This window comes from Pseudomonas sp. SK3(2021) (assembly GCF_016772375.1).
In the GTDB taxonomy this organism is placed as follows: domain Bacteria; phylum Pseudomonadota; class Gammaproteobacteria; order Pseudomonadales; family Pseudomonadaceae; genus Aquipseudomonas; species Aquipseudomonas chlororaphis_I.
Genome location: NZ_CP061943.1, coordinates 225,703 through 281,481, shown reverse-complemented (window position 1 = coordinate 281,481; position 55,779 = coordinate 225,703). Strand labels below are relative to the sequence as shown.

General features: G+C 61.5%; 53 protein-coding genes and 2 pseudogenes (2 of these 55 cut by a window edge). 22 read left to right on the top strand and 33 right to left on the bottom strand.

The window, feature by feature from the left end; all coding sequences use genetic code 11:
* Positions 1 to 10: the 5' end (the start) of a DUF1161 domain-containing protein gene (locus IF690_RS01320; RefSeq protein WP_009041501.1), read on the bottom strand. The gene continues 230 nt to the left of window position 1, outside the view; only the first 10 of its 240 coding nucleotides appear in the window; it begins with the start codon at positions 8 to 10; its stop codon lies off the left edge, out of view.
* Positions 11 to 251: 241 nt separating this feature from the next.
* Positions 252 to 683, bottom strand: a complete 432-nt coding sequence (locus tag IF690_RS01315) for an OsmC family protein (protein WP_023967654.1) — start codon at positions 681 to 683, stop codon at positions 252 to 254.
* 242 nt (positions 684 to 925) lie between these two features.
* On the opposite strand from IF690_RS01315, the gene IF690_RS01310 reads away from it, so the two are divergent.
* Positions 926 to 1,927: an LLM class flavin-dependent oxidoreductase gene (locus IF690_RS01310; protein ID WP_202698535.1), complete on the top strand. Its 1,002-nt coding sequence runs from the start codon at positions 926 to 928 to the stop codon at positions 1,925 to 1,927.
* Positions 1,928 to 2,088: 161 nt separating this feature from the next.
* Here IF690_RS01310 and IF690_RS01305 read toward each other — a convergent pair whose 3' ends face one another.
* Both IF690_RS01305 and IF690_RS01300 read right to left on the bottom strand, forming a co-directional pair.
* Positions 2,089 to 2,313 carry a DUF1161 domain-containing protein gene (locus tag IF690_RS01305; protein ID WP_202698534.1) on the bottom strand — a complete coding sequence of 75 codons (225 nt, stop codon included), beginning with the start codon at positions 2,311 to 2,313 and terminating at the stop codon, positions 2,089 to 2,091.
* Between the two features lie 130 nt (positions 2,314 to 2,443).
* Entirely contained in the window at positions 2,444 to 2,659 is a 216-nt protein-coding gene (locus tag IF690_RS01300; protein WP_009046244.1) for a dodecin, read from the bottom strand.
* Positions 2,660 to 2,817: 158 nt separating this feature from the next.
* On the opposite strand from IF690_RS01300, the gene IF690_RS01295 reads away from it, so the two are divergent.
* Positions 2,818 to 3,144, top strand: a complete 327-nt coding sequence (locus tag IF690_RS01295; protein ID WP_202698533.1) for an ElaB/YgaM/YqjD family protein — start codon at positions 2,818 to 2,820, stop codon at positions 3,142 to 3,144.
* Here the strand turns inward: IF690_RS01295 and IF690_RS01290 are convergent.
* Positions 3,141 to 4,034, bottom strand: coding sequence for a LysR family transcriptional regulator (locus tag IF690_RS01290; protein ID WP_202698532.1), 894 nt, complete (start codon positions 4,032 to 4,034; stop codon positions 3,141 to 3,143). The genes IF690_RS01295 and IF690_RS01290 overlap by 4 nt on opposite strands.
* A gap of 130 nt (positions 4,035 to 4,164) precedes the next feature.
* On the opposite strand from IF690_RS01290, the gene trpB reads away from it, so the two are divergent.
* The 3 genes from trpB (at position 4,165) to IF690_RS01275 (ending at position 6,801) form a co-directional block, all read left to right on the top strand.
* Positions 4,165 to 5,400 (top strand): tryptophan synthase subunit beta, encoded by a 1,236-nt coding sequence (gene trpB / locus IF690_RS01285; protein ID WP_202698531.1) that lies wholly within the window; start codon positions 4,165 to 4,167, stop codon positions 5,398 to 5,400.
* Complete coding sequence (trpA, locus tag IF690_RS01280; protein WP_096375885.1) at positions 5,400 to 6,212, top strand: tryptophan synthase subunit alpha; 813 nt, start codon at positions 5,400 to 5,402, stop codon at positions 6,210 to 6,212. The genes trpB and trpA overlap by 1 nt, the downstream gene beginning before the upstream one ends.
* A gap of 121 nt (positions 6,213 to 6,333) precedes the next feature.
* A complete protein-coding gene (locus IF690_RS01275) occupies positions 6,334 to 6,801 on the top strand; it encodes an anti-virulence regulator CigR family protein (RefSeq protein WP_202698530.1) in 468 nt (155 codons plus the stop codon).
* A gap of 98 nt (positions 6,802 to 6,899) precedes the next feature.
* Here IF690_RS01275 and IF690_RS01270 read toward each other — a convergent pair whose 3' ends face one another.
* Entirely contained in the window at positions 6,900 to 7,226 is a 327-nt protein-coding gene (locus IF690_RS01270) for a DOPA 4,5-dioxygenase family protein (protein ID WP_023967662.1), read from the bottom strand.
* Positions 7,227 to 7,306: 80 nt separating this feature from the next.
* Here IF690_RS01270 and IF690_RS01265 point away from each other — a divergent pair, with 80 nt between their 5' ends.
* Positions 7,307 to 7,972 carry an NAD(P)-dependent oxidoreductase gene (locus tag IF690_RS01265; RefSeq protein WP_202698529.1) on the top strand — a complete coding sequence of 222 codons (666 nt, stop codon included), beginning with the start codon at positions 7,307 to 7,309 and terminating at the stop codon, positions 7,970 to 7,972.
* Positions 7,973 to 7,975: 3 nt separating this feature from the next.
* Here IF690_RS01265 and IF690_RS01260 read toward each other — a convergent pair whose 3' ends face one another.
* A complete protein-coding gene (locus tag IF690_RS01260; RefSeq protein ID WP_202698528.1) occupies positions 7,976 to 8,974 on the bottom strand; it encodes a LysR family transcriptional regulator in 999 nt (332 codons plus the stop codon).
* A 231-nt stretch (positions 8,975 to 9,205) separates the two neighbouring features.
* Here IF690_RS01260 and ubiA point away from each other — a divergent pair, with 231 nt between their 5' ends.
* Positions 9,206 to 10,147: a 4-hydroxybenzoate octaprenyltransferase gene (ubiA, locus tag IF690_RS01255; protein WP_202698527.1), complete on the top strand. Its 942-nt coding sequence runs from the start codon at positions 9,206 to 9,208 to the stop codon at positions 10,145 to 10,147.
* A 48-nt stretch (positions 10,148 to 10,195) separates the two neighbouring features.
* The gene (locus tag IF690_RS01250; protein ID WP_202698526.1) at positions 10,196 to 10,657 is read left to right on the top strand and encodes a DoxX family protein; all 462 of its coding nucleotides are present in this window, start codon (positions 10,196 to 10,198) and stop codon (positions 10,655 to 10,657) included.
* Here IF690_RS01250 and IF690_RS01245 read toward each other — a convergent pair.
* The 11 genes and pseudogenes from IF690_RS01245 to IF690_RS01195 all read right to left on the bottom strand — a co-directional run.
* Positions 10,623 to 10,973, bottom strand: a pseudogene (locus IF690_RS01245) (LysR substrate-binding domain-containing protein); the annotation flags it as partial. The gene IF690_RS01250 and the pseudogene IF690_RS01245 sit on opposite strands and share 35 nt — an antisense overlap.
* Before the next feature lie 88 nt (positions 10,974 to 11,061).
* On the bottom strand, positions 11,062 to 12,432 hold the full coding sequence (locus IF690_RS01240; protein ID WP_202698525.1) for a formyl transferase: 1,371 nt from the start codon (positions 12,430 to 12,432) through the stop codon (positions 11,062 to 11,064).
* A 4-nt stretch (positions 12,433 to 12,436) separates the two neighbouring features.
* A complete protein-coding gene (yidC, locus tag IF690_RS01235) occupies positions 12,437 to 14,023 on the bottom strand; it encodes a membrane protein insertase YidC (RefSeq protein WP_202698524.1) in 1,587 nt (528 codons plus the stop codon).
* 112 nt (positions 14,024 to 14,135) lie between these two features.
* Positions 14,136 to 14,363 carry a hypothetical protein gene (locus tag IF690_RS01230; RefSeq protein WP_202698523.1) on the bottom strand — a complete coding sequence of 76 codons (228 nt, stop codon included), beginning with the start codon at positions 14,361 to 14,363 and terminating at the stop codon, positions 14,136 to 14,138.
* Positions 14,364 to 14,377: 14 nt separating this feature from the next.
* Positions 14,378 to 15,523 carry a CDP-glycerol glycerophosphotransferase family protein gene (locus IF690_RS01225; RefSeq protein WP_202698522.1) on the bottom strand — a complete coding sequence of 382 codons (1,146 nt, stop codon included), beginning with the start codon at positions 15,521 to 15,523 and terminating at the stop codon, positions 14,378 to 14,380.
* Positions 15,524 to 15,525: 2 nt separating this feature from the next.
* Positions 15,526 to 16,305, bottom strand: a complete 780-nt coding sequence (locus IF690_RS01220) for a phosphocholine cytidylyltransferase family protein (RefSeq protein WP_202698521.1) — start codon at positions 16,303 to 16,305, stop codon at positions 15,526 to 15,528.
* The gene (locus IF690_RS01215; RefSeq protein WP_202698520.1) at positions 16,287 to 16,937 is read right to left on the bottom strand and encodes a gamma-glutamyl-gamma-aminobutyrate hydrolase family protein; all 651 of its coding nucleotides are present in this window, start codon (positions 16,935 to 16,937) and stop codon (positions 16,287 to 16,289) included. Before IF690_RS01215 ends, IF690_RS01220 begins: the two co-directional genes overlap by 19 nt.
* Entirely contained in the window at positions 16,937 to 19,993 is a 3,057-nt protein-coding gene (locus IF690_RS01210; RefSeq protein WP_202698519.1) for a PEP/pyruvate-binding domain-containing protein, read from the bottom strand. The genes IF690_RS01215 and IF690_RS01210 overlap by 1 nt, the downstream gene beginning before the upstream one ends.
* A 67-nt stretch (positions 19,994 to 20,060) precedes the next feature.
* Positions 20,061 to 22,160 carry a sulfatase-like hydrolase/transferase gene (locus IF690_RS01205; protein WP_202698518.1) on the bottom strand — a complete coding sequence of 700 codons (2,100 nt, stop codon included), beginning with the start codon at positions 22,158 to 22,160 and terminating at the stop codon, positions 20,061 to 20,063.
* Positions 22,161 to 22,357: 197 nt separating this feature from the next.
* Positions 22,358 to 22,572 (bottom strand): annotated as a pseudogene (locus IF690_RS01200) (DOPA 4,5-dioxygenase family protein).
* Positions 22,573 to 22,653: 81 nt separating this feature from the next.
* Entirely contained in the window at positions 22,654 to 23,604 is a 951-nt protein-coding gene (locus tag IF690_RS01195) for a choline sulfate utilization transcriptional regulator (RefSeq protein WP_202698517.1), read from the bottom strand.
* 114 nt (positions 23,605 to 23,718) lie between these two features.
* Between IF690_RS01195 and betC the strand changes: the two genes are divergently transcribed.
* From betC to IF690_RS01180, 3 genes are all read left to right on the top strand, one after another.
* Positions 23,719 to 25,233, top strand: a complete 1,515-nt coding sequence (gene betC / locus IF690_RS01190; RefSeq protein WP_202698516.1) for a choline-sulfatase — start codon at positions 23,719 to 23,721, stop codon at positions 25,231 to 25,233.
* A 15-nt stretch (positions 25,234 to 25,248) separates the two neighbouring features.
* Positions 25,249 to 26,193 carry a choline ABC transporter substrate-binding protein gene (choX, locus tag IF690_RS01185; protein WP_202698515.1) on the top strand — a complete coding sequence of 315 codons (945 nt, stop codon included), beginning with the start codon at positions 25,249 to 25,251 and terminating at the stop codon, positions 26,191 to 26,193.
* Between the two features lie 155 nt (positions 26,194 to 26,348).
* On the top strand, positions 26,349 to 27,917 hold the full coding sequence (locus IF690_RS01180) for a SulP family inorganic anion transporter (RefSeq protein ID WP_202698514.1): 1,569 nt from the start codon (positions 26,349 to 26,351) through the stop codon (positions 27,915 to 27,917).
* 161 nt (positions 27,918 to 28,078) lie between these two features.
* Here IF690_RS01180 and aroE read toward each other — a convergent pair whose 3' ends face one another.
* On the bottom strand, positions 28,079 to 28,900 hold the full coding sequence (gene aroE / locus IF690_RS01175) for a shikimate dehydrogenase (protein WP_023967671.1): 822 nt from the start codon (positions 28,898 to 28,900) through the stop codon (positions 28,079 to 28,081).
* 105 nt (positions 28,901 to 29,005) lie between these two features.
* A complete protein-coding gene (hemF, locus tag IF690_RS01170) occupies positions 29,006 to 29,923 on the bottom strand; it encodes an oxygen-dependent coproporphyrinogen oxidase (protein ID WP_202698513.1) in 918 nt (305 codons plus the stop codon).
* 167 nt (positions 29,924 to 30,090) lie between these two features.
* Between hemF and IF690_RS01165 the strand changes: the two genes are divergently transcribed.
* Positions 30,091 to 31,068, top strand: coding sequence for an NADPH:quinone reductase (locus tag IF690_RS01165; protein ID WP_202698512.1), 978 nt, complete (start codon positions 30,091 to 30,093; stop codon positions 31,066 to 31,068).
* Positions 31,069 to 31,124: 56 nt separating this feature from the next.
* On the opposite strand, the gene tsaC is transcribed toward IF690_RS01165, so the two are convergent.
* The 3 genes from tsaC to IF690_RS01150 all read right to left on the bottom strand — a co-directional run bounded on the left by tsaC (position 31,125) and on the right by IF690_RS01150 (position 33,953).
* On the bottom strand, positions 31,125 to 31,682 hold the full coding sequence (gene tsaC / locus IF690_RS01160) for an L-threonylcarbamoyladenylate synthase type 1 TsaC (protein WP_202698511.1): 558 nt from the start codon (positions 31,680 to 31,682) through the stop codon (positions 31,125 to 31,127).
* A gap of 54 nt (positions 31,683 to 31,736) precedes the next feature.
* Complete coding sequence (gene dprA / locus IF690_RS01155; protein ID WP_202698510.1) at positions 31,737 to 32,846, bottom strand: DNA-processing protein DprA; 1,110 nt, start codon at positions 32,844 to 32,846, stop codon at positions 31,737 to 31,739.
* A gap of 81 nt (positions 32,847 to 32,927) precedes the next feature.
* A complete protein-coding gene (locus tag IF690_RS01150; RefSeq protein ID WP_202698509.1) occupies positions 32,928 to 33,953 on the bottom strand; it encodes a LysM peptidoglycan-binding domain-containing protein in 1,026 nt (341 codons plus the stop codon).
* 152 nt (positions 33,954 to 34,105) lie between these two features.
* Between IF690_RS01150 and def the strand changes: the two genes are divergently transcribed.
* From def to IF690_RS01125, 5 genes are all read left to right on the top strand, one after another.
* Positions 34,106 to 34,612, top strand: coding sequence for a peptide deformylase (gene def / locus IF690_RS01145; RefSeq protein WP_202698508.1), 507 nt, complete (start codon positions 34,106 to 34,108; stop codon positions 34,610 to 34,612).
* Positions 34,613 to 34,696: 84 nt separating this feature from the next.
* Complete coding sequence (gene fmt, locus IF690_RS01140; protein ID WP_202698507.1) at positions 34,697 to 35,656, top strand: methionyl-tRNA formyltransferase; 960 nt, start codon at positions 34,697 to 34,699, stop codon at positions 35,654 to 35,656.
* On the top strand, positions 35,653 to 36,978 hold the full coding sequence (gene rsmB, locus IF690_RS01135) for a 16S rRNA (cytosine(967)-C(5))-methyltransferase RsmB (protein ID WP_202698506.1): 1,326 nt from the start codon (positions 35,653 to 35,655) through the stop codon (positions 36,976 to 36,978). Before fmt ends, rsmB begins: the two co-directional genes overlap by 4 nt.
* 25 nt (positions 36,979 to 37,003) lie before the next feature.
* Positions 37,004 to 38,377: a Trk system potassium transporter TrkA gene (trkA, locus tag IF690_RS01130; RefSeq protein WP_202698505.1), complete on the top strand. Its 1,374-nt coding sequence runs from the start codon at positions 37,004 to 37,006 to the stop codon at positions 38,375 to 38,377.
* Positions 38,378 to 38,515: 138 nt separating this feature from the next.
* Positions 38,516 to 38,833, top strand: coding sequence for a tetratricopeptide repeat protein (locus tag IF690_RS01125; protein ID WP_202698504.1), 318 nt, complete (start codon positions 38,516 to 38,518; stop codon positions 38,831 to 38,833).
* A 165-nt stretch (positions 38,834 to 38,998) separates the two neighbouring features.
* Here the strand turns inward: IF690_RS01125 and IF690_RS01120 are convergent, their stop codons facing one another.
* The 3 genes from IF690_RS01120 to tag form a co-directional block, all read right to left on the bottom strand.
* Positions 38,999 to 39,238 (bottom strand): pilus protein PilZ, encoded by a 240-nt coding sequence (locus tag IF690_RS01120; protein WP_009041477.1) that lies wholly within the window; start codon positions 39,236 to 39,238, stop codon positions 38,999 to 39,001.
* 70 nt (positions 39,239 to 39,308) lie between these two features.
* Positions 39,309 to 40,196: a lysophospholipid acyltransferase gene (locus tag IF690_RS01115; protein WP_009046222.1), complete on the bottom strand. Its 888-nt coding sequence runs from the start codon at positions 40,194 to 40,196 to the stop codon at positions 39,309 to 39,311.
* A gap of 299 nt (positions 40,197 to 40,495) precedes the next feature.
* A complete protein-coding gene (tag, locus tag IF690_RS01110) occupies positions 40,496 to 41,056 on the bottom strand; it encodes a DNA-3-methyladenine glycosylase I (protein WP_202698503.1) in 561 nt (186 codons plus the stop codon).
* 81 nt (positions 41,057 to 41,137) lie between these two features.
* Here tag and glyQ point away from each other — a divergent pair, with 81 nt between their 5' ends.
* From glyQ to IF690_RS01090, 4 genes are all read left to right on the top strand, one after another.
* On the top strand, positions 41,138 to 42,091 hold the full coding sequence (gene glyQ, locus IF690_RS01105) for a glycine--tRNA ligase subunit alpha (RefSeq protein ID WP_003177094.1): 954 nt from the start codon (positions 41,138 to 41,140) through the stop codon (positions 42,089 to 42,091).
* Positions 42,088 to 44,142, top strand: a complete 2,055-nt coding sequence (glyS, locus tag IF690_RS01100; RefSeq protein WP_202698502.1) for a glycine--tRNA ligase subunit beta — start codon at positions 42,088 to 42,090, stop codon at positions 44,140 to 44,142. Before glyQ ends, glyS begins: the two co-directional genes overlap by 4 nt.
* A 7-nt stretch (positions 44,143 to 44,149) precedes the next feature.
* The gene (gene gmhB / locus IF690_RS01095) at positions 44,150 to 44,683 is read left to right on the top strand and encodes a D-glycero-beta-D-manno-heptose 1,7-bisphosphate 7-phosphatase (protein ID WP_202698501.1); all 534 of its coding nucleotides are present in this window, start codon (positions 44,150 to 44,152) and stop codon (positions 44,681 to 44,683) included.
* Positions 44,684 to 44,768: 85 nt separating this feature from the next.
* Entirely contained in the window at positions 44,769 to 45,539 is a 771-nt protein-coding gene (locus tag IF690_RS01090; RefSeq protein ID WP_114761181.1) for a lysophospholipid acyltransferase family protein, read from the top strand.
* 170 nt (positions 45,540 to 45,709) lie between these two features.
* Here IF690_RS01090 and IF690_RS01085 read toward each other — a convergent pair whose 3' ends face one another.
* The 4 genes from IF690_RS01085 to IF690_RS01070 all read right to left on the bottom strand — a co-directional run bounded on the left by IF690_RS01085 (position 45,710) and on the right by IF690_RS01070 (position 50,510).
* Positions 45,710 to 48,028 carry a CHASE2 domain-containing protein gene (locus IF690_RS01085; RefSeq protein WP_202698500.1) on the bottom strand — a complete coding sequence of 773 codons (2,319 nt, stop codon included), beginning with the start codon at positions 48,026 to 48,028 and terminating at the stop codon, positions 45,710 to 45,712.
* 12 nt (positions 48,029 to 48,040) lie between these two features.
* The gene (locus IF690_RS01080) at positions 48,041 to 49,027 is read right to left on the bottom strand and encodes a FecR family protein (RefSeq protein WP_202698499.1); all 987 of its coding nucleotides are present in this window, start codon (positions 49,025 to 49,027) and stop codon (positions 48,041 to 48,043) included.
* A gap of 199 nt (positions 49,028 to 49,226) precedes the next feature.
* Positions 49,227 to 49,916 (bottom strand): aquaporin Z, encoded by a 690-nt coding sequence (gene aqpZ, locus IF690_RS01075; protein ID WP_007921032.1) that lies wholly within the window; start codon positions 49,914 to 49,916, stop codon positions 49,227 to 49,229.
* Positions 49,917 to 50,219: 303 nt separating this feature from the next.
* On the bottom strand, positions 50,220 to 50,510 hold the full coding sequence (locus IF690_RS01070) for a hypothetical protein (RefSeq protein WP_202698498.1): 291 nt from the start codon (positions 50,508 to 50,510) through the stop codon (positions 50,220 to 50,222).
* Between the two features lie 231 nt (positions 50,511 to 50,741).
* On the opposite strand from IF690_RS01070, the gene IF690_RS01065 reads away from it, so the two are divergent.
* The gene (locus IF690_RS01065; protein WP_023967686.1) at positions 50,742 to 51,458 is read left to right on the top strand and encodes a response regulator transcription factor; all 717 of its coding nucleotides are present in this window, start codon (positions 50,742 to 50,744) and stop codon (positions 51,456 to 51,458) included.
* Between the two features lie 77 nt (positions 51,459 to 51,535).
* Here IF690_RS01065 and gyrB read toward each other — a convergent pair whose 3' ends face one another.
* The 3 genes in view from gyrB to dnaN are tightly spaced (at most 20 nt apart) and all read right to left on the bottom strand, a layout consistent with a single transcriptional unit that may run on beyond the window.
* Entirely contained in the window at positions 51,536 to 53,953 is a 2,418-nt protein-coding gene (gyrB, locus tag IF690_RS01060) for a DNA topoisomerase (ATP-hydrolyzing) subunit B (RefSeq protein WP_023967687.1), read from the bottom strand.
* 4 nt (positions 53,954 to 53,957) lie between these two features.
* Positions 53,958 to 55,061, bottom strand: coding sequence for a DNA replication/repair protein RecF (gene recF, locus IF690_RS01055; RefSeq protein WP_007924472.1), 1,104 nt, complete (start codon positions 55,059 to 55,061; stop codon positions 53,958 to 53,960).
* A gap of 20 nt (positions 55,062 to 55,081) precedes the next feature.
* On the bottom strand, positions 55,082 to 55,779 hold the 3' portion of the coding sequence (dnaN, locus tag IF690_RS01050) for a DNA polymerase III subunit beta (RefSeq protein ID WP_009046209.1). It continues 406 nt past the right edge of the window; only the last 698 of its 1,104 coding nucleotides appear in the window; the start codon falls outside the window, past its right edge; it ends in the stop codon at positions 55,082 to 55,084.

Sequence of the window (55,779 nt, the reverse complement as noted above, 5' to 3'; positions counted from 1 at the left end):
AACGTTTCATGAGTGGAGCTCCCTTGATGCAGCGCCCAAGGTCATGGGCTGAGCCTGCAGTCGTGCATTCGACCACATTTTCACCAAGCGAGTTCTGACACCGCGCCTATCCGGTGCGGGGATTTCGGCAAGAATGAACTCGCGAGCCAGATCGCGCCTACAGGTTCAAAGGTGTATCGCTCAACGGTGAACGGCGCAGGTACTGTAGGAGCGAGCTTGCTCGCGAAACGATGTAACAGGTTAACCCCCCCTCAGCTGACTAGCGTCGCATCCAGGCTGATCCTGGCGTTCAGCACCTTGGACACCGGGCAACCTTCCTTGGCCTTCTTGCTCAGTTCATCGAACTGCTGCTGGCTGGCGCCGGGAATCTTCGCCTTGAGGATCAGGTGCACCGCGGTGATCGCAAAACCGCCATCGACCTGGTCCAGCGTCACTTCGGCGTTGGTGTCGATGCTGTCGGCCTTGAGCCCGGCCTCGCCGAGAATCATTGAGAAGGCCATGGAAAAACACCCCGCGTGCGCGGCGCCGATCAGTTCTTCCGGATTGGTGCCCTTGCCGCCTTCGAAACGCGCCTTGAAGCCGTAAGGTGCATCGCGCAGTACCCCGGTTTCAGTGGAAATCGAGCCAATCCCGGTTTTCAGGTCGCCTTCCCAGTGAGCCGATGCTTTCTTGGTGATGCTCATGTCTGTCTCCTCGAGAACGGGCGCGAAAGACCGCGCCCTTGTGGTTTTCTGCTACTCAGGGTTCTAGAGGATAGAAGGCCCGGCGAAGTTCATCCTGCCTGAATCCACCGTTTATCCGGACAGCAAATCCACCTTGGCTATTGAATCTCGGGTATATGCCCACATTGCATGAAACAGGCTTTCAGCATTCGGCAGGTTTTGGCTCATGACAAAGGCCTGCACACCATTGGAGAAGCAGGCTTATGAAACCACTGTCCGACGTCAAGTTTTCCACCCTCGACCTGGTCCCCGTGCGCGAGGACGGCAGCCCGGCGCAGTCGCTGCGCAATTCGCTGGACCTGGCCCGCCATGCAGAGAAGTTCGGCTACACCCGCTTCTGGGTCGCCGAGCACCACAACATGGACGGTATCGCCAGTTCCGCGACCTCGGTGCTGCTGGGTTACCTGGCCAGTGGCACCTCGAGCATTCGTGTCGGTTCCGGTGGCGTGATGCTGCCCAACCATGCACCGCTGGTGATCGCCGAGCAGTTCGGTACCCTGGAAAGCCTGTATCCGGGGCGCATCGACCTGGGCCTGGGCCGCGCGCCGGGGTCGGACCAGATGACCGCCCGCGCCCTGCGCCGCGAACGTTCCGGCAGCGCCGACGACTTCCCTGAAGATGTGGCCGAGTTGATGGCCTACCTCGGCCCACGCACCCCGGAGCAACGGGTGATCGCGGTACCAGGGACCGGTACCCAGGTGCCGGTGTGGCTGCTGGGTTCCAGCCTGTTCAGTGCGCAACTGGCCGGTGAGCGCGGCTTGCCTTACGCCTTCGCCTCGCATTTCGCGCCGCGCTACATGCACGAGGCGATTCGCGTATACCGCAATCACTTCAAGCCCTCGGCCGTGCTCGACCAGCCTTACGTGATGCTCGGCGTGCCCCTGGTGGCGGCCGATACCGACGAACAGGCCGATTATCTTGCAACCTCGGTGTACCAGCGGATCCTCGCGCTGATGCGCGGCCAGAGCCTGGTGCAGCGCAAACCGGTGAGGAGCATGGACGGCCTGTGGCTGCCCCATGAAAAAGAAGCCGTGGGCAGCTTCCTCGGCCTGGCCATGATCGGCAGCCCGGCGAAGATCCGCGCCAAGCTCGAAGTGCTGATCGAACAGACCGGCGCCGATGAATTGATCTTCACCTGCGACCTGTACGAGCACGCCGACCGCCTGCATTCCTATGAATTGCTGGCGCAGGTCATGAAGGGTTGAGTGCAATCGGGCCAAAGGACTCTGTGATCCTGAGGCCTTGCGCGCCCTTCGGTCGCGATCGCAGCCTGCGGCAGCGGCTACAGGGGCCCGCCTGGCCTGGGTAATCGCCGGGCATAAAAAAGCCGACGCATCGCGTCGGCTTTGTTCATTTCTACAAGGGCTCAGCCACGCTTGTAGACGATTACCTTGGTACCGCCTTCGCAGGTACCGACCACTTTGCCGTCAGTCGCGCTGCCTTTGTCGACAATTTCCAGCGAATAACCCGACACGCCTTTGGCGTCGATCTTCGCGGCGATTTCGCTTTTCAGCTCTTCGCATGATTTGCCGGCAGCAAGGGCTGTTCCCGCGACACTCAACAACGCTAAAGCCATTACCCGTTTTTTCATCGGTCACATTCCCTGGTCGAATCAAAAATAAGCGTCAAGCCCCGGCCTGCTCGGCATCGAGGCAGATATAGCGCTTTGCCATTCCCTATGGCAATCGGCCAGCGCCCAAGTTCAACAGCCTAGCCCAGGTTCAGCTGTTGGCAATGCGGAAACCGACCTTGAGCGTGACCTGGAAATGCGCGGCCTTGCCATCAAGGATGTGCCCGCGGGTTTCCGTGACCTCGAACCACTCCAGGTGCTTGATGCTTTTGCTGGCTTCGGCCAGTGCATTGTTGATGGCATCTTCGATACTGCTAGGGGACGAACCGACCAGTTCGACTTTCTTGTAGGTGTGATGATCAGACATGGCGCTCTCTCCTTATGAGGTAGATCAAAGCCTAGCAGCGATTACCAGCAACACTGGAATAAGCCACGGCCCATCGACATGCAGATTTAATGCACTTTCGCCAGGCCGCGCAGTCGGACCCTACAGACCCATTCAATCAACAATGCAGGAGAGCCATCATGGCCAACACGTCGTTACGCAAAGCCTCATTGGAAAGCATGGAAGCCGAGATCGAAAGCCTGCTCAAGTCCCTGGAAAGCCTCAAGGACGACGCTTCGGACGAGTCGCGCAAAACCCTCAAGACGCTGAAAAGCAATGCCGAGAACGCGCTGAGACATTCGCGCAGCCTGCTCAGCGATGCCTATGAAGAAGTCAAAGTGAAAACCCGTGAAACCGGGATCGCCACCCGCGACTACGCCCAGCAGCACCCCTGGACCACTGCCGGCGTCGCCGTAGGCGCGCTGGGCCTGCTGGCTGCTTACCTGCTGTGCAAACGCGGCAATTAAGGAGCCTGGCGCAGCTCGTTGCTGAGCCACTGCGCCAGTTGCCGGGCGCGTCCGTCCGCGGCGCGCTTGGGTAGCCACAACGCCAGTTGCCCCGGGGTTTCACAGAAACCCCATGGGGCAACCAGGCGCCCGGCACGCAGGTCCTCGGCCACCAGCGGCTGCGGCGCGATCGCCACGCCCAACCCGGCCACGGCGGCCTCCAGCAAATAATACAAATGCTCGAAACCCTGCCCGAACTTCAACGCCCCGGCGTCGATGCCGTTCTGCCGCGCCCAACTGGGCCAGGCCTGCGGGCGCGAGGTAGTCTGCAGCAACACTTCGCCCAGCAGCGCGCTGGCCGGCGCCTCGCGCAGTTGCTCGTAATGGCCGTAACGCGGGCTGAGCACCGGGCCGATGCGCTCGCTGGCCAGCTCAAAGACCTGCATGTCCGCCGGCCACGGCGGCTCGGCGAATACCAGCAAGGCATCCAGCCCTGGCCGGCGCGGGTCGAGATCGCCTTCGCCGGCCGACAGGTGCAGGCGCAAGTCCGGCAGGTCGGCATTCAGCCGTCCCAGACGCGGAATGAACCAGCGCGCCAACAGGCTGCCGGAACAGCCGAGCACGAAGGGCGCATCGGCGGTGCTCTGGCTCAGCTCGGCGCAGACCGTGCGCAGGCGCTCGAAGGCATCGCTGCTGGCATCGCGCAGGCGCACGCCGGCATCTGTGAGTTTCAGGCCGCGTCCTTCCTTGACGAACAGGCTCACCCCAAGATGCTCTTCAAGCACCTTCAACTGGCGGCTGACCGCGCCATGGGTGACGTGCAACTGTTCGGCCGCCTGACTGACACTGTTCAGGCGGGCGGTGGCTTCGAAGGCCCGGAGGGCGTTCAGCGGGGGCAGGTCGTGGCTCATGGAATATGTGAGTTTTCCTGACAGGTTGTGGCGATCTTATCGGTTTTCAGCCTGGGATGTCAGGGGTAGAGTGAACGCCATTGTCTTTCCATGCATTCACCCTTTTGACGAATCACCGGGAGCGCCCCCCATGACCCAGACCAACCTGCGCAACGGTCCTGATGCCAACGGCCTGTTCGGCGCGTTCGGCGGCCGTTACGTCGCCGAAACCCTGATGCCGCTGATCCTCGACCTGGCCCGCGAATACGAAGCGGCCAAGCAAGATCCGGAGTTCCTCAAGGAACTGGCCTATTTCCAGCGCGACTACGTCGGCCGTCCAAGCCCGCTGTATTTCGCCGAGCGCCTGACCGAGCACTGCGGCGGCGCCAAGATCTACCTCAAGCGCGAAGAGCTGAACCACACCGGCGCGCACAAGATCAACAACTGCATCGGCCAGATCCTCCTGGCGCGGCGCATGGGCAAGAAACGCATCATCGCCGAGACCGGCGCCGGCATGCACGGCGTGGCCACCGCTACAGTGGCCGCGCGTTTCGGCCTGCAGTGCGTGATCTACATGGGCACCACCGATATCGAGCGCCAGCAGGCCAACGTGTTCCGCATGAAGCTGCTGGGCGCCGAGGTGATCCCGGTAGTCGCCGGCACCGGCACCCTGAAGGACGCGATGAACGAAGCCCTGCGTGACTGGGTGACCAACGTCGACAGTACCTTCTACCTGATCGGCACCGTGGCCGGTCCGCACCCTTATCCAGCGATGGTCCGCGACTTCCAGGCGGTGATCGGCAAGGAAACCCGCGAACAGCTGCAAGCCCAGGAAGGCCGCCTGCCGGACAGCCTGGTGGCATGCATCGGCGGCGGTTCCAACGCCATGGGCCTGTTCCATCCGTTCCTCGACGACAAGAGCGTGCAGATCATCGGCGTCGAAGCCGCCGGCTACGGCATCGAGACCGGCAAGCATGCGGCCAGCCTGAACGGCGGCCTGCCGGGCGTGTTGCACGGCAACCGCACCTTCCTGCTACAGGACGAGGATGGCCAGATCATCGACGCCCACTCGATTTCCGCCGGCCTCGACTACCCGGGCATCGGCCCTGAACACGCCTGGTTGCACGATATCGGCCGCGTCGAATACACCTCGGTGACCGACGACGAAGCCCTGGCCGCCTTCCACCAGTGCTGCCGCCTGGAAGGCATTATCCCGGCCCTGGAAAGCGCCCACGCCCTGGCCGAAGTGTTCAAGCGCGCGCCGAACCTGCCCAAGGATCACCTGATGGTGGTCAACCTCTCGGGCCGCGGCGACAAAGACATGCAAACCGTGATGCACCACATGGAACACTCTCAACAAGAGCACTCCCAGCAGGAGAAACACTGATGAGCCGCCTGCAAACGCGCTTTGCCGAGCTTAAGCAACAGAACCGCGCCGCCCTGGTGACCTTCGTCACCGCCGGCGACCCGGGCTACGACGCCTCCCTGGCGATCCTCAAGGGCTTGCCGGCAGCCGGCGCCGACGTGATCGAGCTGGGCATGCCCTTCACCGACCCGATGGCCGACGGCCCGGCGATCCAGCTGGCCAACATCCGCGCCCTGGGAGCCAAGCAGAACCTGGCGAAAACCCTGCAAATGGTTCGCGAATTCCGCGCCGGCAACAACGACACGCCGCTGGTGCTGATGGGGTACTTCAACCCGATCCACCATTACGGCGTGCCGCGCTTTATCGCTGAAGCCAAGGAAGCCGGCGTCGACGGCCTGATCGTGGTCGACATGCCGCCCGAGCATAACGCCGAGCTGTGCGACCCGTCCCAGGCCGCCGGTATCGACTTCATCCGCCTGACCACGCCGACCACCGACGACGTGCGCCTGCCGAAGGTGCTGAACGGCAGCTCGGGCTTCGTCTACTACGTCTCCGTGGCCGGTGTGACCGGTGCCGGTTCCGCCACCCTGGAGCATGTGGAAGAGGCGGTGACCCGCTTGCGTCGCCACACCGACCTGCCGATCAGCATCGGCTTCGGCATCCGCACCCCGGAGCAGGCCGCGGCCATCGCCCGCCTGGCCGACGGTGTGGTGGTGGGTTCGGCGCTGATCGACCAGATCGCCAATGCCGCCAGCTCCGAGCAGGCCGTTGACGGTGTATTGAGCCTGTGTGCCTCCCTCGCCGAAGGGGTGCGTCAAGCCCGTGTCAGCTGAGGGTAAAGTTCCTGATACAGAGGAATTAGCCTCGGGATCCACAGACTAAACCAGCAAGACCAAGGGGTTCGGGACCAGGTGCTGAACCCCTTTTTGTTGTTCGTGTTCTGAGGAAGACCCGATGAAAATGCCCAAACGCCTGATTGCCGGTCTCGGCGTGCTGATGCTCAGCGCCAGCCCGCTGCTGCACGCGGTCGCGGACCCACGTGACGACCATGATCGCGGAGGCCCGCAACAGGGTCGCTACGACAATCGAGGAGACAATCGCGCGGACAATCGGGGCGATGAACATCGTGGCCCGCAGGCCGATCGTCGCGGCGGTCCGCCCCGGGATTTCGGCCCGGTGCGCGAGACCATTCGCGACAATCACGCCTACTTCGTACGCGGCGCGCCGCCGCCCCACGGTATCCATCTGGTGCGCGGCCAGCCGCTGCCCCGCGGCTACTACGGCGAACGCCTGGACAACCGCGCCCTGGCGCACCTGCCGTACTACCCGGGTTACGAATGGCGGCGCATGGGCGCCGATATCGTGCTGATCGCGGTAGGCAGCGGGATCGTCTACGAGATTCTCGATGGCGTGTTGTATTGATCGGAGGGTGATGGCGTTTTAGAGGATGCCATCGCGAGCAAGCTCGCGCCTACCAAAAGCGCCTGACCTTGTAGAAGCGAGCGTGCTCGCGAAAAATCTCAGAAAATCGACAGATCCAGCGGCCTGATCGCCCCCATCCACACCGCGTGATCGGTGTGATCCTTCAGATCGTCGCCGGTGTCCGGGTGCAGGAACACCACCAGCCCGTTGCGATTGAGCGCCAGCCACGGCAGCACCTCCCCCAGGTACTGCGGTTCGAACGCCAGCTGGCAGCTCCAGTCCGGATGCGGGCCGACCGGCCGCTCATGCACCCGCCCCATCTTCAACGGAAACAATTGCGCCGCCTGTTCACACAGGGCCCGCGCCTGGTCGATGGTGCTGGCGTCGAAATAGACGTGGGCGTGATAGCCCTTGATGCGTTGCATGGAAACCTCGTGACTGAAGTCGAACCCTGGCGACTGCCTACGGGTCAAAATATCACCCGCGTAAAGAAATGAGCCGCGCCATGAAAAATGCCGAAACCCCGGTGGTCAAGCTGGTGCTCTATGGTGCCATGAGCGGCCTGGGCAGCGCGCTGATGGCGGAATTCCTGCGGCGCCAGCATGAAGTCATCGCTATCCTCGACGACCTGACGGCCCTCGCCCCCCTTCCCGGCTTGCGCACCAAATGCGGTGACCTGTTCGATGCCGCGCGGGTCAGGCAAAGCGTCGCCGGAGGCGACGTGGTGGCCTGCCTGCTGGATGCCCCGGGGCTGCCCATGGGCCTCGAACAGCAGGAAAACCTGCCGCTCGAACCTCGGGAGCAACTCCGCGCGGTCGAAGCGCTGATCGCCGGCATGCAGGCTGCGGGCGTCCGGCGCCTGTTTCTGCTGGGAAATTTCGAGGTGCTGGACAACCCGGAAATGGAAGACCGCCCACAGCGCCAGGCCGCCGAAGCCATCCTCGATGCGCTACAAGGCAGCAGCTTGCGCTGGACCCTGGTGAATACTCCACGCAGTGTGCCCGGGCTGACCCTGGACCATTTCCGCCAACCCGCCGGCAGCCTCCCGCCGAAGCAGGATGAGTCGGTGCAGCGACTGGCGCGGGTAGCTGCCGGCATCGCCGATGAGCTGCAACTGAACCTGCATCTGCGCGAGCATGTGAACTTCGTCGATAGGCCTGCCCGGGGCTGAGGCTCAAGGCTGCTCGGCCAAGGTCGCAGCCACTTCCAGCAATTGCTGGCGTAACCAGAGGTGGGCCGGATCGGCGCTGTTGCGCCCATGCCAGATCGCCAGCAACGGTGACGGCTCGACGGCCAGGGGCAGCGCCCGCTGCGACAAGGCAAAACGTTGCTCGAAGGCCCGAGCCAACGGCGCCGGCACAATCGCCACCCACTGCGACTGCTCCAGCAGCTGCGGCAAGACCAGGGAATGGGGCAGGGTGACCTTGTAATCAGGCCGCCGGCCAATCGCCGCCAGCGCCTGCTCCAGGCGCTGGCGATCAAACATCTCCGACTGCCGGGCAATGCCACGTTCGAGGATGTAGCCATTGACCGCGCCTTCCTCCTGGCCGCCCACCGACAGGGTAACCAGCGGGTAATCCGCCAATGCCTCCAGGGTTACCGCGGGCAGCTCGAGCATGGGGTGTCCCGGGCACATCAGCATTACATCCTGCTGCTGCCAGAGGCAGGTGCTGTGTATGCGCTGCGGCAGCTCGGCAAACAGCCCGAGGGCCAGGTCGATACGTCCGACATCGATCTGCTCGGCCAGGTCCAGCCGGGTCGAGGGCCGCAACACCAGTTCCACGCCCGGCGCCTGTTGCGCCAAACGTCGGAGCAGGGGCACCAGCAGCACTGCACTCAGGTAGTCATTGGCCGCCAGGGTGAAAGTGCGCGTCGCCGTGGAGGGGTCGAAGGCTTCCACGCCCACCGTCCGCTGGATGGTCAATAGCGCCTCGCGCAAAGGGCCGGCAATCGCCTCGGCCCGGGCCGAAGGCTGCATGCCCCTGGCGGTCCGGATGAACAGTTCGTCCTGCAAGGACTCGCGCAACCGGGTCAGGGCATGGCTGACCGCCGACTGGCTCAGGTGCAGACGCTTGCTGGCCAGGAGGATGCTGCGGTCTTCATAGACGGCATCGAATACCCGCAGCAGGTTCAGGTCGATACGCGGGACGCTGGGCACTTCATCACGGAGCATATTGCATATCCTGCAGGAGGCTATTGCGGATTGTTCCCTTGCCCCGGGGGGCGGGCGCGGGCAACTTTAGCGCATCCGGCAAGCAACCCGATGGCCCTGGAACCAGACACGGCGATCACGGCAGCGGCTTGCCCGAAATTCACCGAACGCCAGGTTCATGAGTGTCGTCACCCTGCTGGGGATAACCTCGCGGCTAGCGTTCGAAACGATGATCAAGGCCAGGGACCGCACATGCCTGCAAGCCCCAACAATCCGTCGCAGCCACCGCGCGCGACTGCCGACCTGAATGACATCCGCGCCCACGACTGGGTCTCGGCCCGGCTGCCCGGCCCCTGGCAAGCCTACGCCCGCCTGATGCGCCTGGACCGGCCCATCGGCACCTGGCTGACTCTACTGCCGGCCCTGGCTTCGCTGCTGCTGTCCGCCGGCCGCGTGCCGCAAGCCACAGAGGTGCTGGTGTTCTCGCTGGGCGCGCTGCTCATGCGCAGCGCCGGCTGCAGCATCAACGACATCTTCGACCGGCGCTTCGACGCCCAGGTCAACCGCACCCGCGAGCGTCCCTTGGCCAACGGTTCACTGGGCCTGGGGCAAGCGCTGACCTGCCTGGTCGTACAGTTGCTGCTGGCGGCGGTATTGCTGCTGTTCCTGCAACCGCTGACAGTGCTGCTGGCGCTGTGCTGCGTGCCCCTGACTCTGCTCTATCCGCTGCTCAAGCGCTTCACCCACTGGCCCCAGGCGTTTCTCGGCGCGGTGTTCAATTGGGGAGTGCTCATGGCCAGTGTGGAAACCACCGGCCGCCTGCAACCCAGCGCGCTGGCGCTGTGGCTCGGCTGCCTGTTCTGGCAGCTGGGCTATGACACCCTCTATGCCTACAGCGACCGTGCAGACGACCTGAAGATGGGCCTGCGTTCCACCGCGACGCTGTTCGCCGACCGGGGCAAGGCCTGGATCGGCGGGTTCTACGCCATGACCCTGCTGTGCTGGTGCACGGCCGGGGTGCTGGCCGGCGTCAATCCCGGGTACTTCATCCTGCTGCTGCCGGTCGCCCTGTCCCTGGCTTACCAGCTCGACCAGTTCCATCCGGATAACCCGGAGCCCTGCAACAACCTGTTTCGCAGCAACTGCCATGTCGGTGTCCTGCTGCTGGTCGGCACCTCGGTGTCGATCGTCTGACTGCCCACCCCGGCAACACCCTCGACCCACAACACAAGGACTCGTCATATGCCTGCCCGCTCGCTCGGTTCACCGCACTCATCTGCGGAACAATGGGCCGCCCTGTTGCTGCGCCTGGCCCTGGGCGCCATGTACATCGCCCATGCGCTGTTCAAGATCCTGGTCCTGGGCTGGCCGGGCACCCTCAGGCTGTTCGGCGCCACCGGCATGCCCGAATGGATGACCTACCCGGCGGTGGGCGCGGAACTGGCGGGCGGCTTGCTGTTGGTCCTGGGCATCGCTGTGCGCTGGGTCGCCCTGGCCCTGCTGCCGATGCTGCTGGGCGCCATTGCCTTCGTCCACGGTGCCCATGGCTGGATCTACACCAGCCCGGGCGGTGGCTGGGAATACCTGGCCTTCCTGGCAGTGGTCTCGGTGTCGCTGATGTGCCTCGGCAATGGCGCCCTGTCCCTGCAGTACCTGTTCAAGGCCTCGCCTACAAGGCAATCGAGGGCAGCGACAATCCCTTGAGCGATTGCGCGCTGTCGGCCTGCTCGGCCATCAGCCAGTCGAAAAACCGCTGGATCAGCGGCCCGCGGCGTTTGCGCTGGGGCAGGACCACGTAATAGCCGTAGCGGGAGATCAGCGTTTCGCTGATCGGCCGGCACAACAGACCTTGCGCCAACAAGTTATCCACAAGGTGGCGCCAGCCAATGCCCACGCCCTGGCCACCGATCGCTGCCTGGATCAGCAGGGTGTAGTTGTCGAAACGCAGTTGCCCGGGTGTCGGCGGGGTGGCGATTCCCAACTCGCGGAACACGCCGCTCCAGTCGAACCAGTGGCTGCTCGCCGCCATACGCCCTCGCTCGCAAATATCAGCGGGCGCAAACGCTGCGATCTATCGGAGGAAGCAGGCAGCCAACACAGTTGCCAGATCATTGGTGATTGCTGGCAAACAATCTTGAGAAAGCAACTTGCTGAATTTTTTCATGCATGAAGTGGTACGTGACACTGGCCGACTCCTCCTGCGGGAGAGCCTCGACACAGGTAAAACCCTGGGTTAGCGCCACAGCCCTGCGAAGCACGCTGGCACGGATCCATGGATCGAGAAAGGCATAGGTCGCTCTGTAAAGTGACTTCACTGGCGCCCCGGAGCCCTCGGTCCCGATACTCAGAGAGGGCAGGTAAGCCGCAAAAATAACGTCTCCGTCATCAATACCAGGCGCCATGTAAAAACAGGTCGCTGAAGCCCTCCCCTTCATGAGGTGCGACCACAAGGCACAGTCTGCACCACGGACATCCGGTAGGTAGCCTGGGTGGATGTGGATGAATTTGAGCGACTGAATCTCGAGCAATCTCTTGGGAACAATGCCGCCGCCGGTGAACAGAATTTGTGTTGGCGGCAGCCCACTCAGTCGCCGATGTAGCGCTTCATCCGCCAGGTCGTCAATCATCAAAGTCTCAACGTCAGACGAATAGGTACTCAAATCAGCCAGCGCCAATGCGTCATCGATTGCTGATGGAGAAAAACCTAGATCACGTTCAACGCTGCCTTTTATGCCTTGAAACAAGGACGCCTCGGTTTTCTGCAGTACACCGGACCAGTGGTGGATGCTGTTTTTCTGATGCGACTGTGCGTACACCAGCCTCATGAAGCCCGGTAAAAAGCGACCGACCGGCTTCTTTGTCACCAGGTTATTTTTTGACACCAGGTGGATGATTTTCTCTGCACGCAGGCCCATGCTTTTCAGGGTCGCCAAGTATGCTCGTGCGATAGGGCCTTCCCAGAACAACACCGTGACGCGCAGTACAGGATCGGCCAGGCCCGGCATTGGCGTTACAAGGGACTCAGCGGCCATCACCTCTGCAGGCGTAAGACCACGAAGGTATGCCTCGGCCGTGACGTGTATGAACTCCAGAAGCTCTGCTTCCAGAACCACCTTTTCACCGCTCAGGAAGTCCGCCAGCTTGAGCACAGCGTTGAGCCTTTTGACCGCGCTGTTATTATCCGCGCAGGCAGACAAACGCATGAAATCCTTGAACAGTAGCACTAGTGCCAGCGTCACCCACGGCGAAGGCAATCGATCGCTGGAAGCCCGTGCGCCACTTTCAAGGTAACTCTCGTACAGCCCCCGGGAAATCTCCACACGCTTGGAAAGGAATGCCAGTGCTTGATATTCCTGATCATGCCATGGGCTAGTTTGGGCGCAGAGGGCCAACCGAGCAGCAGTGTCAAAGTAAGTGCCTTGCTTGAGAGGTGCTGTCGACGACGGTAGGTAATTGCTGATGTAGCGTTCGATCATCATGGGGTTACCCAACCTTCGCTAATTTTTGGTGCACCACTTGTAGAATGTTGGCCACGGTCCAGTACAGCACCATCCCCGAAGGAAACGAGTAGAAAAGCAAGAAAAAACCGAGCCCCATCAGGCCGGACATCGCAGCTTGGCGATGCCCTGATTTTCCGTCCGATACAGGCGTCGGATTGAGCTTGATACTCAACAATGTGGTCAAGGCCATCAGCACCGGCAGCAAGTTGAAGTAGGCACCAAAGAGAGGCAAATCCATGCCCAGCGCAAATAACTGGTCCGGTTCAGCGAGAGTGTTCATCCACAGGAAAGAGGCATCCCGCAGTTCAAACGTCTGTCCGAGCAAATGGTAAAGCGAGACGAAGATCGGCACTTGAACCAGAACAATCAGCAGCGGCTTCAAGCCTGCCAGCGGACTCACATTATGACTTTCATAAATCTGCAGGATTCTTTCGCTTTGCTCACCGCCCTTGTAGTTCTTACGGATCGCCTGCAACTCGGGCTGAATCCGGGCCTGAATAGCGGCAAACTTTTTCTGTGCCGAGATCGCGTTCCTCGCGATCGGATACACCAGCACGCGCACCAGCACGGCTAACAGAATGATCGCGATACCCCAACTGCCTACCAGTTGCTGGATAAAATGCAGCACATGCATGATCCCCAGGCTCAGTGCGCGCATCCAGTTCCACAGGCCAGAAAACAGCAGGCCATTCAAGTCCGGGGCCTGGGCCGTCAGTGCTGTGTACGCTTTACCACCACTGAACACATGCCAAACATAGGCTTGGATTTGCCCCTTGCCGGTATCGGCGACAGGCAGGGCTATATTCACTGACGTGTCAAACGCCACATGCTCCGCATTGCCCTCGGGCGTGACTGCCCGCCAAGGGGAGCCTTGGGCTAGATCGTTGGCCGGGGCCAGGATTAACGCCAGGTAGCGACTTTGCAGGCCGACCCAGTCCCACTGACCCGCCTGTTGTGAGTCATACCCCTCCGGCATATCCGCATTATTCAGGCGAAGCGTCTTCACGCCTTCAGGGCCGTGATAGGCCAGCTCCGTATAGGAGTAAATGCTCTGTCCCATGCCCAGCCCAACGGCAGGCGTCTCGCCAATACCCGGCCCGACAGCCAACTCAAGATGGTCTTGTGACGTGCGCTTAAGGTCTTTGAAGTCCAGATCCAGGGTGAAGTCAGCGCGCCAGTCATGGTCCAGTAAATGCCAGGTTTTCTTGAGGGAGAAGGGCACATCGTCGCCCTCCAGGCCAAGCACCACTACATCGGGCCGCTGCTCTAGGACTTTCCAGCCGCCAGCTTGTTGTTCCCACTCTCGCAGGTCCCTGCCCGCCAGGGCCCCGCTCAGCAGAAAAAGTTGGCCCTTAGGTGCGGCCATATCCTGATTCTTGCCCTCAGCGCCATGCAATTGGGGCAAGAACCAATGGCTGACAGCGCCTGTCGACAAATTAAACTCAAGCTGCAAACTTGAGTTAGTGAGTGTGACGAATTTCGGGTCAGCGGCGCCTGCCAGCGGGATAAAAAGCAGCAGCCAAGCGAGCCACTTGCACTGATGGACGTTCTTTGGAATGGGTATAAGCATCTATTTTCGGCAGCGTTCGGCACCCGCTAAGCAGGAGAACGAATAATAGTAATGACGTCAGCCCGTCGTACGGTTTTCCATATAACAGACTGGGACTTGAACCTCGACAGGCTTACTTCTTGTCGGACTCAGCTTCTTTTTTTATGACGTCTTTACGCAACCCAAGCAAACGCAAGAGGCGATGCCAGTATAGTTTCAGGACCATGGCGATTGCCGCCAGCGCGCCAAGTATACCTTGCAGCATTGCACTGCCGGTGCCTGGATCCAGGTACGCGAACGCATTGATTGGCAACAGCACCAGACACATCAAGGCCACTACTGAAAATTTATACTGTTTCATACAATTGAACCCCATCACTTGATCAAGGAAACCAGATAGGCAGCCGCTGTATCACCGCTTTGCCCTACGTTGTAAATCCAGCGCTGACGTGCGTCGCGCAGCACCGTTTGCCACCTTTTCGAGTCAGTTACAATTGCCTGCACAATATCTCCCAACTCGGTCAACTTTTCCGTTGGAACCACCACGCCAAGCTGCTCGCGAACCTGAACCTCAATCGGTTCAAGACCGAGTGTGGAATAGTCGGGATTCAGTACTTTACGAGGAACATCTGCAAATACCACCGGGCGCTCAAGCCCCAATGCAAACTCCAACGCCGCGCCCGACCAGTCACTTAGCATAATGTCCGAACTCAGTAATGAGGCGCTGCCATCACCATTTTCGTCCAGACTAAAGCGTGGTTCGTCACGGTAATATTCGGCAATCTGATCGAGTACAGCGGGTGCCAGTTTACGGGTGCGTGGATGCGGTCGCAGAATGACCCGCAACCCGGCATCAATGAGGGGTTTGATCGCGTCCAGGCCATGGCGCTCCAGTAAACCATTCTCACCCCAGGTCGGCGCTACCAGCACCTGAACGGCAGGGACATCTCGCACAAGTGGCCCCGGATTGCCGTTCGCCATGATAGTGTCCAACCGTCCATACCCGTGCTCGACCAACACTTTGGCCGGCAAGCCCAACGCCCACTCACGTGCCCGCGTTTCCGCGACATGGTGCGGGCCTACGCACAAGATCGAGTCAAAATGATCGAATGCGGCAGCGCGATAGATCATGTGGCTACTGACAATCGAATGATGCAGGTACGCGTAATGCACGGAAAAAGGCGAACGCTTGATATGAAAGGTCTGCAGGTCCGGCATGGTCATCAGCAGCACATCGACATCCAGCGTGGCAAAAAGCAATGTGCGTACACTGCCCTCACCAACGTAAAACGAGCGCATCCCCACAGGTGGGGTATCCAACAGTGGATCATCTTCAGCCGACGTCAGGTACAGTACCGGCACACCATATTCAGCCTGCAGCGCGTTGAAGACAGGCTCAAAGTATGACCAGTAGCCCCGGCCTTCCGAATAGAACACGACCTTGCGTTCATCACGAGGAACGCGCTTGAACGCCTGCAAGCCTTTCCATTCCCTGAGCATCTTGCGTAATGCGGTAAACATGCTCAGTCCCTAAGCCGAATGAAAGAATCCAGCTGTCCGCTTTTCAGCATCTCATGGTACTGATTCAAATCATCCACGGTATCCACTTCAAGCCAGCCGTTATCGGTGAATGCCGCGCGAGCCGCCCACTGCGTATCAATGAGGTGCTGCAAGAAGGTGGTCATGTACATGTTATCGAAGTCTTTGCCGTCGCGCACAAGCGTACGGTCCATTGCGTGCCACGCATCTTTGAACGCGGCTACATGGTCGCCTCGAACTTTGATCAAGCCCATGTACTGGCCTTGGACTTCGCTGTAGTCGACGGGCTTTTTCCCCAGCTCGGTGATGCAGTCTTCGTTGTCGAGCTTCAAGGTCTCAGCATCGGACAATGGGTCGTCCATGCGGATGCTCCAGAAGCGGCGCCACTGCCTGTCGATGGAGATCGCCAGCGGAGCATCAGTATTGAGCAGGCTTTCCAGCACCGATGGTTCATAAATGATATCGCCATAAGCGATCAACAGGTCTTCACCGTCAACCATCCATTCTTGCGCACAGAACAGCGTGGAGACCATGTTGGTTTCGGCAAAGCGAGAGTTGAGCAGCACCTCAACACCTTGGTCCACGAGGCAGTCGGCACGATAGCCGCCCACCAACGCGATATCCGCCAGGCCTGATGCCTGCAGCACTTCCAGTTGGCGGTGCAACAGCGGACGTCCGTGTAGTTCGACCAGGCACTTTGGTCGATCGTCCGTGAAGGGACGCAAACGGGAGCCCTGGCCTGCCGCTAGGATAATGACGCGCATGGTATGTCCTTGCCTGAAAAAAAATGGCGAATAAGCCTGACATCGTGAATGCCATTATTGGAAGGCCGCTCCGGGTGCCACATGATGGCCATCCAAGGAAGCTGCTGGTGGAGGAACGCTTCGACCGATCCATCATTAGCCCAGACTCGGGCAAGCAAATTGGCTGCCAGATTGTCGGGGTTGAGACCCCAGTTGTGATAACTGTTGACCTCACGGTACTCCGCGAACAACTCGCCCTCGGTGTGAACCGCATGGATGCAGTTCGCATGCCCGGCCACTGGCACCAACCCGCCACCGAGAAAGTGATTCAGCACCTGCATACCACGGCAAACGCCGAGCACCGGCATAGCGGTTTTTTGTGCATGGCGGAGCAGGACGGCCTCGGTCAGGTCTCGCTCTGGTGCACAGTTACTGGCATTGGGCAGATGGGCAAGGTCGTTGCCACCACTCAGTATCAAGCCGGCGACCTCTTGACGCGCCAGCCAGCCCCCAGGGGACGACAAGCCGTTGGGTACCGGTACCAAATCAATCCCCAAACCTTCCATAAGGACCGACCACCGTTGGTCCAGGCAATCTCTGCGTTCAGCGTACCCCGGAACTTGCTCGACCCGTTGCGTGATCGCGATGCGCATCAGCGAATAACCCGGATCATTCGGTTACCGGCGTTCAGCTCCAGGACTTGCGCTGCTGCCAACGTCCGATATCGTGTTTCGCCGACACCTAGTGCCGCCGGCAAGCCAAACTCTGCGGCACGGATCGCCATGTGAGAATTAGCGCCTCCATACATGGTGATCAAGCCCGCAATCTGTCGCCCGAACAGCCAGTCGTAACCCGGATCTGCTTGAGGAATCAACGCTATTTTACCTGCAAGGTTCTGCCCACTCTTACCCTCGCTCAGATCGACACAGGCCCCTCGCACCACGGAGGTACCAACAAAGTTGGGCTGGGTCGTCGGGTGGAGAAAGGCGTTAAAGTCGTCGGCCTTGCATAACAAGGGCGGCAACTCGACCACTTGAGCCAGCTCGTGCAGACTCCTACCCTTGCGCGCCTCATCGAGCAGTTTCGCGCTGATATCGGCGTCGCCCAAGGGTTTATTGCGTAGAGCCATGAGGGTTTCAATATCTATATAGGCCAAATCATCCCGTGACACGCCCAGTGGCTCGGACCAATCCACTAGCACATCGAGTGCCAGGGAAAGGTTGCGGGTAAAGGCGAACTTGGCGTATTCGCGCCCTTCAATAGCCTCCCGCAGGAAAAGTTCCAATGGCTCAGCCCCACAAACAATTCCATGTTCGGTCAAAGCGCCGACGAATCGTTCGCGAGCAGCATGCCAGAGCTGCCCCGTGGCTATCATCGTCGACGATAGCTGCAACGCTGCACTGTCGACGATTGGCTTAAGGTACCGCTCAGGATCCGCTCGATAGCTTAACGAGCTGATGTCATACGTACCGGGGCGCAGATGCCCATAACGCTCAACGAACTCCTCCCAGGCCATATCGCCACTGAAACAGCTGTGGGCATCGTGCGTCAGCCGATGGCTAACGGTTCGAATGGAACCGAGGAAGTCATCCATCTCAGCGTCACTCAGCACTCCGGTGCTGACCGCTGAGCGCAATAGCGTGACAGCAACAAATGCACTGCGGGCCAGGTGAGCAAACGGTAAGGCACCGTAGCGGCGGCAATCGTGCAATAGCATCCAGACCTTATCCAGCGGAGCCATGTCTGCCTGAGCAAGACGTTCGAAGCGCTGCTCCAGCCTATCAATCACTGCCAGGTCGCCACTGTTGCGCGCAATCGCATTCATCGTGATTTCACGTAAGGCATCTTGTAGTGACTCGACTTCCTGCTCAGAGAAGTTGCCTTCGACGATCAGGCGTTGGCGCCAGCGCTCGAAATCGAGGGCAAAACACGTCGGCACTACGTCAAACTCGACCTTGTCGTGCAGGTGCGGATTGCGCTCCAGCCAGGCCAGACAGAAGTCCACCAGACGGCCGGCCAGCGCGTCGTCAAGCGCCTTGGGCATGAAGGAATTGAAACTGGCGCGGATGTCGACGTAAGGATGGCCCGCAAAGGTCACCAGTAGTGGCTGAGGACGCACGTCCCGATAGCCATATTCGGCGCGCTGGGTAGCCCAGGTTTCGTCCATGATCAGGTGACGATAGAGGGTGACCGACAACGGTGTCGGCTTGGTGCCTATGATTTCAGCGGGGTTCCAGTCCGGCATCACTCCAAAGAGTGCACGCTGGCCCACGACAAACGGCGATGCCTGTTGCTGCTGATTGAAATGCTCATGAGCACCGTCCAAAAGCTGGAGGATGTCAGCATCACTGCCATCCCATTTTGAATGGTCAACGGCAATCGGACGCACTTGTAGGATATGCAACCCCGCGTCTGCGGTGATTGCAAACTCCACATCCAGCGAGTCATAACCCAGCAGCGACTCCACTTCTCTCAAGGCAGGGAGCAAACCCTGCATGATCTGGGGAATGTTGGCGGTCTGCGCATGGGCATCACGCCGGATCATCAATGTCTTGTGATCATGGCTGGAGCCGCTGGTAATCGACTCGGTACTACCACTGATATCATCATAATTAACGATGTAATACGGGGCACCGCTGCTGAGGCTGCGAGTAAATACGACACCGCTGGCGAGCACTTTCTCTAGCATCGGCTGGACCAGCACCTGATTGTCTGGATTGGTGTCGCCATAGGACGAGATGACCTGCTCGATCGCCTCGCGCAAATACAATACGTCACGCCCATCGACATTCAGCAAGCTGACATAGGCGCCAGCGTTGGAATTGACAAAGCCGTCCTCGGACAGCGCGCTGCTACGAATCACTAGTCGCTGCTCGGGGAAACTTTGCTGAATCGTATCGATCAATGAGTCTGGGATATCGTGCCACTCTTTGACAGTAAAACTCACCTGATCCTCGATCCGGCTTAGCCGGACCATACGCCGCAAACGCCTGAGGGTTTGTGCCTTCGTACCCAGGACAAAGTGGACAAGATCCTGCGGCTCGTTGAGCTCGGCCCAGTCCCCTTGTACATCCACTGCCTGCACACTCATCCCCTGACAGCGCAAAGCTTCGACAAGATCAGAAAGATGGCCTTTCTGGAAACGCTGCTGCAGATCAACCTTGAATGTTTGCAAATACTTAACGGCGCGCGGGCCGAAATGAACACAGCCAACGAATTCGGCAGATGCGAGGCTGGATGGAATATCCGCTCCCAGACGAGTGATCGACTCCTCGTACAGACAGACCTTTTCGCAACGCTGCAGGTCCAAACGCGTACGTCCAGCATACCGAGTGCGCCATTGGCTATCCACCGCTACGCAGACATCGGCCTGTACCCCCTCCATGGCTTCCACCAGGCTGCGGCGAAATAGGATGTCGGAATAGGAAACCAAGCTCCCAGTCTTGTCGCGAAGATCAACCTGCAAGAACGAGTAGGCCGATTGAGTGACCTGCCAATCGGCATTAATCCAGTAGTTGAAATCCGGATAGCGCTGCTTGACCGAGTCGATCTTGTAGCCACCGACAAAGTGCACATCGGTCATGCGTGAGGCCGTAGCGTGAAGCAGCCAGTCAATCACTCGCGCATGATCCGTAGCACTACGCAACGCTGCGTGTTCATCACCTTGGAAAGGTTTGCCTGCCCCGAGAAAAATTACTACTGATTGCATGAATACTTTCTCACCCTTGCTTGGCCGCAGGAAACATCCAACTCATCAATGCACTTGACATAGGCACCTACCAATTCTGAGCTTCCGAGCTCCAATACCCGAATGCCCAACATTGACGCATCGGATCCACCAACTTTGGTGCGACTTTCATCGCGACCTGACAAGAGTCCGCAGAGCCATGAGCGATCAGCTTGTAATACGCGCCGTCCGATCGATAGAGGTACTGCGGGGCGCCGTCTTTACTGATCAGAGGATCCTGCGGCAGCGCATGGATATAGGTCGGTGCGAGGCCACGAATCCAGTCGTTGGCGGAGCGGCCCCAAACGGTATGCAGGCCATCAAATCCATCGCTCACTGGATAAGCACCGTTGTGTGCCTTGCGATATTTTTCCAAGGCCTTGCGAATTTCGGTCAGGTCACGCACACGCTGTTGATACAGAGCCTCATAGACCGGTTCTTTCAAAGCAATTTTCCCGGTGCTCTCAAGCGCCTTTATGAAGTCCTTCGTCCTGGGCACCACGACCGTCATTTGAGTGTCGTATTCAAATGAGGATTCCGGGCCTTTGACCATATCCATATAGAGCTGCGGGTCACTGTCCTCAGCAGCAGGGTTCAGCAGGTTGATACCAGAGTACTCGTCACAGGCCGGGCCCGCTGGCGCCTGGATGCAGAGTGTCTTGGCCAAGTCACTCAAACTCACCAACTCATTGTTGTAAATAAGCTCGGGGTTATCGCTGACGCGCGGCTTGACCATCAGCATCGGTCGGTAGCGGTTGTAGCCCCAGAGCTTATGGCCGTTAATTTTATCGCCCTCGGGAGCGCTATCAAAATAACTAACAGGCGCACCATGATCGCTTTTAACCACGAGTAATGTCTTATCGTAGACATCAAGCTCTTTCAGCCTATTAACGTAGTCTACTGCCTGTTGCAGTGCACAAGTCGTTTCGCTGATTAACCCATCGTAGTTCTGATTTTTATTGAACCAGTCAGCGCTGTCGCTCCGATAGTTACACTTCTCATCAAAATCAACCGGAAAGTGAGTGTGTAGGAAGTGCATGAACCGAACAACGCGCGAAGCATTGGTAATATGCAACACCTGGGTCAAGGCAACTAACTCATCACTTTGCAGGGTGCTTGCAGCATCCCATACGGAACCTTTATGGGACAACAGCCTTTCCGCTTTGGGATACTTCAGGTATCGCTCCTGAATATCACGAAGCCCTTTTCCCACCCAACCGGCGAGCACAGGAGTGCCAATGCGTGCCGCTATATGAGGATAGAAATTGAGGGCGGTACCGGCTTTTTCTTCATTACTACTTTCCACCAGCGTACCAGGAACAATAGTGTCCGACGGCACGTCATTGAAATAGCTGTACGCACCATAAGTCATCACATTGGAAGATGCATTCTGTTCGCGTGCGATTGAGTTGGCCTTGTTTGAAAGCTTCTGGTCCAGGTCAACCGTCAAGTCCGCCAGTTGCCGAAAATCAATGTTGCCGTAAAGCTCCGAACGAAGCGATGCCGTGGTCGCCGGAGCTAGGGAAACCGTGTTGTCATAAAAGACAAAGTCCTTGAGCGCGGCTTTCAGTTGCGGGTTATCCTCAAGCACCTGCTTAGCAACAACGCCCGGTATCCCGTCAAAACTAAGTACTACCACGTTATCGGTGGCCGACAGCTCAGAAAAGCGTGCCATGGTTGAACCAAAGTTATACAACTTGAAAGCAGCAGGCCCAACAGAGGAGACAAGTAATACCGACAGAAAAACTTTGACAGCAGAACTTAGCTTTGTACAAACCAGCAAGGTCAATACCAGCGAAATAATACCTACCAATATCAGGTTCAATACATTTGCGGGCAACTCTTCAGGGGACTGCATACCCGCCCGACCGGCCAAAGGCAGCAAGAACCCAGCCAGCGATACCCAAAACACGATGAAATATAAAATTCCGGATGCAAGCCAGCGAAATCTGAGAGACTCTAATACAAGGGAAAAAATCAAAAAAACAAGTCCGGCAACGCCGGTAATAATTATGGAAAAAACGAAGAATCCGCTTATACTAAAGTTGATATCCGCACGCGACAAATAAAGTGCATAAACAGGTACCCACAAAAAAATAGTTGATGCAGCCAAAAACGGCAAAGCCAAGCGTTTTAACATGCCAAACATATGATTATTCAGGCCCCTGCGAAATCACTTATACTAATAAAATAAACCTGAAATACTACCAGACCAACCCTGCAATTGCAGCATATTTTCTAACTAACCTCCCTCTGTGTAGTGTTATGAGGTTAGCCAGCGCCATGGAAGTTGCCGATCAAAAAGCCGACAACTTCAGCGGGCGGAACGCCCTCCACCCGGATCGCCTACTCGGCATGGTCCTTAAGGTCATCACCGATATTCGAATACAGGAACACCACCAGCCCGTTGCGATTGAGTACCAACCACGGCAAGACCACGCCGATGTGCTCAAAATCGAACGCCAACTGACAACAGTCCAGAGCGCATCTACCGGACGTTCTAGCACGCGACCCATTTGCAGTGAGAGGTGCTGCGCCGCCTCTTCGCAGAGCTTACGCACTTAGTCGATAGTGCTCACGTCGAAGCAAATGTCGTGGTAACCCTTGATACGTTGCATGACAGATCCCATATCCAGCAGATCCTAGACCGCAATCGAAGGCAGGCCCAGCCCGGTCAGGGATTGCGCGCTGTCGGCCTGCTCGGCCATCAGCCAGTCGAAAAACCGCTGGATCAGCGGCCCGCGGCGTTTGCGCTGGGGCAGGACCACGTAATAGCCGTAGCGGGAGATCAGCGTTTCGCTGATCGGCCGGCACAACAGACCTTGCGCCAACAAGTTATCCACAAGGTGGCGCCAGCCAATGCCCACGCCCTGGCCACCGATCGCTGCCTGGATCAGCAGGGTGTAGTTGTCGAAACGCAGTTGCCCGGGTGTCGGCGGGGTGGCGATTCCCAACTCGCGGAACACGCCGCTCCAGTCGAACCAGTGGCTGCTGTTTTCGCCCTTCAGGTGCAGCAGCGGAAACTCCAGCAGCGACTGGGCGCCCAGCGGTAGCGGCCGCTCCTTGAGCAGCAGCGGGCTGCACACCGGAAACACCTCTTCATTGAACAGCCAGTGGCTTTCCCCCTGCTTGAAACGGCCATCGCCAAACAGCACCGCCACGTCGATATCGGTACGCAGCATGTTGTGGCTGCGCTCGCTGGTGACCAGGCTCACATCCACCTGCGGATTGGCGGCGTGGAAGCGGTGCAGCCGCGGCATCAGCCAGTAGGCGGCAAAAGCAAAGTCGGTGGCCACCTGCAGCACCTCGTGCTGATGCTGGGCGGTGATGGCGCTCAGGCCGCTGTCGATGCTCTGCAAGCCGGCCTGCACCTGTTCGAACAACCGGCTGCCGGCCTCGGTCAGTTCGATGCCACGGTAGATGCGGTCGAACAGCCGGGTGCCGAGCTGTTCCTCCAGCCGCTTGATCTGCTGGCTGATGGCCGGTTGGGTGGTCCCCAGTTCCACCGCCGCGGCGGTAAAGCTGCGCTGGCGTGCCGCCGCCTCGAATACGCGGAACAGGTCCAGGGACAGGTCGCCAAGCGCTTCATACATTAGCTGTGCTTATCCTAGTCATTGCCGTACATGGGCTTTACCGCAAAAGCCGCGGGTTACATGCTCGATCGCAGCACTTTCGCATAACTGCCCACTATGGAATGCCGCGAATACATGAAGCGCAAGCACATTCTTTTCATCATGGCCGATCAGATGGCCGCGCCAATGTTGCCGTTCTACGGTCCATCGCCCATCAAGCTGCCGCACCTGAGCCGCCTCGCCGCCCAGGGTGTGGTGTTCGACGCCGCCTACTGCAACAGCCCGCTGTGCGCGCCCTCGCGTTTCACCCTGGTCAGCGGCCAGTTGCCGAGCAAGATCGGCGCCTATGACAACGCCGCCGACTTCCCCGCCGACGTCCCGACCTACGCCCACTACCTGCGCCGCCTGGGCTATCGCACCGCGCTGTCGGGCAAGATGCATTTCTGCGGCCCGGACCAGTTGCACGGTTACGAAGAACGCCTGACCAGCGATATCTACCCGGCCGACTATGGCTGGGCGGTGAACTGGGACGAGCCGGACGTGCGCCCCAGTTGGTACCACAACATGTCCTCGGTGCTGCAGGCCGGGCCATGCGTGCGCACCAACCAGCTGGATTTCGATGAAGAGGTGGTGTTCAAGGCCCGCCAGTACCTGTTCGATCACGTTCGCGAAGACGGCGACCAGCCGTTCTGCCTGACCGTATCGATGACCCACCCGCACGACCCGTACACCATTCCCAAGGCCTTCTGGGACCTGTACCGCGACGAAGATATTCCGCTGCCGCAGACCCCGGCCCAGGACGCGCTCGACCCGCATTCCCGGCGCCTGCTCAAGGTCTACGACCTGTGGGACAAGCCGCTGCCTGTGGATAAGATTCGCGACGCGCGGCGTGCCTATTTCGGCGCGTGCAGCTATATCGACAGCAACGTCGGCAAACTCCTGGAAACCCTGGAGGAAACCGGGCTGATCGACGACACCATCATTGTCTTTTCCGGCGACCATGGCGACATGCTCGGCGAGCGCGGCCTCTGGTACAAAATGCACTGGTTCGAAATGGCTGCGCGGGTGCCGCTGCTGGTCAGCGCGCCGGGGCAGTTCGCTGCCGGCCGGGTGGGCCAGGCGGTCTCCACCGCCGACCTGCTGCCGACCCTGGTGGAACTGGCCGGTGGCCAACTGCAAGCGGGCCTGGCGCTGGATGGCCGTTCCCTGGTGCCGCACCTGCAAGGGCAGGGCGGGCATGACGAAGTCTTCGGCGAATACATGGCCGAAGGCACCATCAGCCCGCTGATGATGATTCGCCGCGGCCGCTACAAGTTCATCTACAGCGAAGACGATCCGTGCCTGCTGTTCGATGTGGCCAACGACCCGCGTGAGCAGGAAGAACTCAGCCAATCGCCGCAACATCGCCCGCTATTCGATGATTTTCTCCGTGAAGCCCGGGCCAGATGGGATATCCCGGCCATTCACCAACAGGTACTCGCCAGCCAGCGCCGCCGCCGCTTCGTCGCAGGCGCCTTGAGCCTGGGCAAGCTGAAGAGCTGGGACCACCAGCCACTGGTCGACGCCAGCCAGCAATACATGCGCAACCACATCGACCTCGACGATCTGGAGCGCAAGGCTCGTTATCCACAACCCTGCCAAAACCAATAACGTAAGGGGAAGAGCATGCATAGGTTATCCACAGCAGTGACGGCCGCGCTTCTGGCGCTGGGCAGTGCTTCGATCCCGGCCCTGGCTTGGGCCGAACAGGGGTGCGAGACGGTGAAGATGGCCGACCCGGGCTGGAGCGACATCGCCGCCACCAATGCCATCACCGCTTTCCTGCTGGACGGCATGGGCTACAAGGCCAAGATCGATACCCTGGCGGTGCCGATCACCTTCGGCGGGCTCAAGGACGGCCAGGTGGATGTGTTCCTGGGCAACTGGATGCCGGCGCAGCAGGGCTTCTACGACAAGTTCGTGGCCAATGGCGATGTCACCCAGCTGGCGAAGAATCTGGACGGCACCGAGTTCACCCTGGCGGTGCCGGATTACGTCTGGGACGCCGGCGTGCATGACTTTGCCGATCTGAACAAATACGCCGAGCTACACCCAAAAGAAGTCGACAAGAAGCTCTACGGCATCGGTTCCGGGGCCCCGGCCAACCTGTCGTTGCAGGAGATGATCAAGAAGAACGACTTCGACCTCGGCCAGTGGAAGCTGATCGAGTCCAGCGAACAAGCGATGCTCGCCGAAGTCTCGCGGGCGGTGAAAAGGCAGAAGTTCGTCACCTTCCTCGGCTGGACCCCGCACCCGATGAACGTGCAGTTGAAAATGCGCTACCTCAAGGGTGGCGAGAAGTACTTCGGCGACACCGGCAGCGTCTACACCCTGACCCGCAAGGGTTATGCACAGGCCTGCCCGAACGTCGGCAAGCTGCTGGGCAACCTGAGCTTCACCCAGGACATGGAAAACAGCATCATGGCCGAAGTGGTCAGCAAGAAGGTCAGCAACCTGGATGCGGCCAGGGCCTGGATCAAGGCCAACCCGGCAGTGCTGGACAAGTGGCTGGACGGGGTGAAGACCCTCGATGGCAAGGATGCGCTGCCGGCGGTGCAGGCCCGGCTATAGGCAGGCCCGGCCCTATCGCGAGCAAGCTCGCTCCTACAGAGAATTGAATGATCCATGTAGGAGCGAGCTTGCTCGCGAAAAGATCTCACCCCTTGCACCACGTCAACTGACACTCCACCCTGACGCCTTTCGCCACATCCCACCCGCGAGGACCCATGGCCTGGCCCAATCGCCATTCACTCTTGCCCTTCCTGAGCTGGCTGCCCCGGCAGACCCGCGCCAGCGTCGGGCGCGACCTGCTGGTGGGCCTGAGCGGCGCCATCCTCGCCCTGCCGCAATCCATCGCCTATGCCCTGATCGCCGGCCTGCCGCCGGAATACGGCTTGTATGCCGCCGTCGTCCCGGTGTTGATCGCCTGCCTCTGGGGTTCTTCCTGGCACCTGATCTGTGGCCCGACCGCGGCGATCTCCATCGTCCTCTACGCCAGCGTCAGCCCCCTGGCGGTGCCGGCATCCCAGGACTACATCACCCTGATCCTGCTGCTGACCCTGCTCGCTGGCGTGTTCCAGTGGCTATTGGGGTTGCTGCGCTTCGGCGCACTGGTGAATTTCGTGTCCCACTCGGTGGTACTCGGCTTCACCCTCGGCGCCGCGGTGGTGATCGCCCTGGGGCAGTTGCCCAACCTGCTGGGCCTGGACTTGCCGAGCGAGGCCATAGCGCTGAACAGCCTGACCTCGCTGTTCGCCCATCTCGATGCCGTGGATAAACCCTCGCTGATTCTTGGCCTGGGCACGCTGATCGTCGGCCTGGCCCTGAAACTGCTGGTGCCGCGCTGGCCCTCGTTGCTGATCAGCCTGATCCTCAGCGCTCTGGCGGTGTGGCTGTGGCCGGCGCTGTTCGGCCAGGTGAAGCTGGTCAGCACCTTTACCGGCCGGCTGCCGCCGTTCAGCCCGCTGCCGCTGGACCTGGACATGATCCTGCGCCTGCTGCCCAGCGCCGTGGCGGTGGGCATGCTGGGGCTGGTGACCAGCCTGTCGATCGCCCGCTCGCTGTCGGCGCGCTCCGAGCAACTGCTCGATGCCAACCAGGAAGTCCGCGCCCAAGGCCTGTCGAACATCGTTGGCGCGTTCTTCTCCGGCTATCTGTCGTCCGGCTCCTTTACCCGCTCCGGCCTGAGCTACGAAGCCGGCGCCTGTTCGCCCCTGGCGGGAGTGTTCTCGGCGCTATGGGTGGCCCTGTTCGCCGTGACCGGCGCGGCGCTGATCGCCCATATCCCGATCCCGGCCATGGCCGGGAGCATCCTGCTGATCTGCTGGGGGCTGGTGGACCATCGCGGCATTCGCGCGCTGTTCCGGGTCAGCCGCGCCGAGTTCGCGGTGATGAGCCTGACCTGTGTCGCCACCTTGCTCCTGGAGTTGCAGACGGCGATCTATGCCGGGGTCCTGGCGTCGCTGTTCTTCTACCTCAAGCGCACCTCGCAACCGCGCGTGCAGCATGGGCGCGAAGGCGACGAGGACATTCTGCGGGTCGGCGGCTCGATCTTTTTCGGCGCCAGCCATTACCTGCAAGTGCGCATGCAGCGCTGCCATGCGCCGCGCCTGGTGATCGACGCCCGGCAGATCAACTTCATCGACTATTCCGGGGTGGCCATGCTGCACCAGGAAGCCCGCCGCCTGCTGCGGCAGAACCGCAGCCTGACCCTGCGCCGCGCGCGCGCCTCGGTGATCGAAGAATTACACAAGCTCGAAGGCGCGGAACGGTGCCCGATCCGGTTTGAGGATTGATCACTCATTCATTGGCCCTCCACCCCGACAGGCCTACCTTAGGACATACAAGCGAGCTTGCTCGCGATCGCCGCGAAGCGGTGGTATGTCAGCCACTGCGCATCATCGTTGACGTTCATCGCGAGCAAGCTCGCTCCTACAACAGAGAAAGAGGCACGAGGTCAGAGCGCCAGCTGGCGCCGTAGCTCCGCCAGCACTGGCGCGGTGTCCGGGCGCACGCCGCGCCACAGGAAGAAGGCTTCCGCCGCCTGTTCGGCGAGCATGCCCAGGCCATCCATGGAAATCGCCGCACCGTATTGGCTGGCCCAGCGACAGAAGGCGGTCGGCTCCTTGCCATACATCATGTCGTAGCACACCGTCTTGCCCGGCTCGATCAGGCTGGCGGCGATCGGTGGCACGTCGCCGGTGAGGCTGGCCGAGGTGGCGTTGACGATCAGGTCAACCGGCTCGCGCAACCAGTCGAAACCACTGGCCGACACCGGCCCCAGGTCGCTGAACAGCTCAGCCAGCAGCTCGGCCTTTTCCACCGTGCGGTTGGCGATGATCACCGACGCCGGCTGCTCCGCCAGCAGCGGCTCCAGCGCACCGCGCACCGCGCCACCGGCCCCCAGCAGCAGAATGCGCTTGCCCTTGAGGCTGAAGCCGGCGTTGACCGTCAGGTCGCGCACCAGGCCGGCGCCGTCGGTGTTGTCGCCCAGCAGGCTGCCATCGGCGAGTTTGCTCAAGGTGTTCACCGCGCCGGCGCGCTGGGCGCGGGCGGTCAGGCTGTCGGCCAGGCGGTAGGCGTCTTCCTTGAACGGCACCGTGACATTGGCGCCACGTCCGTCCACGAAGAAGGCGCGGGCACAGCCGGCGAAATCGTCGAGGGGCGCCAGCAGGGTGGTGTAGACCAACCGCTGCGCCGTCTGCTCGGCGAACAGCCGATGAATCAGCGGCGACTTGCTGTGGCCGATCGGGTTACCAAAAACGACGTACTGATCCATCCAATAACACCCTCATGCACATCCCTGTAAGGAGCCAGTTGGCTGGCGACAGGAGCGCTGTTCTGTTCCATTATCGTCCAGCGCCGGCCAGCCGGCTGCAACGCTTTACGCAGAACCCGCCAGCCAGTCGCGGTCCTGCAGGAAATATTCGGTCAGGCGCGCTTCTTCGCTGCCCGGTTCGGCTTTCCAGTCGTAGCCCCAGCGCACCTGCGGCGGCAGGGACATGAGGATCGACTCGGTACGCCCGCCCGATTGCAGGCCGAACAAGGTGCCGCGATCGTAGACCAGGTTGAACTCGACATAGCGACCGCGACGGTATTCCTGGAACTCGCGCTGCTTCTCGGTATAAGCCAAGGCCTTGCGGCGTTGGACGATCGGCAGGTAGGCCTCGAGGTAGGCGTCGCCGATGGCGCGCATGAAGGCGAAGCTGGTGTCGAAGTCCCACTCGTTGAGGTCGTCGAAGAACAGGCCGCCGATACCGCGCGGTTCGTTGCGATGCTTGATGTGGAAGTAGCTGTCGCACCAGGCCTTGTAGCGCGGGTAGACGTCCGGGCCAAACGGCGCGCAGGCCTTTTCGGCGACGCGGTGCCAGTGCACGCAGTCATCGATGTTGGCGTAGTAGGGGGTCAGGTCGAAACCGCCGCCGAACCACCAGACCGGCTCTTCGCCTGCTTTTTCGGCGATGAAGAACCGTACGTTGGCGTGGGAAGTCGGCACATGGGGGTTGTGCGGGTGGATCACCAGCGACACGCCCAGCGCCTCGAAGCCGCGGCCGGCCAGTTCGGGCCGGTGGGCGCTGGCCGAGGGCGGCAGGCCGCTGCCGAACACGTGGGAAAAGTTGACGCCGCCTTTCTCGATCACCGTACCGTTGGCAATCACCCGGGTGCGCCCGCCACCGCCGGCCGGGCGGGTCCAGGCATCTTCGACGAAGCGCGTACCGCCGTCTTCGGCTTCCAGGGCAGCGCAAATACGGTCTTGCAGGTCGAGCAGGTAGGCTTTTACGGCCTCGGTGCGGGTAGTCATGGCATCACCTTGAATCGGGCAAAGCTACGCGGCGCCAGGGATACAGCAGGGGCCTGCGCAAATGGGCGCGTAGCATAACACTGCGTGGGGGCCGGTCGCAGTTGACGGCGGTCAAGCATAGGAGTCCGATAAGGCACTTTCGCGACACGACCGAGGAGAGATTGCAGATGGCCAAACGTATCCAGTTCCGGGCCCATGGCGGCCCGGAAGTACTCGAGTATGTGGATTACCAACCCGCAGAACCGGGCCCGCAACAGGTCCGCGTGAGCAACAGGGCCATCGGCCTGAACTTCATCGACACCTACTACCGCAGCGGTCTCTACGTGCCACCGGCCTTGCCATCGGGCCTGGGCGCCGAAGGGGCCGGGGTGGTCGAGGCGGTGGGCAGCGCCGTGACCCGCTTCAAGGTCGGCGATCGCGTGGCCTATGGCAGCGGCCCGCTGGGCGCCTACAGCGAGCTGCATGTACTGCCCGCGGACAATCTGGTGCGCCTGCCGGACAGCATCAGCTTCGAACAGGCGGCCGGGGGGATGCTCAAGGGCCTGACCGTGCAGTACCTGCTGCGCCAGACCTACGAGCTCAAGGACGGCGAAACCGTGCTGTTCCACGCGGCTGCCGGCGGTGTCGGGCTGCTCGCCTGCCAGTGGGCCAAGGCCCTGGGCGTGAAACTGATCGGTACCGTCAGCTCACCGGAAAAAGCCGCGCTGGCGAAATCCCTCGGCGCCTGGGAAACCATCGACTACAGCCATGAAGACGTGGCCAAGCGCGTGCTGGAGCTGACCAACGGCAAAAAATGCCCGGTGGTCTATGACGGCGTGGGCAAGGATACCTGGCTGACCTCGCTGGACTGCCTGCAGCCACGGGGCCTGATGGTCAGCTTCGGCAACGCCTCGGGCGCGGTGGAGGGGGTCAACCTGGGGATCCTGGCGGCCAAGGGCTCGCTGTACGTCACCCGTCCGACCCTGGGCACCTACGCCAACAACGCCGAAAACCTGCAAGCCATGGCCGACGATCTGTTCGGCATGATTACCAGCGGCAAGCTGAAGATCGAGATCGGCCAGCGTTATCCACTGGCGGAAGCGGCGAAGGCGCAGGCCGAACTGGCGGCGCGCCGCACCACGGGGTCGACCATTCTGTTGCCTTGAAATGCATCGCGGGCGGGCGGCGATCCGACTTGCCCGCGATAAAGGATGACGCGCTGTCAGGCCGGACGCACGATCTTGCCGGTCACCAGGTCGCGGATCAGGCTCGGGTTCTTGCGCCCACCCAGGCTGCCGCCCAGGACCATGTCCAGTTGCCCACGGAAATACTGCTCAATGCGAATCCGCGTGCGGGCGGCCGGGCGACCCTGGGGATTGGCCGAGGTGGAAATCAGCGGCCCCACCAACGCGCACAACTCGCGCACCAGCGGATGATCGCTGACCCGCAAGGCCACGGTGTCATGGACCCCGGTGACCCATTCCGGCAACAGGTTCTGATGGGGCACCAGCCAGGTGTTCGGCCCCGGCCAGGTACTGGCCATGCGATCGAGCCATTCCTGGGGGAAGTCCTCGAAGAGAAAATCGAACTGGCGGATGTTGTCGGCGATCAGGATCAGGCCCTTGTCCACGGAGCGCGACTTGATGGCCAACAACCGATCCACCGCCTCTTCGTTCCACGGGTCGCACCCCAACCCCCAGACTGCTTCGGTTGGGTAGGCAATCACCGCCCCTGCGCGAATTTCTCGTGCGGCTTGTTGCACACGCCAACTGCTGACCATTGCTGACTCTCCGGATTAAGGCTGTGCGCAGTTTACCGATCCTGCCTATAAAGCCTAGCCTTTTGCCCGGGCATACCAGCAGCCGGCTTCGCATACCGCATGGCCCTCCAGCTCCAGTTCGGTGAGTGCCGCCAGCACCCTGGACAGGCTCCAGCCACTGGCCTCGACCAGGCCCTCGCGGGTCTGCGGCGCGGCGTGCAACAGCGCCAGCAACGGATGAGCGGGCGCGGCCGTTGGCGGGGCTGTGGATAACGGCAACCGTTGCCAGCCACGCAGGGCTTCGAGGATATGTTCGATGGTTTCCACCAGTACCGCGCCATCGCGAATCAGTTGATGACAGCCCCGGGCCCCGGGATGATGGATCGACCCGGGTATCGCATACACCTCGCGGCCTTGCTCGGCGGCGAGCCGGGCGGTGATCAGCGAACCACTGGCGACGCTGGCCTCCACCACCAATACGCCAAGGGACAGGCCGCTGATGATCCGGTTGCGCCGGGGAAAGTGGCTGGCGTGGGGGCCAGTCTCCAGCGGGAACTCGGAAACCACCGCGCTGCCCTGGGCGATCATCGCCTCGGCCAGGCGCCGGTTGCGCTGTGGATAAAATTTTTCCAGGCCAGTGCCCAGCACGCCGACGGTCTGCCCGCCGACCTCCAGCGCGGCCTGGTGCGCCGCACCATCGATCCCCAGCGCCAAGCCGCTGGTGATGACAAAACCGGCCGCGGCCAGGCTGCGGGAAAAGGCCGTGGCGGTGTCCATTCCTGGCCTCGAAGCGCGACGGCTGCCGACCACCGCCAACTGCGGTTTTTCCAGAATCCTTGGATCGCCGGCGACAAACAGCAGCGGCGGCGCATCGGCGATTTCACTCAGCAATGGCGGGTAGTCCGGCTGGTCCCACATCAGTAAATGCTGGCCCGGGCGCTCCAGCCAGGCCAATGCACGGCTGGCACCATCACGCACTTCGGCGTTGCGCCGGGCCTCGGCCGCGCCCGCCGGCAGGCCCAACGCACGCCAGGCACTGGCCGGCGCGCTGATGGCCTTGGAGGCCGAACCGAAGGCTTCGAGCAGCAACTGAAAACGCTTCGGACCGAGGTCCGGCAAGCGATGCAAACGTAGACGGGCTTCCAGTTCCGCGGGGGAAACCGGAGCCTGGGCAGGCAGTGACATGGGATCATCCTTGATCGTTATAAGCCCGGCTGAAGCAGGAATAAGCTGTGGATAACTCTGTTGGTAACTTGTTGAGGGTTTTTACGGGTTACGCACCTTGTCCATGATCGCCAGGGAGCGGGAAGCGTTGAGCACCAGGCCGTAGCTGAGCTTGTCGTAGGTGCGGAAAACCATCAGCAGACCGGCCCGCTCATCCGGCATCTTCAGCTGGCCGCCGGCCACCCGATCGCGCACGGTTTCACCGGTTTTCAGCACCGCCAGCACATTGCCTTCAGCCAGGCCATCGCGCCGCCCCTTGTTCAGCGTTACCACGTCCAGCGCACCGATCTGGGTGACGCCCCGTGGCACGTCGATGATCAGGCCCTCGACCGCCCGGCTCGGCGGGCTGGGAACAAAGGTCGAGTTGATGGTCCGCGGCTCGCCGCTGAACAAACGGTCGCCCAGGCGCACCTCCTGGGTGGTGCGCTGCAATTGCAGGGTAGCGATATCGCCCTCGACCGCGACCACCTCGCCGCCGCCAATCTCGTCGGCATTGATCCCCAGCATTTCGCCGCTCTGCGGGTCGGTGTAGGTCTTGCCCTGGCGGAAGATGCCGTAGGCCGATTGTTCCGGGTCGAAGCGGCCGCGCGCGAAGATCCGGTCGCCGGTGCCGCTGAGCACCCGTTCGGCATCGCCGGCGACTATGTAGGGCGCGCTATCGAAGGTCTCGGCCCGGTCGAGGATGCGGTTGCTCAGCAGAAAGCTGTCGATGGCCTGCAGTGGGATGGTCGGGATCGCCTCGGCCAGCGGCGTGCGGCGCACCTGGGGCGACAACTTGACTGTGCCCCGGGAAGCGCCGCGCTCCAGGGTCAGGCGTGGCTCGCCATTGACCCGTACCAGCGCCAGGGAGTCGCCGGGGTAGATCAGGTCGGGGTCGGCAAGGCTGGAGTTGGCTTGCCAGAGCGCCGGCCATTGCCAGGGATCGCGCAGAAAGCGGTTGGCGATGCTCCACAAGGTATCGCCCGCCACCACGGTGTAGCGCTGTGGATAACCCTCCCGGAGCGGCACCTGCGCCTGGCCGAAACCGGCCCAGCCCACGAGCAGCAAGGCGAGTAGTGATTTCCTCATGCGGTGAATCCCTTTATTATGTGTACTCGCGTGAAACGCCAGCGCCTGTGCGCTCCCTGCTCCTGATCGAGCACGTTTTACAACGGTTGCCCTTCCAGAACCCGCAAGGCCTCCGACTCCGAACTTACTTCACACGTGTAGCAATTACGCTTATGGCCATTTTAAACATCCTCGAATTCCCCGACTCGCGCCTGCGCACTATCGCCAAACCAGTGGCCGTAGTGGACGACGAAGTGCGTCAGTTGGTCGACGACATGTTTGAAACAATGTATGAGGCGCCCGGCATCGGCCTGGCCGCTACCCAGGTCAACGTGCACAAGCGCATCGTGGTCATGGACCTGTCCGAAGACCGCAGCGAGCCACGGGTGTTCATCAACCCCGAGTTCGAAGCGCTCACCGACGAAATGGGCCAGTACCAGGAAGGCTGCCTGTCGGTACCGGGCTTCTACGAGAACGTCGATCGTCCGCAACGCGTGAAAATCAAGGCCCAGGACCGTGACGGCGAGCCTTACGAACTGATCGCCGAAGGCCTGCTCGCGGTGTGCATCCAGCACGAATGCGACCACCTCAACGGCAAATTGTTCGTCGATTACCTGTCCACGCTCAAACGCGACCGGATCAAGAAGAAACTGGAAAAGCAGCATCGCCAACAGGCTTGATGACCGTCTTGCAAAGGCTTGCCACGGCAAGCCTTTTTCTTTTCCGCATGTTTACTACCGAGCTGTTTATTACCGAGAACTCCCATGACTGAGCCACTGCGCATCGTCTTTGCCGGCACCCCGGAATTTGCCGCCGAACACCTCAAGGCCCTGCTCGACAGTCCCTACGAGATCGTCGCGGTCTACACCCAGCCGGATCGGCCGGCAGGGCGCGGGCAAAAGCTGATGCCGAGCCCGGTCAAGCAGTTGGCGCTGGAGCACGACATCCCCGTGCTGCAGCCGCCAACCCTGCGCAACCCGGAGGCCCAGGCCGAACTGGCGGCCCTCGCGCCGGACCTGATGGTGGTGGTCGCCTACGGCCTGATCCTGCCGCAAGCGGTGTTGGATATTCCGCGCCTGGGCTGCATCAACAGCCACGCTTCGCTGCTGCCACGCTGGCGCGGGGCGGCGCCGATCCAGCGCGCCGTGGAAGCCGGCGACGCCGAGAGCGGCGTGACCGTGATGCGCATGGAAGCCGGCCTGGACACCGGGCCGATGCTGCTCAAGGTCCGCACCCCGATCAGCGCCACCGACACCGGCGGCAGCCTGCATGACCGTCTCGCCGAAATGGGCCCGCCAGCCGTGGTGCAGGCCATCGCCGGCCTCGCCGCCGAAACCCTGCAAGGTGAAGTGCAGGACGACAGCCTGGCCACCTACGCCCACAAGCTGAACAAGGACGAAGCGCGGATCGACTGGAACCGCCCGGCGCTGGAGCTGGAGCGCCTGGTGCGGGCCTTCAATCCCTGGCCGATCTGCCACAGCACACTGAATGGCGAAGCCCTGAAAGTGCTGGCCGCCAGCCTTGCCGAAGGCAAGGGCGCGCCGGGGGCCATCCTCGGCGCCAGCAAGGACGGCCTGCTCGTCGCCTGCGGTGAGCAGGCACTGTGCCTGACCCGCCTGCAATTGCCCGGCGGCAAGGCGCTGAACTTCAGCGACCTGTTCAACAGCCGGCGCGAGAAATTCGCCATCGGCACCGTACTCGGACAAGCGGTGGACGCCCAATGAACCCGCGTCTGGCCGCGGCCAAGGCCCTGACCTCGGTCCTCAACGGCAAAGCCTCGCTCAACAGCTCGCTGCCAACCCTGCTGGACAAGGTCGAAGCGCGCGATCGCGGCTTCACCCAGGACCTGGCTTTCGGCACCGCGCGCTGGCAGCCACGGCTGGCGGCGCTGGCGGCCAAGCTGTTGCAGAAGCCGTTCAAGGCGGCCGATGCCGACGTCGAGGCGCTGCTGCTGGTGGGCCTCTATCAGTTGCTCTACACCCGCGTCCCGGCGCATGCCGCCATCGGCGAAACCGTGGGCTGCGCCGACAAGCTGAAAAAACCCTGGGCCAAGGCACTGATCAACGCGGTGCTGCGCCGCGCCCAACGCGAGAGCGAAGCCCTGTTCGCCGAGCTGGAGCGCGACCCGGTGGTGCGTACCGCCCATCCGCGCTGGCTGCAGAAATCCCTCAAGGCGTTCTGGCCCGAGCAGTGGGAAGCCATCTGCGCCGCCAACAACGCCCATCCGCCGATGATCCTGCGGGTCAACCGTCGCCACCACTCCCGCACCGCCTACCTGCAACTGCTGGGCGAAGCCGGCGTCGCCGCCAAGCCTTGCGTCTACAGCCAGGACGGCATCGTCCTCGATGAAGCCGCCGACGTGCGCAGCCTGCCGGGCTTCGCCGAAGGCTGGATCAGCGTGCAGGACGAAGCCGCGCAACTGGCCGCCGAACTGCTGGAGCTGGCACCGGGGCAACGGGTGCTGGACGCCTGCTGCGCACCTGGCGGCAAGACCTGCCACATCCTCGAAGTCGAGCCCGCGCTGGCCGGCGTGGTGGCGGTGGACCTGGAAGCCAAGCGTCTGGTGCGTGTCCAGGAGAACCTCGATCGCCTGAACCTTCGCGCCGAGCTGATCGCCGCCGACGGCCGCGACACCGCCGCGTGGTGGGACGGCAAACCGTTCCAGCGCATCCTGCTGGACGCGCCGTGTTCGGCCACCGGGGTGATCCGTCGCCACCCGGATATCAAGCTCACCCGTCAGGCCGACGACATCGCCGCCCTGGCCACCCTGCAAGGCGAACTGCTGGACGCCATGTGGTCGACCCTGGAAGTCGGCGGCATCCTGCTGTACGCCACCTGCTCGACCTTGCCGACCGAAAACACTGAGGTGATCGAGGCTTTCCTGGCCCGGACCCCGGGCGCTCGCGAACTGGACATCGCCGGGCAACCGGGCCAGCCTCCGGCCGGTGTGAAGCAGCCTCATGGTCGCCAACTGCTGGCGCAAGAGGGCGGCCACGACGGGTTCTACTACGCCAAGCTAATCAAGATTGCCGCCGCGCGCGGTTAAGTAAAGGTTCTAAGGGAGTGACTGGATGAAAATCATCATCCTCGGAGCAGGGCAGGTGGGCGGTTCCCTGGCAGAGCATCTGGCCAGCGAAGCCAACGACATCACGGTGGTCGACACCGACGGCGATCGCCTGCGCGATCTCGGCGACCGCCTGGACATCCGTACCGTACAGGGCCGCGGTTCGCTCCCGACGGTATTGCGCCAGGCCGGCGCCGACGATGCCGACATGCTGGTCGCGGTGACCAACAGCGACGAAACCAACATGGTCGCCTGCCAGGTCGCCCACACCCTGTTCCACACCCCGACCAAGATCGCCCGGGTCCGCGAAGCGGCCTACCTGACCCGCGCCGACCTGTTCGACAACGAGGCGATTCCGGTCGACGTGCTGATCAGTCCGGAACAGGTGGTGACCAACTACATCAAGCGCCTGATCGAGCACCCCGGCGCCCTGCAGGTGATCGACTTCGCCGAAGGCAAGGCCCAACTGGTGGCGGTCCGGGCCTATTACGGCGGGCCGCTGGTGGGGCAGCAACTGCGCCAGCTGCGCGAGCACATGCCCAACGTCGACACCCGCGTGGCGGCGATCTTCCGCCGTGACCGGCCGATCCTGCCCCAGGGCGACACAGTGATCGAAGCCGACGACGAAGTGTTCTTCATCGCCGCCAAGGCCAACATCCGCGCAGTGATGAGCGAGATGCGCCGCCTCGACGAGTCCTACAAGCGCATCGTCATCGCCGGCGGCGGGCAGATCGGCGAACGCCTGGCCGAAGCCATCGAAAGCCGTTACCAGGTGAAGATCATCGAGATGAGCCCGGCGCGCTGCCGCTACCTCTCGGACAACCTCGACAGCACCGTGGTCTTGCAGGGCAGCGCCTCGGACCGCGACCTGCTGATGGAAGAGAACATCGCCGACGCCGATATCTTCCTGGCCCTGACCAACGACGACGAGGCCAACATCATGTCCTCGCTCCTGGCCAAGCGCCTGGGGGCGAAGAAGGTGATGACCATCATCAACAACCCGGCCTATGTCGACCTGATCCAGGGCGGCGATATCGATATCGCCATCAGCCCGCAACTGGCCACCATCGGCACCCTGCTGGCCCACGTGCGCCGTGGCGATATCGTCAGCGTGCACTCGCTGCGCCGTGGCGCGGCGGAAGCCATCGAGGCGATCGCCCATGGCGATGCCAAATCGAGCAAGGTGATCGGCCGCGCCATCGAGGACATCGCGCTGCCGCCAGGCACCACCATCGGCGCGATCATCCGCGACGAGGAAGTGCTGATCGCCCACGACGACACGGTGATCGAGGCCGGCGACCACGTGATTCTGTTCCTTGTGGATAAAAAACATATCCGCGATGTGGAAAAGCTGTTCCACGTGGGATTGAGCTTCTTCTGATCCAGGGCCTGTGCTGTCAGGACCGGCCCATCGCGAGCAAGCTCGCTCCTACACTGGAAGGCGTACATCCCTGTAGGAGCGAGCTTGCTCGCGATAGCGGTCTCGAATACGCCACCTAACCGTCGAAGGAACCCACCCATGCTCGAATCCCTGGAAAAAATGCTCGCCAAGGGCATGGATAGCTCGCTGCTGCGCTTCGGCCTGGGCAAGGGCTATCTGAACCTGCACGAATACGCCAAGGCCGCCGAGCACCTGCAACGTTGTGTCGGTTTCGACCCCAAGTATTCGGCGGCGTGGAAGCTGTTGGGCAAGGCCTACCAGGGGCTGGAGGATTATCCGGCGGCGCGCCAGGCCTGGGAGCAGGGCCTGGAAGCGGCCCGCGGGCATGGCGACAAACAGGCGGAAAAGGAAATGACTGTGTTCCTCAAGAAGCTCGAGCGCCAGACCAAAGGCTGACTGTAGCCGCTGCCGAGTGAGCGAGGCTGCGATCGACCGCGAAGCGGTCGTAAAACCAGGCGCTGCAATCTGCCAGACAATCCTGGTGCGCAGGTTTGGCGAGGACTGCGTCCTCGTACGCAGCCTCGCAAGCTCGGCAGCGACTACAGGCGATGTCCGCACGCTTCAGAGATAACGCAGGCCGATACCCTCGGCGTCCACCAGCACCACCTCCATCTTCACCCGTGGGGCGTTCATCGGCAGGCCTTGCACCTGGCCGTAAACCACCGCGCCCTTGGGCAGCGCCGCCAATGCCGGGTGCTTGACGTAGACCCCGCTGGCGGACAGGTTGCGCGTCTGGCCCAGGCACTCGCCGAAGCTTTCGTGCTGGATCTTGATCCTCAGGGATTTGCGCGAATCGGGCATATGCTGTGCTCTGCTTCAACCTTTGTGGATAACCTTGGGCGAAAGGTTATCCACAGATCGTGCCAGGCGGTCAGTACCAGCGTTCTTCGCCGGCCGGACGTTTCTTGAAACGCTTCATGCTCCACATGTACTGGCTCGGATAAGCCCGCACATAGCGCTCGACCACCTGGCTCATCGCCGCGCAGGAGGTTTCGGTATCGGTGCTGTACATCGCATCCGGCGCGGCTTCGAGGATCACCTTGTAGCCCGAGCCATCGGGCAGGCGCAGCGCATGCAGGAACACCCCGACCGCCTTGCCGCCGGCGAGCATGTTCGGCACGAACTTGCTGGTCAGCGCCTTGGTGGCGAAGAAAGGCACGAAGATCCCGGCGGATTCGGCCGGTTCCGGGTCGGCGGGAATACCCACCGCACCACCTTTGCGCACTTCCTTGATAACGCTGAGGATGCCTTCCTTGGTCGAGGCCGCCACGCGGTTGCCCAGCTGGACCCGCTGCTTGCGCAGCAGTTCGTCCACCGCCTTGAGCTTCGGCGGACGGTAGAAAATGATCGGTTTGCATTGGCTGCAATAGAAGTGGTTGAGCACTTCCCAGTTGCCCAGGTGGCTGGTGATGCCCACCACGCCCTTGCCCGACGCCAGCGCCTCTTGCAGCACCTCGAGGCCCTCGACTTCACGCACCAGGGCGATCGAACGCTCGGCCGGCCAGATCCAGGCACAGGCGCTCTCGGTGAGGGACTTGCCGATGTCTTTCAGGCTCTGTCCCACCAGACGCTCGCGCTCGGCGGCGTCCATCTGCGGAAAGCACTTGGCCAGGTTGATCCGCACCACATCGCGGGAACGGTTGGGGGTCTTCCACATGATCCAGCCAATGGCCGAACCGACCGCCTGCACCGCGCGCCAGGGCAGCAGGGCAAACAATCGCAGAGCGCCTACCAGCAGGGCGCCTTTAAACTTATCCACAGGTGACTCCTGATATCCGGGCCATGAACCTTGTCGCAAGCCGGTTATTCTAACCGGCCATCACAGGCTGTGTGAAAACGTCGCGAGTGAAGGCAAGACAAGGCGCAACGACCAGCGGGAGTAACAGCCAAGGGCTGGCCCGAAGGGTGAGCGCAGCGAATCAAAACAGGCGAGGAACGGCTGGGGCCGCATTCGACTTTAGGGGCCTAAATGGGCATTCCGATCGGACTCGCGCACGAGCCTGTTTTTAACGCCGTATTGCCTGCGTAGCGTCGAAGGCGCCCAGCGCGCAGCAGTTTTCACACAGCCTGTGGAGCGAGGATGGCGTAGCGATCGCAGTCCCGGGTGTGATCCATCACCATGCCCGAAGCCTGCATCAGCGCATAACAGATGGTCGGCCCGACAAAGGTGAAGCCGGCCTTTTTCAGCCCCTTGCTCATTGCCTCGGCCTCTGGGGTCACCGCCGGGACCTCGCTGCGATCCTTGAAATGATTGATCCTGGGCACCCCGCCGACGAACGACCAGAGGAATTCCACCGGGTCCTCCAGCGCCATCCAGGCCTGGGCGTTGCGCCGGGCAGCGGTGAGTTTCAGGCGATTGCGGATGATCCCGGGATCGAGCATCAACTCGTCGATTTGTGCATCGCTCATCTGCGCCACGCGCTGCACGTCGAAGCCGAACAGCACCTGGCGATAGCGCTCGCGCTTCTTCAGGACGGTGATCCAGGACAGGCCGGCCTGGAACCCTTCGAGCAATAACAACTCGAACAATCGCTGCGCATCGCGTAGCGGCACGCCCCACTCCTGATCGTGGTACGCCATGTACAGGGGATCTTCGTTGCACCAAAAGCAGCGTGGCATAAGGCTCCAGTGGGCGTGCGCACAACTGAATCGGGTATACTCCCGCTCTTTAAATCGCAGCCCAAGTAACAGGTGAATTTCGTGAGCCAGCCTACGCCAGCCGTGCGTACCTTCCAAGACTTGATCCTCGCCCTCCAGCAATACTGGGCCGAGCAAGGTTGTGTGGTACTTCAGCCCTACGATATGGAAGTAGGCGCCGGCACTTTCCATACCGCCACGTTCCTGCGCGCCATCGGCCCGGAAACCTGGAACGCCGCTTATGTGCAGCCCAGTCGTCGCCCGACTGACGGCCGCTACGGCGAAAACCCGAACCGTCTGCAGCACTACTATCAGTTCCAGGTGGTCTTGAAGCCGAACCCGGAGAACTTCCAGGAGCTGTACCTGGGCTCGCTCAAGCACGTTGGCCTCGACCCGCTGGTGCACGACATCCGCTTCGTCGAAGACAACTGGGAATCGCCGACCCTTGGGGCCTGGGGCCTGGGCTGGGAAGTCTGGCTCAACGGCATGGAAGTGACCCAGTTCACCTATTTCCAGCAAGCCGGCGGCATCGAGTGCTACCCGGTGACCGGCGAGATCACCTATGGCCTGGAACGCCTGGCCATGTACCTGCAGGGCGTGGACTCGGTCTACGACCTGGTCTGGGCCGACGGCCCGTTCGGCAAGGTCACCTACGGCGACGTGTTCCACCAGAACGAAGTGGAGCAGTCGACCTACAACTTCGAACACGCCAACGTCGAGAAGCTGTTCGAACTGTTCGATTTCTACGAAAGCGAAGCCAAGCGCCTGATCGAGCTGGATCAGCCGCTGCCGTTGCCGAGCTATGAAATGGTCCTCAAGGCCTCGCACACCTTCAACCTGCTGGATGCCCGTCGCGCGATCTCCGTGACCGCGCGCCAGCAGTACATCCTGCGTGTGCGCACCCTGGCGCGTTCCGTCGCGCAAGCCTACCTGCTGGCCCGGGCCAAGCTGGGCTTCCCGATGGCAACGCCGGACCTGCGTGATGAAGTGTTGGCTAAGTTGGAGGCGGCACAATGAGTGCGCAAGATTTTCTGGTTGAACTAGGCACTGAAGAACTGCCACCCAAAGCCCTGAACACCCTGGCCGAAGCCTTCCTGGGCGGTATCGAAAAAGGCCTGCAGGCCGCCGGCCTGAACTTCGAGACCAAGCACGTCTACGCTGCGCCACGCCGCCTGGCGGTACTGATCAGCGGCCTGGCCACCCAGCAGCCGGATCGCAGCATCAACCTCGACGGCCCGCCGCGTCAGGCCGCCTTCGACGCCGAAGGCAACCCGACCCAGGCCGCCCTGGGCTTCGCCAAGAAATGTGGCGTGGACCTGAGCGAAATCGACCAGAGCGGGCCGAAGCTGCGCTACAGCCAGAGCATCAAGGGCAAGCCGACCGCCAGCCTGCTGCCGACCATCGTCGAAGACTCGCTGAACGACCTGCCGATTCCGAAACGCATGCGTTGGGCCGCGCGCAAGGAAGAGTTCGTGCGTCCGACCCAATGGCTGGTGATGCTGCTCGGTGACCAGGTCATCGACTGCACCATCCTCGCCCAGAAAGCCGGCCGCGACTCCCGTGGCCACCGCTTCCATCACCCGCAAAGCGTGCGCATCACCTCGCCGGCCAACTACCTGGACGACCTGCGTGCCGCCTATGTGCTGGCCGACGCCAACGAGCGTCGCGAGCTGATCGGCAAGCGCACCGAAGAACTGGCGCGCCTGCAGGAAGGTACTGCCATCGTTCCAGCCGATTTGCTGGACGAAGTGACCGCCCTGGTGGAATGGCCGGTGCCGTTGGTGTGTTCGTTCGAGGAACGCTTCCTCGAAGTGCCGCAGGAAGCCCTGATCACCACCATGCAGGACAACCAGAAGTACTTCTGCCTGCTGGACGTCGACGGCAAGCTGCTGCCGCGCTTCATCACCGTGGCCAACATCGAAAGCAAGGACCCGCGCCAGATCATCGAGGGCAACGAGAAAGTCGTTCGCCCACGCCTGACCGACGCCGAGTTCTTCTTCAAGCAGGACAAGAAACAGAAGCTCGAAGACTTCAACCAGCGCCTGCAGAACGTGGTGTTCCAGGAAAAGCTGGGCAGCGTCTACGACAAGGCCGAGCGCGTCTCGAAACTGGCCGCGTTCATCGCCCCGCGCATCGGCGGCGACGCCCAGCGTGCCGCGCGCGCGGGCCTGCTGTCGAAATGCGACCTGGCCACCGAGATGGTCGGCGAGTTCCCGGAAATGCAAGGCATCGCCGGTTACTACTACGCCCTCAATGACGGCGAACCAGAAGACGTCGCCCTGGCGCTGAACGAGCAGTACATGCCGCGCGGCGCCGGCGCCGAGCTGCCAAGCACCGTCACCGGTGCCGCCGTGGCCATCGCCGACAAGCTCGACACCCTGGTCGGCATCTTCGGCATCGGCATGCTGCCAACCGGCAGCAAGGACCCGTACGCACTGCGTCGGGCCGCGCTGGGCGTGCTGCGCATCCTGATCGACAAGAAGCTCGACCTGGACCTGACCGAAGCCGTGGCGTTCGCCGTCAGCGCGTTCGGCAGCAAGGTCAAGAGCGCCGGCCTGGCCGATCAGGTCCTGGAGTTCGTCTTCGACCGTCTGCGTGCCCGTTACGAAGACGAAGGCGTGGATGTCGCCACCTACCTGTCGGTCCGTGCCCTGAAGCCGGGTTCGGCCCTGGACTTCGACCAGCGCGTACAGGCCGTGCAGGCCTTCCGCAAGCTGCCGGAAGCCGCCGCGCTGGCCGCGGTGAACAAGCGCGTCTCGAACCTGCTGAGCAAGGTCGAAGGCAGCGTGCCGACCACCGTGGAAGCCAAGTACTTCGACAACGCCAACGAGTTCTCCCTGTACTCGGCGATCCAGCAAGCGGACCAGGCCGTGCAGCCGATGGCCGCGGCGCGTCAGTACAGCGAGACCCTGGCCCGCCTGGCCGCCCTGCGCGAGCCGGTCGACGCCTTCTTCGAGAAGGTGATGGTCAACGCCGAAGACGCCAACGTGCGGGCCAACCGCTACGCGCTGCTGGCACGCCTGCGGGGTCTGTTCCTCGGTGTCGCCGACATCTCGTTGCTGGGGTAAGGCGTACGTGAAGCTGCTGATTCTCGATCGGGACGGAGTGATCAATTACGACTCCGACGCTTACATCAAATCGGTGGAGGAGTGGATTCCACTCCCCGGCTCGGTCGAAGCCATCGCGCAGTTGAGCAAGGCCGGCTGGACGGTAGCGGTCGCTACCAACCAGTCGGGCATCGCTCGCGGTTACTACGATGTCGCCACCCTCGACGCCATGCACGAGCGCCTGCGTGCCCTGGTGGCCGAGCAGGGTGGCGAACTCGGCCTCATCGTGTACTGCCCCCATGGCCCGGACGAAGGTTGCGCCTGCCGCAAACCCAAGCCCGGCATGTTGCAGACCATTGCCCGGCACTACGAAGTGGATCTGTCTGGTCTATGGTTTGTGGGTGACAGTCTCGGTGACCTGGAAGCCGCAAAAGCCGTCGACTCTCAGCCAGTTTTGGTAAAGACCGGGAAAGGCGAAAAGACTCTGGGGAAAACCCTACCGGTAGGCACCTTGATTTTTGACGACCTGGCGGCAGTTGCCGCTGAACTTATCCACAATTAGAGAGTTCTTCTGACATCCTGGCCAAGGATTGTTCGGGAGTGCGCTTTTTTAGAGGCGGGCAATGCCCGCAACGGTAAACGCCGCTATGTCGATCCTGCAGGCAATCAGAACCTTCTTCTTTTACCTGCTGCTGGGCACCAGTTCATTGCTGTGGTGCTCTCTGAGCTTTTTTATCGCGCCCTTCCTGCCGTTCAAGGCGCGCTATCGCTTTATCAACGTCTATTGGTGCCGCTGCGCATTGTGGCTGACCAAGGTGTTTCTCAAGATCAACGTGGAAGTGAAGGGCGCGGAAAACGTCCCCGAGCGTCCTTGCGTGATTGTCTCGAACCACCAGAGCACCTGGGAGACGTTCTTTCTCTCGGCCTATTTCGAACCGCTGAGCCAAGTGCTCAAGCGTGAACTGCTGTACGTGCCGTTCTTCGGCTGGGCCATGGCCATGCTGCGGCCGATCGCCATCGATCGCGACAACCCCAAGGCCGCGCTCAAGCAGGTCGCCAGCAAGGGCGACGAGCTGCTCAAGGACAATGTCTGGGTGCTGATCTTCCCGGAAGGCACGCGGGTGCCTTACGGCCAGATGGGCAAGTTCTCCCGCAGCGGCAGCGCCCTGGCGGTCAACGCCGACTTGCCGGTGCTGCCGGTGGCGCACAACGCCGGCAAATACTGGCCGAAGACCGGCTGGGTCAGGCACCCCGGCACCATCACCGTGGTAATCGGTGCGCCGATGTACGCCGAAGGCTCCGGACCACGGGCCATCGCCGAGCTCAACGACCGGGTCGCGGCCTGGAATGAGCAGGCGCAGCGGGACATGGGTTCGCTGCCTCCGGTAGCCGCGGCGCCGGACAAAATGGCCATCTGAGTGTCTGTGGATAACCTGTGTACCGTTTTATCGGAAATCGCTATATAAAATTAGTAAACATATGATTTATATACATATTTTATAAACCCATAAAATACCGAAAAACGTGCATAAGTTTTCTGGATGCGAAAAAACCGGCCTGAAGCCGGTTTTTTTTCTCCTGTCGATCTTCAGTCCGTAAGCAGGGGTAATTGCAGGCTGAAGGTCGTCCCCTCGCCAACCACGCTACGGCAGACAATCCGCCCTTCATGCCGGTCGACCACCGCCTTGACCATCGACAACCCCAGCCCCAGGCCTTCGCTGCCCTGGGCCGAGGCGAAGCGCTGGTACTGCACGAACAGCTGCGGCAGCTCATCGGCCGCAATGCCTTTGCCCTGGTCGGTGATATCGCAAGTCAGCCAACCTTCCGTACAAGCGACTTGTACCCGGACGGTCGAGCCCGACGGGCTGTACTTGATGGCGTTTTCCAGCAGATTGAACAAGGCCCGGGTCAGCAGGGACTGATCGGCCAGCACCATGCCTTCGGCGTCGTCGTCGAGGTCATGCACCAGCTGGATGTTTTTCAGCTGGGCGATGGTCATGGCCTGGTCGAACGCATCCAGCACCAGCATGGCGAACATGCTCGGCTGGAACTGATAGGCCTCGGACTCGGCCTTCGCCAGTTGCACGAAGGCTTCGGTGAGCCCCAGGGCGCGACGCACCTGCAGTTCGATCTGGCTGTAGATCCGCGTGTCGCCCGAGCCTTGGTGCCGCTGTACATCGAGCAAGGCCAGGATCGCCGAATGGGGCGCGCGCAGGTCATGGGACAGGAAGCGCAACAGCGTGGCCCGCTGCTGCTCGGCATCCCGTTCGAGGCTCAGGTCGGTGAGGCTCAGCAGCCAGCCGATCGGCGTATCGCTGTCGATCGGCAGCAAGGGCGCCAGGTCCACGCGCAGGCTGCGCTGCTCGATATCGCGAAATTCCAACGGCTGCAGTTGCGACAGGGCAGGACGTTGCGCCTCCTGCAAGCCGGGATAACCCAGGCCGGCCAATTGCTGGACCAGGTCCTCGCCGATCAGGGCGCTGCCGAACACTTCGCGGGCGTTGCGGTTGGCCAGCAGCACACGGCCGTCCGGATCGCTGATCAGGGTGGCCACCGGCAGGTATTCCAGGCCGTCGGCAATGAACCGGCGGGTATCGCGGGTGCGGCTCAAGGCCTGCTCCAGGGCTACGATCTGCCCCTGCAGCACGTCCCCGACGGGGGTCTGGGTGCGCCGGCGCTCGGGCAATACCTTGGGCTCGCTGTCCAGGCGTGCCAGTTCCCAGCCGAAATAGGCCAGGATCACGCTCAGGCGACGCCAGTTCCAGATCAGGTAGGCCAGCAGCATCCCCAACAGGCTGGCCACCGGCGGCCACCACAGGCCCAGGCGCAGCAGCCCGGCCGAACCGAGCAGGGCAGCCGCCATGCAGGCCAGGGTCAGCCACAACGCGTGCCGCGGCCGCACCAGCAGCAATCCCAGCAAGGCCGCCACCAGCAGCACTGACAGCGCCGCGGCCGGCCATTGCCCCAGGGCGACGATAGTGCGCTGCTGTAACAAGCCGTTGAGCAGATTGGCCTGGATCTCGATACCTGGGGTGGTCCCGACGCTGGCCGACTGCGGAGTGACATAACGGTCGCCCAGGCCGGGCGCGGTGGTGCCGATCAGGATCAGCTTGTCGCGCAACAGCTCCGGCGGCACTTCACCGCGCAATACGCTGACATAGGGAACACTGGGGAATCCGGCCTGGGAGCTGATGAAGGGGATACGTATAGGGTTGCTGCGCAGCCAGCCCTGGGTGATCTGCGCGGTGTCCGAGCCGGGCATCGGCAGGGCAGTGCCCGCCGGGTGCGCCTGTTGATAAAGCAGCCAGGCCAATTGTGCCTTCGGCGCCTGCGGTGGGCCTTCGCGCAGATAGACGCTGCGGACCGTGCCGTCGGTATCGGCCTCGGCATTGATATGGCCGACGGCCTTGGCGCACTGACTCAATGGAGGCACCGGCTCGATCTCACCCAGCGGCTGACCGTAGCGGGCCACGCTCTCGCGCAGCAGGGGCAGGAAGACCTGGCCCTCGCGGCAGACTGCCTGGGCCAGGCGTTGATCGTTCTCGGGGACGCTGTCGGGTTCGCTGAAGATCACGTCGAACAGCACGCCCTGGACCTTGGCCGCCGTCAGCCGATCCAGCAGGTCGGCGTGCAAGGTGCGCGGCCAGGGCCACTGGCCCAGCTGCTGCAGGCTGTAGTCGTCGATGGTGATCAGCAGCAGTCGTGAATCGACTGGCAACGGGCTGAGCCGCCGCAGGTTGTCATACAGCAGGTTATTCAGTGCCAGCCCATGGCTCAGCGACAACAGGGCGGTCAAGGGCAGCAGGATCAGGCTGACCCATGCCCATTCCCGCACCAGACCGCCAAACAGGCGTTGGGCTTGCGTCGGCTCCCGGCCCTCGGGTCGGCGCCAGCGCCTCACCGACAAACCGCCGCGCACTTACTGAACACGCGTGGTCCTGGGGTAATAGAAGATGTCATAGACCCCCGTCTCTCCTTCGAGTCCGTGCTCATCGAAAGCAGAAAGGCGGACATGATAAAAAAAGGCTTCCAGGCCGCTGAAGTTGACTTCCGGCGTGCTGGAGAACTGTTCCTGCTTGATATTGAGGAAGCTTTTGTCGGTCGCCACCTGCGCCCGGTAACGCTTGGCGCCCGGCAAGGGCTTCATGATCAGCTGCCAGGCCGGCAGATCGCCCGTCTGGCCCGCCTGGCCCATCAGTTGCGGCGCTGGCAACAGATCGACCGGCTTCAGCGGGCCTTCTTTCTGGATCCGCAAACCTTGGCGAGCCATGACCTGCACTTCACCGGGAACCGGCCCGGCCGGTTTATCCACAGGGCGTTTCTTGCCCTTGGTGTTTTTCGGCGCCTCGTCATCTTCGCGGTTGACCGCTACCTGGCCGTTGAGCACTTCCACCAGCGACTGCTGATCGTCGTTACGCACCCGGAAGTGCGTACCCCGTACCCCCAGCACGCCGATAGGCGTGACGATCTGGAAACGGTCGTAGTCGCTTGGACGCTTGATGACATAGGATTCGATCTGCCCCTGCTCGAGCGCAACCTGGGGGATTGCATGTTCTTCATTCAGGTGCAGGGTGATCTGGGAACTGGAGGGCAGTACCACCAGCGAGCCATCACCCAGGGACAGGCTGACGAATGCCGAAGGCGAGGTCTTCACCCCTTCAAGCTCATCGACGCTCATGCCTTCTTCCAAGGGCACCTGGTTGCCCTTGGCATCCAGCTTCCAGGCTTCGCCCGTGAGGTGCTCGACCGTCGCCGGCAGCGGCTGGCCACGGCATTGCTGGTTTTCATCGATATAGGGAGGACGCTTGGGCGCGGCAATGGCAGCCTGCACCGTGGAAAAGGCCAGTGTGCTGCCGAGAAGAAATGAAACGAGCATGGCCCGGTGGCGGATGTGCAAGGAGGTCATGGGTTCATGGGTCCGTAGTCGCGCTCTTCTGAAGTCCGTGCCATTAGAACTGCATTGTTAGCGTTCTGACCATACCTCTTGAACCAAGGCCGGCCAGGGTCATTCCGTTACGGGACAAACAGCACAACCGCTAAAGAGCGGCTGCGCTGTTTGGCTCCATGCCGGCCGGATGCGAATCAGCGCATCCGGCCCGCTCAGCTCAGTCCCGCTCGATGGAGATCAACCGATAGGCCAGGGCTCCCAGCCCTGCGCCCAACAGCGGTGCTACCCAGAACAGCCACAGCTGGGACACTGCCCACTCGCCGGCGAAGAAGGCGACCGCGGTGCTGCGGGCCGGGTTGACCGAGGTATTGGTGACCGGAATGCTGATCAGGTGGATCAGGGTCAGCGTCAGGCCAATGGCAATCGGGGCAAAACCGGCTGGCGCACGCTTGGCGGTGGCACCCAGGATGATCAGGAGGAACATCGCCGTGAGCACGACTTCGGTCAACAGAGCAGCGAACATCGAGTAACCGCCAGGCGAATGTTCACCGTACCCGTTGGCCGCGAAGCCCGCCGAAGCGTCGAATCCGACCTTGCCGGAGGCGATCAGGAACAACACGCCACCCGCGGCGAGTCCACCGAGCACCTGGGCGACGATATAAGGCAGCAGTCGGCTACCCGGGAAACGCCCGCTCAGCCACAGGCCAACCGAGACCGCAGGGTTGAGGTGAGCCCCGGAAATCGGACCCAATGCGTAAGCCATGGTCAGGACGCTCAGGCCAAAGGCCAGGGCTACTCCCAGATAACCGATCCCGAACTGCGGGACGCCGGCCGCCAGCACGGCGCTCCCGCACCCGCCCAGGACCAACCAGAACGTACCGAAAAACTCAGCGCCGAATGTCTTCATCAGAGGCCTTCACAGATAAAAATGAGGAGTTGTTTGTTGGCTGGCGGTGTCTTGGGGCCGCGCGGGAGAGGAGGGATGACACATCCCTGTGTCGGAGCATTACGTCCTGAGGAGGCACTCCCTGTATTCCCCTGTACTGCAAACCGAAGACAAGCCCCGGCCTGACGTCCGCCAATCCGGCGGTTGACACTCCCTGTGTCGGAGCACTTCCGATTGCCCCTGTGTGCCACTCAGCGACTACGAATTTACCGGCATGGTGTGGGGACCGGGCCGGTTTGCAATATTTGTTCAGAATTGTCTGATCTAGAACACCCAACGCTGCTGCTCCTGATAGACCATAGGCTGTGCCGTCTGTGTCTGTGGCGCGCTGATCGGGGCGAACCCCTGGGAGTCGCTGAATCCGATAGTGGTTACGGACGGGCTGAAATAACGCTGCACCGGCAAGGCATAGTCCGAAGACGGCAGCGCAGGCTGCTCTGCGGTCGAACCCAGGCTCAGGCAAGCCGCGAGCATCAGTGTGGTAAATCGAGCCAGGTCCGCTGCCTGCGCAATGCCTGCGTAGAGCAACCGCCCCTTCCCCAGGATGTTCTCCATAGTCCTTTTCCTTGCACGTTCGAGCCGGTATCGTTCTGCAATGAATGCAGGCCGGATGGACAGTGCTCCTGTCGGCTACCGGCTATATGACATCAGCGTACCGAGCAAAGGTGTGAACCAGAGCAATTCGCCACAATTGTTCAGATTCGTCTGATCAGCCTAAACTCAGCGCCAGGAAAGGCCTCAACTAAAGCCATCAGCACTCTCTCGCGATAAAAGGAACTGCCCCGCATGCGTGTCGCAATACTGGATGACGAGCCCGCCGAACTGGCGCGGGTGGAACAGACACTGCGACAGATCCCCGGCCCCGGGGAACAGCCATGGACGCTGCACAGCTTCGAGCGGGGCGAGGACCTGCTGCGGCAGCTACGGCGCGAAACCTTCGACCTGCTGATTCTTGACTGGCAGCTGCCGGACCTCAGCGGACTCTCGCTGCTACGCTGGACCCGCGAGCACATGGAGGCGCCGCCGCCGGCCATCATGCTCACCAGCCGCGATGCCGAGAGCGATATCGTCCAGGCCCTGAACACTGGTGCCGACGACTATGTGAGCAAACCTTTCCGCCCCAACGAACTCAAGGCACGGGTGACCGCCGTCCTGCGCCGCCACGGCTTGCAGCGTTCGGCGGCTGTCGAGGTGCAGACCTTCAACGACCTGGCCTTCGATGATGCCGAGCTGACCGTGACCCGCGCCGGCAACCCGATCAGCCTCACCGAACGCGAGTACCGCCTGGCCCGCTGCCTGTTCGCCAACCTGGGTCGGCCGTTATCCCGGGAATACCTCTACGAACGTTTCTGGACCCATGAGGAAATCGTCTCCTCCCGCCCCCTGGACACCCATATCTACCGCTTGCGCAACAAGCTGGGGCTGACTGCGGATCGTGGCTGGCAGTTGCTGACCATCTATGGTTATGGCTATCGCCTGGAAAGTGTCTCGGCGGCGGAGTAGGGCGCCTACTTTTAACCGGTAATAAAAAAGGCCAACGCTAAGCGTTGGCCTTTTTCATTTCGGCGATGCAACCCGGATCAGAAGTCCAGGTTGGATACCGCCAGGGCGTTGCTTTCGATGAAGTCACGACGAGGCTCGACCGCATCACCCATCAGGGTGTTGAAGATCTGGTCGGCGCCGATGGCGTCTTCGATGGTGACCTTGAGCATGCGGCGCACGCTTGGGTCCATGGTGGTTTCCCACAGCTGATCCGGGTTCATCTCGCCCAGACCTTTGTATCGCTGGATGGTGTGGCGCTTGGTGCTTTCGGTCATCAGCCAGTCCAGGGCTTCCTTGAACTCGGTCACCGCCTTCTTGCGTTCACCGCGCTGAATATAAGCGCCTTCGTCCAGCAGGGAACTCAGTTGAGCGCCGAGGGTGACGACGGTCTTGTAGTCATTGCTGCCGAAGAAGTCGCGGTTGAAGGTGACGTAGTTCGACAGGCCGTGGGAGATCAGTTCGACCTCTGGCAGCCAGACATTACGCTCACGGTCTTCACGCAGGCTGGCCTTGTAGACCAGGCCGGACTTCTCGACGGTGCGCAGGCGGACTTCATATTGGGCCAGCCAATCCTGCATCGCCGCGTGATCGGAGAGTTGCTCCAGGCTCACGGCCGGCAGGTAGATGAAGTGCTCGGTCAGCTCCTGAGGGTACAGGCGCGACAGACGCTTGAGGGTCTTCATGACCATGCGGAAGTCGTTCACCAGGCGCTCTAGCGCCTCGCCGGAAATACCCGGTGCATCTTCGTTCAGGTGCAGGCTCGCATCTTCCAGGGCCGACTGCGTCATGTACTCTTCCATGGCGTCGTCGTCTTTGATGTATTGCTCTTGCTTGCCTTTCTTGACCTTGTACAGCGGCGGTTGAGCGATGTAGATGTAGCCACGCTCGATCAGCTCCGGCAGCTGACGGAAGAAGAAGGTCAGCAGCAGGGTACGGATGTGCGAACCGTCGACGTCGGCGTCGGTCATGATGATGATGTTGTGATAACGCAGCTTGTCGATGTTGTACTCTTCGCGGCCGATGCCGCAACCGAGTGCAGTGATCAAGGTGCCAACCTCTTGCGAGGAAATCATCTTGTCGAAGCGCGCTTTCTCGACGTTAAGGATCTTGCCCTTGAGTGGCAGAATCGCCTGGGTCTTACGGTTGCGTCCCTGCTTGGCGGAGCCGCCAGCAGAGTCACCTTCCACCAGGTAGAGTTCGGAAAGAGCAGGGTCTTTTTCCTGGCAGTCCGCCAGTTTTCCCGGCAGGCCGGCGATATCCAGTGCGCCTTTACGACGGGTCATCTCACGAGCCTTACGCGCCGCTTCACGGGCACGGGCGGCGTCGAGCATCTTGCCGACCACCAGCTTGGCTTCGTTCGGGTTTTCCAACAGGAAGTCGGAGAAGTACTTGCCCATTTCCTGTTCGACCGCGGTCTTCACTTCGGAAGACACCAGCTTGTCTTTGGTCTGGGAGCTGAACTTCGGATCCGGCACCTTGACCGAAATGATCGCGGTCAGGCCTTCACGGGCATCGTCACCGGTGGTGGCGACCTTGTGCTTCTTCGCCAGACCTTCCTGTTCGATGTAGTTGTTCAGGTTGCGCGTCAGTGCCGAACGGAAGCCCACCAGGTGGGTGCCGCCGTCACGCTGCGGAATGTTGTTGGTGAAGCACTGCAGGTTTTCGTTGAAGCTGTCGTTCCACTGCAGGGCGATTTCCACGCCGATGCCGTCTTCACGCTGCACGTTGAAGTGGAACACCTGGTTGACCGCGGTTTTGTTGGTGTTCAGGTATTCAACGAAGGCGCGCAGACCACCTTCGTACTTGAACAGTTCTTCCTTGCCGCTGCGTTCGTCCTTCAGAACGATACCGACACCGGAGTTGAGGAAGGACAGTTCACGAATCCGCTTGGCCAGGATGTCCCAGCTGAAATGGATATTCTTGAAGGTCTCACTGGACGCCTTGAAGTGAATCTGGGTACCCGTGGTTTCGCTGTCACCGACGATCGCCATAGGCGCCTGAGGCACACCGTGAACGTAGGTCTGTTCCCAGATCTTGCCACTGCGGCGAACGGTCAGGACCAGTTCTTCGGACAGGGCGTTCACTACCGACACACCCACACCGTGCAGACCGCCGGATACTTTGTAGGAGTTGTCGTCGAACTTACCGCCGGCGTGCAGCACGGTCATGATGACCTCGGCCGCGGAAACGCCTTCTTCTTTATGCACGTCTACCGGAATACCGCGACCGTTGTCACGCACGGTAATGGATTCGTCCGGGTGGATGATGATGCTGATGTCGTCGCAGTGGCCGGCCAGAGCTTCGTCGATCGAGTTATCGACCACCTCGAACACCATATGGTGCAGACCGCTGCCATCGTCGGTGTCACCAATGTACATACCGGGACGTTTGCGTACGGCATCCAAACCTTTCAGCACTTTAATGCTGCTCGAGTCGTACGTGTTTTCTTCGCTCATGCCTTCACTCCCGATGGTCGTGGGTCTGGGTGATACGGCCCTGTTCCACGTGGAACAGAGCAACTGGCGTTTCCGTCTGCCAGCCTTCCCTCAATAATTCGTGGTCTACACAGGTGATGAACACCTGGCAGCGTAAGTCTTCCAACAAGCGACAAAGTGCGCGGCGATGCTGCTCGTCCAGCTCGGACGGCAAGTCATCCACCAGATAAATACACTGACCGCGCCGGGCCTGGCTGACCAGGTGCCCCTGGGCGATCCGCAAGGCACAGACCACCAACTTCTGCTGACCACGGGACAAGATGTCCGCAGCGTTGTGCGCGCCCAATCTGAGACGCAAATCAGCACGTTGGGGGCCGGCCTGGGTATGACCCATTTGCTGATCACGATGGAGGGATGTCGCGAGCACTGCACTGAGCTCTCGCTCTTTATCCCAACCACGGTAATAGCTAAGCGTTAAGCCCTCGAGCTCTACCAGCTCGCTCAAGGTCCGCTCAAAGACTGGTTTCAAGGCTTTGATATAAGCGCGGCGGTATTCATCAATTTCAGCGCTGGCCTGACACAGTTCCCTGTCCCAGGCTGCTTGCGAAGCGGCGTCAAGTGTACCATGCCGCAGCCATGAGTTCCGCTGCCGCAGGGCCTTCTGCAAGCGCTGCCAGGTTGACATGAAGCGGGGTTCCACGTGGAACACGCCCCAATCAAGGAACTGGCGCCTGATTTTTGGTGCACCTTCCAGCAAGCGGAAACTGTCCGGGTTGATCAGCTGCAGGGGCAGGATCTCCGCCAGCTGCGCGGCACTGCGGGCGTTCTGCCCGTCGATACGGATCTGGAATTCGCCCTGGCGGTCGCGGGATATCCCCAGGCTGCTGTGTCCTCCTTCCGCCAACTCGACCTGACCGAACACCGTACACGCGAGTTGTTCGTACTGGATTACCGGCAATAAACGGGCGCTACGAAACGAGCGGGCAAGCCCCAGCAAGTGGATGGCTTCCAGCACGCTGGTTTTGCCACTGCCGTTGGCGCCGTAGAGGAGGTTGATGCGGGGGGAGGGGGAGAAGGTCACCGGGTGCAGATTGCGCACCGCGGTGACCGAGACGCGACTGAGGGACATCTAGCTTCTGCTGAGCATGATTACAGGCGCATCGGCATGACAACGTAGGCCGAGTCGTCGTTGTCGGATTCCTGCACCAGCGCACTGCTGTTGGAATCGGACAGGATCAGGCGTACCTGTTCAGTGGTCATCACGCCCAGCACGTCGAGCAGGTAGCTCACGTTGAAGCCGATCTCCAGCGAACCGCCGTTGTATTCCACGCCTACTTCTTCTTCCGCCTCTTCCTGCTCCGGGTTGTTGGCCTGGATTTTCAGCTGACCGTTGGCCAGTTGCAGACGGATACCGCGGTACTTCTCGTTGGACAAGATCGCGGTACGACTGAAGGCTTCGCGCAGCGCCTGACGGTCGCCCAGTACTAGCTTGTCACCGCCCTTCGGCAGTACGCGCTCGTAGTCCGGGAACTTGCCGTCGACCAGCTTGGAAGTGAAGGTGAACTCGCCGGTGGTCGCACGGATGTGGTGCTGGCCCAGCACGATGCTGACGTTGCCATCCGGCTCGGTGAGCAGGCGGGCCAGTTCCAGGATGCCTTTGCGCGGCACGATCACCTGGTGACGATCCGGCTGACCGATATCGGCCTGCATCGAGCACATGGCCAGGCGGTGACCGTCGGTGGCCACGGCACGGATGATGCCAGCGGAAACCTCCAGCAGCATGCCGTTGAGGTAGTAGCGCACATCCTGCTGGGCCATGGCGAAGCTGGTGCGTTCGATCAGGCGAC

What these genes read in the sequence shown, in the direction of transcription:
- IF690_RS01315 (WP_023967654.1), bottom strand. Translation starts at nt 683, where the DNA reads ATGAGCATCACCAAGAAAGCATCGGCTCACTGGGAAGGCGACCTGAAA.
- IF690_RS01310 (WP_202698535.1), top strand. Translation starts at nt 926, where the DNA reads ATGAAACCACTGTCCGACGTCAAGTTTTCCACCCTCGACCTGGTCCCC.
- IF690_RS01305 (WP_202698534.1), bottom strand. Translation starts at nt 2,313, where the DNA reads ATGAAAAAACGGGTAATGGCTTTAGCGTTGTTGAGTGTCGCGGGAACA.
- IF690_RS01300 (WP_009046244.1), bottom strand. Translation starts at nt 2,659, where the DNA reads ATGTCTGATCATCACACCTACAAGAAAGTCGAACTGGTCGGTTCGTCC.
- IF690_RS01295 (WP_202698533.1), top strand. Translation starts at nt 2,818, where the DNA reads ATGGCCAACACGTCGTTACGCAAAGCCTCATTGGAAAGCATGGAAGCC.
- IF690_RS01290 (WP_202698532.1), bottom strand. Translation starts at nt 4,034, where the DNA reads ATGAGCCACGACCTGCCCCCGCTGAACGCCCTCCGGGCCTTCGAAGCC.
- trpB (WP_202698531.1), top strand. Translation starts at nt 4,165, where the DNA reads ATGACCCAGACCAACCTGCGCAACGGTCCTGATGCCAACGGCCTGTTC.
- trpA (WP_096375885.1), top strand. Translation starts at nt 5,400, where the DNA reads ATGAGCCGCCTGCAAACGCGCTTTGCCGAGCTTAAGCAACAGAACCGC.
- IF690_RS01275 (WP_202698530.1), top strand. Translation starts at nt 6,334, where the DNA reads ATGAAAATGCCCAAACGCCTGATTGCCGGTCTCGGCGTGCTGATGCTC.
- IF690_RS01270 (WP_023967662.1), bottom strand. Translation starts at nt 7,226, where the DNA reads ATGCAACGCATCAAGGGCTATCACGCCCACGTCTATTTCGACGCCAGC.
- IF690_RS01265 (WP_202698529.1), top strand. Translation starts at nt 7,307, where the DNA reads ATGAAAAATGCCGAAACCCCGGTGGTCAAGCTGGTGCTCTATGGTGCC.
- IF690_RS01260 (WP_202698528.1), bottom strand. Translation starts at nt 8,974, where the DNA reads ATGCTCCGTGATGAAGTGCCCAGCGTCCCGCGTATCGACCTGAACCTG.
- ubiA (WP_202698527.1), top strand. Translation starts at nt 9,206, where the DNA reads ATGCCTGCAAGCCCCAACAATCCGTCGCAGCCACCGCGCGCGACTGCC.
- IF690_RS01250 (WP_202698526.1), top strand. Translation starts at nt 10,196, where the DNA reads ATGCCTGCCCGCTCGCTCGGTTCACCGCACTCATCTGCGGAACAATGG.
- IF690_RS01240 (WP_202698525.1), bottom strand. Translation starts at nt 12,432, where the DNA reads ATGATGATCGAACGCTACATCAGCAATTACCTACCGTCGTCGACAGCA.
- yidC (WP_202698524.1), bottom strand. Translation starts at nt 14,023, where the DNA reads ATGCTTATACCCATTCCAAAGAACGTCCATCAGTGCAAGTGGCTCGCT.
- IF690_RS01230 (WP_202698523.1), bottom strand. Translation starts at nt 14,363, where the DNA reads ATGAAACAGTATAAATTTTCAGTAGTGGCCTTGATGTGTCTGGTGCTG.
- IF690_RS01225 (WP_202698522.1), bottom strand. Translation starts at nt 15,523, where the DNA reads ATGTTTACCGCATTACGCAAGATGCTCAGGGAATGGAAAGGCTTGCAG.
- IF690_RS01220 (WP_202698521.1), bottom strand. Translation starts at nt 16,305, where the DNA reads ATGCGCGTCATTATCCTAGCGGCAGGCCAGGGCTCCCGTTTGCGTCCC.
- IF690_RS01215 (WP_202698520.1), bottom strand. Translation starts at nt 16,937, where the DNA reads ATGCGCATCGCGATCACGCAACGGGTCGAGCAAGTTCCGGGGTACGCT.
- IF690_RS01210 (WP_202698519.1), bottom strand. Translation starts at nt 19,993, where the DNA reads ATGCAATCAGTAGTAATTTTTCTCGGGGCAGGCAAACCTTTCCAAGGT.
- IF690_RS01205 (WP_202698518.1), bottom strand. Translation starts at nt 22,160, where the DNA reads ATGTTTGGCATGTTAAAACGCTTGGCTTTGCCGTTTTTGGCTGCATCA.
- IF690_RS01195 (WP_202698517.1), bottom strand. Translation starts at nt 23,604, where the DNA reads ATGTATGAAGCGCTTGGCGACCTGTCCCTGGACCTGTTCCGCGTATTC.
- betC (WP_202698516.1), top strand. Translation starts at nt 23,719, where the DNA reads ATGAAGCGCAAGCACATTCTTTTCATCATGGCCGATCAGATGGCCGCG.
- choX (WP_202698515.1), top strand. Translation starts at nt 25,249, where the DNA reads ATGCATAGGTTATCCACAGCAGTGACGGCCGCGCTTCTGGCGCTGGGC.
- IF690_RS01180 (WP_202698514.1), top strand. Translation starts at nt 26,349, where the DNA reads ATGGCCTGGCCCAATCGCCATTCACTCTTGCCCTTCCTGAGCTGGCTG.
- aroE (WP_023967671.1), bottom strand. Translation starts at nt 28,900, where the DNA reads ATGGATCAGTACGTCGTTTTTGGTAACCCGATCGGCCACAGCAAGTCG.
- hemF (WP_202698513.1), bottom strand. Translation starts at nt 29,923, where the DNA reads ATGACTACCCGCACCGAGGCCGTAAAAGCCTACCTGCTCGACCTGCAA.
- IF690_RS01165 (WP_202698512.1), top strand. Translation starts at nt 30,091, where the DNA reads ATGGCCAAACGTATCCAGTTCCGGGCCCATGGCGGCCCGGAAGTACTC.
- tsaC (WP_202698511.1), bottom strand. Translation starts at nt 31,682, where the DNA reads ATGGTCAGCAGTTGGCGTGTGCAACAAGCCGCACGAGAAATTCGCGCA.
- dprA (WP_202698510.1), bottom strand. Translation starts at nt 32,846, where the DNA reads ATGTCACTGCCTGCCCAGGCTCCGGTTTCCCCCGCGGAACTGGAAGCC.
- IF690_RS01150 (WP_202698509.1), bottom strand. Translation starts at nt 33,953, where the DNA reads ATGAGGAAATCACTACTCGCCTTGCTGCTCGTGGGCTGGGCCGGTTTC.
- def (WP_202698508.1), top strand. Translation starts at nt 34,106, where the DNA reads ATGGCCATTTTAAACATCCTCGAATTCCCCGACTCGCGCCTGCGCACT.
- fmt (WP_202698507.1), top strand. Translation starts at nt 34,697, where the DNA reads ATGACTGAGCCACTGCGCATCGTCTTTGCCGGCACCCCGGAATTTGCC.
- rsmB (WP_202698506.1), top strand. Translation starts at nt 35,653, where the DNA reads ATGAACCCGCGTCTGGCCGCGGCCAAGGCCCTGACCTCGGTCCTCAAC.
- trkA (WP_202698505.1), top strand. Translation starts at nt 37,004, where the DNA reads ATGAAAATCATCATCCTCGGAGCAGGGCAGGTGGGCGGTTCCCTGGCA.
- IF690_RS01125 (WP_202698504.1), top strand. Translation starts at nt 38,516, where the DNA reads ATGCTCGAATCCCTGGAAAAAATGCTCGCCAAGGGCATGGATAGCTCG.
- IF690_RS01120 (WP_009041477.1), bottom strand. Translation starts at nt 39,238, where the DNA reads ATGCCCGATTCGCGCAAATCCCTGAGGATCAAGATCCAGCACGAAAGC.
- tag (WP_202698503.1), bottom strand. Translation starts at nt 41,056, where the DNA reads ATGCCACGCTGCTTTTGGTGCAACGAAGATCCCCTGTACATGGCGTAC.
- glyS (WP_202698502.1), top strand. Translation starts at nt 42,088, where the DNA reads ATGAGTGCGCAAGATTTTCTGGTTGAACTAGGCACTGAAGAACTGCCA.
- IF690_RS01090 (WP_114761181.1), top strand. Translation starts at nt 44,769, where the DNA reads ATGTCGATCCTGCAGGCAATCAGAACCTTCTTCTTTTACCTGCTGCTG.
- IF690_RS01080 (WP_202698499.1), bottom strand. Translation starts at nt 49,027, where the DNA reads ATGACCTCCTTGCACATCCGCCACCGGGCCATGCTCGTTTCATTTCTT.
- aqpZ (WP_007921032.1), bottom strand. Translation starts at nt 49,916, where the DNA reads ATGAAGACATTCGGCGCTGAGTTTTTCGGTACGTTCTGGTTGGTCCTG.
- IF690_RS01070 (WP_202698498.1), bottom strand. Translation starts at nt 50,510, where the DNA reads ATGGAGAACATCCTGGGGAAGGGGCGGTTGCTCTACGCAGGCATTGCG.
- IF690_RS01065 (WP_023967686.1), top strand. Translation starts at nt 50,742, where the DNA reads ATGCGTGTCGCAATACTGGATGACGAGCCCGCCGAACTGGCGCGGGTG.
- gyrB (WP_023967687.1), bottom strand. Translation starts at nt 53,953, where the DNA reads ATGAGCGAAGAAAACACGTACGACTCGAGCAGCATTAAAGTGCTGAAA.
- recF (WP_007924472.1), bottom strand. Translation starts at nt 55,061, where the DNA reads ATGTCCCTCAGTCGCGTCTCGGTCACCGCGGTGCGCAATCTGCACCCG.